We start from the raw sequence: 55,963 nt of genomic DNA, 5'->3' as shown, positions 1-55,963 counted from the left end.
CTACCTGTCGGCCATGGCCGCCTGCGCGGCGGTGGTCGGCAACTCCTCCTCCGGCATCCTGGAAGCACCCAGCTTCAACGTACCCACCGTGAACGTGGGCGACCGCCAAAAGGGCCGCGAGCAGGCGGACAGCGTGTTCGACTGCGCCCCGGACGCGGCGAGCGTGGCCTCGGCCATCCGGCACGCCCTGTCCCCGGAAACGGCCGGGATTGTCAAACAGGCCCGCAACCCGTATGAAAAACAGGGGACGAGCCGACGCATCGCCGACCGGCTCAAGCGCGGCGTCAAGCCCGGCCCCAAACCATTCTTCGACGTGGAATACCGTCTTCCCGAAGCCAAGGAACAACGCTCATGAAAGAGTGGACAAGCGCTCTCATCCCGGTCACGGCCACGGTCCGCGACACCGCCGAAACCCTGAACCGGACCTCGCTCCAGATCGCCCTGGTGGCCGACGAGCAGGGGTGCCTCAAGGGCGTCATCACCGACGGCGACATCCGGCGCGGCCTGCTGGCCGGAAAGACCATGGAATCCCCGGCCGCCGAGATCATGGAGACCGAATTCTTCTCCGCCGGTCCCGACGACGACCAGGCCGCCCTGCTGGCCACCATGCGCAGCCGGGACATCCGCCAGGTGCCCCTGCTGGACGGTAAGGGACGCGTGGTCGGGCTGCGCACCCTGTTCGACATCATTACCCCGGCCCGGCGCGACAACTGGGTGGTGCTCATGGCAGGCGGGCTGGGCCAGAGGCTGCGGCCCCTGACCGAGGACTGCCCCAAGCCGCTCCTGAACGTGGGCAACAAGCCGCTGCTCAAGACCATCCTGGACCAGTTCGCGTCTTACGGGTTCACCAAATTCTACATCTCGGTCAACTACCGCGCCGACATGGTCGAGGACTATTTCGGCGACGGCTCAAAGCACGGCGTGGAGATCCGCTACCTGCGCGAAAAGGCGCAGCTGGGCACCGCCGGGGCCGTGGGCCTGATCGAAGAGAAGCCGGACGCGCCGATCTTCGTCATGAACGGCGACCTGCTGACCAAGGTGGACTTCCCCGGCATGCTCGACTTCCACCTCGAACAGAACGCCAGGGCGACCATGGCCGTGCGCCGCTTCGAATTCCAGGTGCCCTACGGGGTGGTCAACGTGGAGAACCACCGGATCACCGCCCTGGAGGAGAAGCCGACCCACAAGTTCTTCGTCAACGCGGGCATCTACGTGCTCGACCCGGATGTGGCCGCTGCCATCCCCAAGAACGAATACCTGGACATGCCCTCCCTGTTCGGCAGGCTCATGGACAAGGGCGAGCCCACGGCCGCCTTCCCCATCCACGAGTACTGGATGGACATCGGCCGCAAGCAGGACTTCGACCAGGCCAACTTCGACTACGACATGCACTTCTGCGTCCGGGAGGACCTCTAGCCCATGCGCGCCCTGATCATCGGCTACGGCTCCATAGGCGGTCGCCACGCCCGGCTGCTGGTCGACATGGGCCACGAGGTGGCCTGCGTCACGCGCAACCCCGAGTGTCCCTATCCGGCCTTCGCGGACATCCCCTCGGCCCTGGCGGACAAGACGCCGTGGCTGGCCGTCATCGCCACCGCCACCACGGACCACGACGCCAACCTGCGCACCCTGCTCGACGCCGGGTTCACTGGACGCATCCTGGTGGAGAAGCCGCTCTTCACGAACACCCCGAAAGAACCGTTCACGGCGGGCGACAACGTGTCCGTGGCCTACAACCTGCGTTTCCATCCCATGGTCACCCGGACCCGCGAGCTGCTGGCCGGACGAAAGGTGCTGAACGCGCGCTTCGCCGTAGCCCAGTACCTGCCCGACTGGCGGCCCGGCACGGACTATCCCAAGAGCTACTCGGCCAGCCGGGCCAAAGGCGGGGGCGTACTGCGCGATCTGTCCCACGAGCTGGACCTGGCCCAGTTCCTTCTGGGCGGCTGGAAACGGGCCACGGCCCTGGGCGGGCGGTACGGCGATCTCAAGATCGACTCCGACGACCAGTATTCCGTGCTCATGGAGACCGCGAACTGCCCCATGGTCGGCATCCACATGGACTACCTGAGCCGCACCCCGCACCGGGGCTTCGAGATCACCTGCGCGGACCGGACGCTCAAGGCGGACTTCATGGGCGGCTTCCTGACCGTGGACGGGACCGTCGAGGAATTTCCCCCGGAACGCGACGCCACCTACCGGCTCCAGCTGGAAGCCATGGCCGTGGGCGATCCCACGCCCTGCACCTACGGCCAGGGGCTGGCCCTGGTCGGGCTGATCGAGGGGCTGGAACGCGCCGCCGCACAACACATCTGGATTGAAGCGTAATGAAACGATACGGATTCATCTTCGCCCGGGGCGGCTCCAAGGGAGTCCCCGGCAAGAACATACGGCCCCTGGCCGGGCTGCCGCTCATCGGCCACGCCATCAAGGCGGGCCGGGACTCCGGCATGCTCGACCGGATCATCGTCTCCACCGACGATCCGAAGATCGCCGAGGTCGCCGAGGAACTGGGGGCCGAGGTCCCGTTCCTGCGCCCGGCGGAACTGGCCCGCGACGACACCCCGGAGTGGTTGGCCTGGCGGCACGCGGTGGACATGGTGGACCAATTCGACCTCTTCGTCTCCCTGCCCTGCACCGCGCCCCTGCGCATCGGCCAGGACGTGCGCAACTGCATCGAGCTGTTCGAGCGCGGCGGCTGCGACATGGTGGTCACGGCACGGCCCGCCGAGCGCCACCCGTCCTTCAACATGGTCACCCTGGCCGAGGACGGCTACGCGGCCATCGCCATGCCGCCGGGCGCGACCATCACCCGGCGGCAGGACGCGCCCCCGGTCTTCGACCTGACCACTGTCTGCTACGTGACCACCCCGGATTTCATCCGCCGCCGCGAGAGCGTATTCCAGGGCCGGGTCAAGGCGGTCATCGTGCCGCCTGAGCGCGCCCTGGACATCGACACCGAACAGGACTTCGCCTTCGCGCAGTTCATGATGGAGCGTAATAAATGAAGAAGATCAAGGAACTCATGGACCTGAGCGGGCGCACCGCGCTGGTCACCGGCGGTGCCGGATACATCGGCCACGCCTTTTGCGACGCCCTGGCCGAGAACGGGGCCAATGTGGCCGTGCTGGACATCGACGGCCTCCGCGCCGAGGAGACCGCCGACGCCGTCGCTTCGGAGTACGGGGTCAAGACCATGGGGCTGGGCGTGGACCTGGCCGACACCCCCGCCGTGGTGGCGGTCCCGGCCAAGGTCGCCGAAGCGCTCGGCGGTCTCGACATCCTGGTCAACTGCGCCGGGTTCGTGGGGACCTCCAAGTTGTCCGGCTGGGTGACCGAATTCGAGGAACAGTCCGTGGACACCTGGCGCGCGGCGCTGGAGACCAACCTGACCGCGCCCTTCGCCCTGATCCAGGCAGCCACCCCGCTGCTTCGGGCATCCGGCCACGGCTCGGTGGTCAACATCGGCTCTACCTACGGCGTGGTCGGCCCGGACATGTCCCTGTACGAAGGCACGGCCATGGGCAACCCGGCGGCCTACGGCGCTTCCAAGGGCGGCCTGACCCAGCTGACCCGCTGGCTGGCCACGGTGCTCGGCCCGGACAACATCCGGGTGAACTGCATCAGCCCCGGCGGCGTGGCGCGCGGCCAGGACCCGAAGTTCGTGGAACGCTACGTAACCCGAACCCCCCTCAAGCGCATGGGCACCGAGGAGGACATGAAGGGCGCGCTCCTGTACCTGGCGAGCGACCTCTCCGCCTACGTCACCGGCCAGAATCTACTTGTTGACGGCGGTTGGACCGCTTGGTAAGCCAAACGTCCATGAAATACCGCGTCATTCCACGCCTTGACATCAAGGGTCCCAACCTTGTGAAAGGCATTCATTTCGAAGGGTTGCGAGTTCTCGGGAAACCCGAGGATTTCGCCCAATACTACTATGAGCAAGGCGCGGACGAACTCTTCTTCCAGGATGCCGTGGCCAGCCTGTACGACCGCAACAGCCTGCACGCCATCGTGGAAAAGACCTCCTCGCAGATTTTCATTCCCCTGTGCGTGGGCGGCGGGCTGCGGTCCGTGGACGACATCCGCGAGGTGCTGCGCGCCGGGGCGGACAAGATCGCCCTGAACACCGCGGCAATAAAGAGACCCGAGCTGATCCGCGAGGCCTCGGTCTCCTTCGGCTCGTCCACCATCGTGGTCTCCATCGAGGCCATCCGGCGGGACAACGGGCGCTGGGAGGCGCTCATCGAGTACGGGCGCGAGACCACCGGCGTGGACGCGGCCGAGTGGGCCGTCCGTGCGGCGGAGCTGGGCGCGGGCGAGCTGATGGTCACGAGCATCGACCAGGAAGGCACCGGCAAGGGGTTCGACCTCGAACTGCTGAAGACCATCTCCGAGAGCGTCTCCATCCCGGTCATCGCCGGGGGCGGATGCGGCAACCCCGAAGACGCGGTCCGGGCCATCGACGAAGGCCGCGCCGACGCCGTGTCCGTGGCCGCCGCCCTCCATTACAAGACCCTCGAAAACCTGGCCGCTCAGTCCGTCAACCGCGAGTACGAACTGGAAGGCAACATCGAATTTCTCAAGACCGGACGCGGGTATACCAATGTCCAGCCCTGCACCATCGGCGAGATCAAGACAACCATGCAACGGCACGGCCTGGACTGCCGGATGAAGGCGAGCGATGCATAAGACCGACGTGGCCATCATCGACTACGGGCTGGGCAACCTCTACTCCATCAAGCACGCCTGCGAATACATGGGGCTGTCGGTGGAGGTCACCAACGATCCTGCCGCCGTGACCAGGGCCAAATCCGTGATCCTGCCCGGCGTGGGCGCGTTCGGCGACGCCATGGACGCCCTGAAAAGGCTGGACCTCGTGTCGCCGCTCAAGGACGTGGCAGACAGCGACATACCGCTCATGGGCATCTGCCTGGGGCAGCAGCTCCTGTTCTCCTCCAGCGAGGAGTTCGGCGCGCACGAGGGGCTGGGGCTGATCCCCGGCCGAGTGCAATATTTCCCGATCCAGGAGATAGACGGCCGCACCTACAAGGTTCCCCAGGTGGGCTGGAACACCATCCACCCGCCCGAGGACGACCCCGGCCGGTGGGCCGGGACCCTGCTCGAAGGCGTCTCGCCCGGCGCGGACATGTACTTCGTCCACTCCTGCCACGTGGTCCCGGATTCGGACGAGGTAATGCTGTGCACCACGACCTACGGCGACGTCGCCTTCTCCTCGGGCAGCTTCTACAAGAACATCACGGCGTTCCAGTTCCATCCCGAACGGAGCGGAACCGAAGGACTCGCCGTGTACGCCAATTTCGCCAAACTTATCCGCTCTTCGGAGGCATAGTTAATGACCAAAACCCTTTTCGGCCTGCCCAAAGAAGTCCGCTTCTGCAAGAAGTGCGTCATGTCCAACCAGCGGCCCTCCTCCTATCCCGAATTCAAGCACACCAAGGACCGCATCACCCCGACCCTGCACATCGACGAGGATGGCGTGTGCGACGCCTGCCGCTACAACGAGCAGAAGAAGGGCGACATCGACTGGAAGGCGCGCGAGGACCAGCTCCTTGCGCTCTGCGACAAGCACCGCCGCAACGACGGGGCCTACGACTGCATCGTGCCCGGCAGCGGCGGCAAGGACAGCGCCCTGGCCGCGCACGTGCTCAAGTACAAGTACGGCATGAACCCCCTGACCGTGACCTGGCCGCCGATCATGTACACGGAATACGGCTATCGCAACTTCCGCAACTGGATCGAGGTCGGCGGGTTCGACAACATCACTTTCAACCAGAACGGCCGGGCTCACAAGCTGCTGACCAAGCTGGCCATCGAAAACCTGTTCCACCCGTTCCAGACCTTCATCCTCGGCCAGAAGAACCTGGCCCCCAAGGTGGCCCTGGAATACAACATCCCGCTGATCTTCTACGGCGAGCCCGAGGCCGAGTACGGCAACCCCATCGCCGAGACCTCCAGCTCCCTGCGCGACAAGTCCTACTACAGCATGACCAACGTCAACGACCTGTACCTGGCCGGCGTGTCCATCAAGGAACTGATCGAGGTCCACGGCCTGCGCCTGAACGAACTTTCGGCCTACTTCCCGGCCGAGGCCGACCGGCTGGCCGCCTCCAACATCGAGGTCCACTACCTGGGCTACTACGTCCCCTGGACCCCGCAGGAGGCGTACTACTACGCGGTTGAGAACACCGGGTTCAAGGCCCGCCCCTTCCGCACCCAGGGCACCTACTCCAAGTACAACTCCATCGACGACAAGATCGACGATCTCCACTACTACACCACGTTCATCAAGTTCGGCCTGGGCCGGACCACCTACGACGCCTCCCAGGAGATCCGCAACAAGCACCTGACCCGCGAGGAAGGCGTGGCCCTGGTCCACAAGTACGACGGCGAGTTCCCGGACCGCTACTTCAACGAGGTCATGGAGTTCGTGGGCATCACCCCCGAACGGTTCCAGGAGCTGACCGACCTCAACCGGTCCCCGCACCTCTGGGAAAAGGTCGACGGCGAATGGAAACTCAAGCATCGGGTGGAGAATCTCTAGTCCCGGAGAGTCCATGCTCTGCGCCATTCCGGTGGAAATACTGATCCGCGAACTGGACGGAGTGCTGTATCAGGCGCTCCATCTGGCCCGGCGCGGTATGCCCACGCTGGTGGGCGACCGGATGGTCAACACGTACATCCGGTCCACCGACCGTCCGCTCATCTACTTCGACAGCGACCAGCACGTGCCGACAAACCGCCACGTGCTGGACTGCGGCGGCGTGGTCCTGAACGTCAACTCCGAAGGCCAGGGGCTGGTGGACGACCCGCCCGAAATGCAGGCCAATTTCGCGGCCATCATCGAGCACGCCACCAAAATCTGCCTGTGGGGCGAAAAGCAGCGCGACATCATGACCCGGCTGGTCCCGGCGGATCGCGCGGGCGACCTGCCCGTCACCGGCCACCCCTCCTTCGACCTGGTGGCCGAGCGGTTCCTCGGCTACTACCGCAACGAGGCCATTACCGGCGAGCACGGCGAGGACTACATCCTGGTCAACACCAGCTTCGGGATGTTCAACCACGAGATGGGGTTCGACTACTACGTCAAGATGCTGAGCAGGATGGAGGAGTGGAAGGTCTATACCGACCCGGAGCACCTGCGGACCCTCAAGGTCCGGTGCGCGCACCAGGAACGGACCGCCCTGGCCATGATCGAACTGTGCCGCATGCTGGCCCGGACCTATCCCGAGCGCCACATCATCATCCGGCCCCACCCCGCCGAGAACGCCGACTACTACCGCAGCCGCACGGCGGACCACGCGAACATCTTCGTCAGCAAGCAGTGGTCGGCCAGGGAGTGGATCAGCTCCGCCGCCGCGGTCATCCACCACGACTGCACCACCGGCCTGGAGGCCACGCTCATGGGCAAGCTGGTCCTGCAATACGAGCCGTATGAGGACATCGAAGGCTCGGCCACCCTGATGACCTCCATCGGCCACCGGGCGACCTCCCCGCAGGAGGCGCTCGGACGCATCGCCGAGGGCGGCATGCCCGAAGCCACCAGCCGCGCCCTGCGCGAACGGCTCGCCCCCTACCTTGAAAACGTCAACCGGTGCGCTTCGGAAACCATAGCGGACCTGGCTGCCGGGTATGGCGAAGGGCGCGGGACCTGGGTCCCCGAACCGCTGGGGATGTGGGACACCGCAAAATGCTGGCGGAAATATCTGAGCAAGCGGCTGCGGGCGCACCAGCCCGGAAGGAACGGACGCAAGGTCCGCTACGCCCTGAACAAATTTTCGAGATTGCGGAAGGAGGAAGTGGTCCGCAGGTTGGACGGCCTGCGCAGCGCGGAACCCGGATTGCCGGAAGTCTCGGTCAGGCAGCTCTGCCTGAACACGTTTCTGATCTCCCCGGAATAGGTGGAGATTATTTCTCCCGGTCCTTCTTGTCGTCCTGCCGGTTCTTGAAGGTGATGGAGGCGAGACAGCCCGCCAGGCCGCCGAGAACCACTCCCTTGCCGGGGGCCATCAGGTCCGTGAAGCTGAAGAGATAGCCGATGGCGGCGCCGGCAATGATGCCCTTGGCCAGGACCTCGATCCATTCCATGAACTCTCTTCCGTCGTCATCCATGAGACACCCCGTAGTCGGCTGCGGTTACTGAAAACGAACGGGCGCAAACCCCGTTCTCAACCCGATCAGGCTGCATCATATGACCATAAATACCCCCGGAAGACAAGCAATACCGGGCCTTTCGCCCTCCCGTCACCAGGGCCGTTTTTTTTGCTCATTCTACTTGACTTTGATTCTCAACATCACTATCAAGTTGTTGTCCGGCACGGATGTCGGACGAAACTTTGAGGGAAAATCCATGCTCGATACCATCATCGTAATAGCCATTGTTTGCGTAGCCGCCTATTTCGTGGGCCGCCGCTTCCTGAGGCCCTTCACGAGCAAGCAGGCCTCCTGCGGCTGTTCCGGTTGCGGACAGTCCGGCTCGTGCTGCGGCTCCAGCAAGGACGGACCGGAAAAGTCCGACTGTTGCGGCCCTCGGTAATTTTTTTTGCCATCCAATTGATAACGAATCTCAACTTAACGCTTTTGAGGTAGGTAAAATGGCCCAAGACATGTGTTTACGTAAAGCGAAGGTCAACCAGAAGCTGAAGATCCGGACCGTGACCGCCGAGGGGGAACTCGGCCGCCGCATCCGCGACCTCGGCCTGATCCCCGGCACCGAAGTGACGGTCATCGGCAAGGCCCCCCTGCGGGACCCGGTGGCCCTGCGCCTGCGCGACTTCACCCTGACCTTGCGCAACAGCGAGGCTGACCACATCACCGTCACCCCCCTGGAGGACTAGACACATGGGTAAATACACCATCGGCATCGCGGGCAATCCCAACTGCGGAAAGACCACCATGTTCAACGCCCTGACCGGAGCGCGACAGCATGTGGCCAACTGGCCCGGCGTGACCGTGGAGAAGAAGATCGGCCACATCAATGCGGGCGAGGACTCCATCGAGCTCGTGGACCTGCCCGGCACCTACTCCCTGACCGCCTACACCCAGGAGGAGCTGGTCGCCCGGAACTTCCTGGTGGAGGACCGGCCCCAGGCGGTCATCGACATCATGAACGCCGACGCCCTGGAGCGGAACCTCTACCTGGCCGTCCAGATCCTGGAGCTGGGAGTGCCGCTGATCCTCGGCCTGAACATGATGGACGAGGTCCGCAAGTCCGGCAAGGAGATCGACAGCGCCCGCCTTGAGGAGCTGTCCGGCTGCGCCGTGGTCGAAACCGTGGCCCGCTCCGGCCAGGGCGCCAAGGAGCTGCTCCGGACCACCCTCGAAGTGGCCAAGGCCCAGAAAGGCGACTGGAAGCCCCTGAACATCTCCTACGGCCCGGACCTCGACCCGGTCCTGGACGAGATGGAAAAGCTCATTGAGGAAGCGCAGTTCCTGACCGACAAAGTCCCCGCCCGCTGGGCCGGCATCAAATATCTCGAACGCGACGAGGACGTGATCATAAAGGGCCGGATGGCCAATACCGCCCTGTCGGACAAACTGGAGACCATGGCCCGCGAGGTGGGCGCGCACACCGAGAAGACCCTGAAGATGCGCCCCGACGCCCTCATCGCCGACTACCGCTACGGCTTCATCGCCTCCATGATCAAGGACGTGGTCACCTACCCCGCCTCGAGCGCGGACCGCATAAGCCGCTCGGACGAGATGGACAAGGTCCTGACCCACCGGGTTCTCGGCCCGCTGATCATGCTCGGCATCGTCTACCTCATCTACAAGGTGACCTTTTCCGTGGGCGAAATCCCCATGGGCTGGCTCGAAGCCCTGTTCGGCTGGATGGGCGACACCGCCACCGAACTCATCCCCGAGGGCCATCTCCAGTCCCTGATCGTCTCCGGCATCATCGACGGTGTGGGCGGCGTGCTCGGCTTCGTGCCGCTGATCATGTTCATGTTCCTGATGATCTCGGCCCTGGAAGACTCCGGCTACATCGCCCGCATGGCCTACATGCTCGACCGCGTGTTCAAGATCTTCGGCCTGCACGGCACTTCGGTGCTCCCGTTCATCGTGTCCGGCGGCATCGCGGGCGGTTGCGCCGTACCCGGCGTCATGGCCACCCGCACCCTGCGCTCGCCCAAGGAAAAGCTGGCCACCCTGTTCGTGGCCCCGTACATGACCTGCGGCGCCAAGGTCCCGGTCTTCCTGATGCTGGCAGCCGCCTTCTTCCCCGAGGATTCCGCCACGGTCATGCTGATCATCACCCTGTCCGCCTGGGCCATGGCCATGATCGTGGCCCGCATCCTGCGCTCCACGGTCATCAAGGGCGACTCCACCCCGTTCGTCATGGAGCTGCCGCCCTACCGCATGCCCACCCTCCAGGGCGTGCTGATCCACACCTGGGAGCGCACCTGGGAGTACGCCAAGAAGGCCGGTACCGTCATTCTCGGCATCTCCATCCTGATCTGGGCCATGATGACCTTCCCCGAGCTGCCCGCCGACCGCGTGGCCCAGTTCGAGGCCCAGCGCGCCGCCGCCACCAGCGAGGAGCAGATCACGGAGATCGACAACATTCAGGCCGAGGAGGCCATCCACCACACCATCGCGGGCCGCATCGGCACCGCCCTGGAGCCCGTCTCCCAACTGGCCGGCTTCAACTGGCGCGTGAACATCGCCCTGACCGGCGGCGTGGCGGCCAAGGAAGTCATCGTCTCCACCCTCGGCACGGCATACTCCCTGGGCGAAGTGGACGTCGAGGACTCCCAGCCCCTGGCGGACAAGCTGGTCTCCGACCCGGCCTTCAGCCCTGCCTCGGCCGTCGCCCTGATCGTCTTCACCATGCTCTACGCGCCCTGCTTCGTGACCGTGGTCACCATGGCCCGCGAGTCGAGCTGGAGCTGGGCGGCCTTCAGCGTGGTCGGGTCCACCGGACTGGCCTTCGTCATGGCGGTCCTGGCATTCAACGTATCCAAAGCCTTCCTCTAACCATCACAGCCTCATCCCCCTCAAAGGGAGTCCCTCCGGGGGCTCCCTTCCCTTTTTTCAGGGCCATCGGCCCACGCGGGGCTCTCTTCTTCCCTTTTGCACCGAGATGCCCTATCAGGGTGTTGAAAAATCGAATTCGGCGGCCGTTCAAAAATGGTGAGAGGCTCGGCGCGAAAAAAGTTCAAGGCCGAAGCGTACTTCCCGTACGCGGGGGTTTGCACTTTCTGAAGCATAGCAAAGTCATAAGGTCTTGTACGGCTCGATGACTCGCCTACAATTCACTGAGCGACCCAGGTCGCCGTTTTTCGACAGCCTCTTATCATCGGCACGGCAAAAGGAACCGGTACGTGGCAAAATTCATCATCATCCTCAGGGAACTCGTGCGCGACGCCGCCAGCGCGAGCTACCAGCTGTTCAAGATCATGGTCCCCATCCTGATCCTGGTCAAAATCCTCCAGGAGCTCGACCTGATCAAATACCTGGCCTGGCCGCTCGAACCCGTCATGGGGCTGCTCGGGCTGCCCGCCGAGATGGGACTGGTCTGGGCCTCGGCGATCATCAACAACATCTACACCGGCATGATCGTCCTGGCGCAGCTCTCCGGCGACGCGCCCCTGACCGCGGCCCAGGCGACCATCATCGGCGTGCTCATGCTCGTGGCCCACGGGCTGCCCGTGGAGGCGGCCATTGCGGACCGCTCCGGGGCGCGCTTCCTGTTCCAGTGCTGCTCGCGCATGGTCGGTGCCTTTGTCCTGGCCTGGCTGCTGCACCATATCTACACGGCCACCGGGGCGCTCGACCAACCCGCGGTGATGCTCTTCCAACCCGCCCAGACCGACGCCGCGTCCCTGACCGACTGGGGCGTTGGCCAGCTCCTGAACCTGGCTTCCATCGCCTGCATCATCTTCGTGCTCATGACCCTCATGCGGCTGCTCTCGGCCATCGGGGTCATCGCGCTCATGAACCGGCTGTTGCGGCCCGTGCTCAAGCTCATCGGCATCGGCCCCAAGGGATCGGCCATCACGGTCATCGGCCTGACCATGGGGCTGTCCTACGGCGGCGGGCTGATCATCAACGAGGCGCGCAACGGAACACTGGGCCGCGAGGACATCTTCTATTCCCTGACCTTCATGGGCTTGTGCCACTCGCTCATCGAGGATACCCTGCTGATCATGCTCATCGGCGGGCATATTTCCGGCGTGCTCTGGGGCCGCCTGGCCTTCTCCCTGGTGGCCATGGCGGTCATCGTCCAGGTCGTGCGCCGGTTGCCGGAGCGGTTCCGCTCAACGGTCCTGTGGGCCGACCATCAACCTTCCGCCTGACAAGGAGGACCCATGTCCGATATCAAACTCATCCATACCGAAAAGGCCCCGGCCGCCGTGGGTCCCTATTCCCAGGCCACCGTGTCCGGCGACCTGCTCTTCGTCTCCGGCCAGCTCGGCATCATCCCCGGCGAGGGCAAGCTGGCCGAGGGATTCAAGGCCCAGACCCGGCAGGCCCTGGAAAACCTGAAATCCATCGTCGAGGCCGCCGGTTCCTCTCTGGACAAGGTCCTGGCCGTGGACGTGTTCATCATGGACATGGGCCGTTTCGCGGACCTGAACGCCATCTACGGCGAATACTTCTCCGCCCACAAGCCCGCGCGCGCCGCCATCCAGGTGGCCGGACTGCCCCTGGGCGGACTGGTCGAGTTCAAGTGCACCGCCGTGGTCGGCTAGGGGTGTCGCCCAATCTCCACTTGACAGCACGGAACCCTTGGGGATACCCACTAGGCATGCACAACATCACCGCCCGTTTCTTTTTCTTTTTTAGCTTTTATTACAGGAACGCCTGCGGTCTTGGTGTGCGCTAGTTTGCAAGAATAAGTTTCACAACCACAGAGGCCGCGGGCAAAGTCCGCGGCCTCTTTTTTTTCGGGGCCGCGTCCCGGGCAACAAAGGAGCAAGCCATGCATCTCGGAAAAGCCATTCGTCTGGAACGGATCATGAACCGCAACAACGGCCGGACCATCGTGGTCCCCATGGACCACGGCGTGACCGTCGGCCCCATCTACGGCATCGTGGACATGCGCGAGGCCGTCAACCAGGTGGCCGAAGGCGGCGCCAACGCCATGCTCATGCACAAGGGCATCCCCCGCTGCTCCCACCGCGCGGGCGGCAAGGACATCGGCCTGATCATCCACCTGTCCGCCTCCACCTCGCTCTCCCCCTTCCCCAACGCCAAGACCCTGGTCGGCACCGTGACCGACGCCCTCAAGCTCGGCGCGGACGCCGTGTCCGTGCACGTCAACCTGGGCGACGAGACCGAGCCGCAGATGCTCGCGGACCTCGGCGCGCTCTGCTCCGAGGCCTCCGAATGGGGCATGCCGGTGCTGGCCATGATGTACGCGCGCGGCCCCAAGATCCAGAACGAGTATGACGAGAGCGTGGTCGCTCACTGCGCCCGCGTGGGCGTGGAGCTCGGCGCGGACATCGTCAAGGTCAACTACACCGGCGACCCCGAGTCCTTCTCGCGCGTGGTGGACGGCTGCTGCGTGCCGGTGGTCATCGCGGGCGGCCCCAAGCTCGAAAGCGAGCGCGACCTGGTGCAGATGGTTTACGACTCCATCCAGGCGGGCGGCTCCGGCCTGTCCGTGGGCCGGAACATCTTCCAGCACCCCACCCCGGCCAAGATCGTGGCCGCCCTGAACAAGGTCGTGCACGAGGACTGGAGCGTGGACGCGGCCATGGAGCTGCTCTAGGCTCTCGACGATCCTTTGGGGAGGCGGAACCGCGCCGCCTTCCCAAAGGATTTGCGTCGGCCCGGCCTATGGCCAGGCCGGAACGCGGACGCGCGTCAAGACCGGGTTCCCTCGGAAACCGCGTGTTCGGATTCGCCTGCTGCGTGAATGGGGAACCGTTTTCGGGTGGGATCAGTCTTCGAATTCGACCTGGACCGTATCCAGGTAATGGCGCAGGGTGTCCACGCCTTGCAGGACCCCTTCGGGGTCTCGGGCCAGGGCGGCTTGCTCGATGGCGTGGCCTATGGGCCCCATGGCCTTGAACCCGTAGCCGCTGCCCGTCCCCTTGACCGTGTGGCCGAGACGGACCAACTCGTCGAAATCAGCATTGTCCAGGGCGGCGCGCATCGATTCGATATCCTGGCGGGCGACGTCGAAAAAACGCTCCAGGAGCGTTGCCAGATCTGACGGGATCCGCTCGGTAATCGGAAAGTCGGCCATGGGAAATCCTTGGTGCAGAATGATGCACTTGGTTGAACATGTGATGATTCGACTTTATAATTTGGCGGACACTATGTTCCTGTTCAAAACTGTCAATTATAATTATCATCACAAAGAAATGACACGAACCCTCGCACTGCTCCCGCTCTTCCTGTCCCTCATCCTGGCGGCCTCCTGCTCCCGGTACGACGCCGTGCGCATAGCCCGTGCAGCGGCCACCGGCAATCCGGCGGCAGCGGCGGAGGCCCTGGCCCGGGACAAGGCCATCGGCTACGCCACCAACCCAGCCGCCATCGGCAGCGACCTGAAGAACTTCCAGAAGCTGGTCGAGACCTTCGTCAAGGCGGTGACCGGCGTCTGGGGCGAGAAGGACGCGCGGGTGCCGGAGCCGAAGCAGTACGTCAAATACACCCAGAACTACCTGTCCAGGGCGAGCGTGGACTTCGACGCCGGAGTCGTCACCGTGGAGACCGTGGACCAGGAAACCCCGGAAAAGAGCCTGCGCAACGCCATCGTCACCACCCTGCTCACCCCCGGCGACCCGCGCGCCGTGGACCTCTATTCGGCCAAGACCGTCAAACTCGGCGACACGCCCTTCCTGCTCGGCGAGGTCAAGGACACGGACGGCCACGACATCCGCTGGGAGTGGCGGGCCGGGCGGTACGCCGATCACCTCATCGGTACGGCGCTCAAGACCCGCAAGGTCAAGGGCAAGACCGCCCGCTCCGTGACCTTCCCCATGGTCAGGGATCACCTGAACATCCGCGCGGCCAAATACCGCGAGCTGGTGGAAGGGGCGGCCGAACGGTTCGACATCAGCCGCAATCTGATCTACGCCATCATGGTGGTGGAGTCGGACTTCAACCCGTTCGCGGTCAGCTCGGCAATGGCCGTGGGGCTGATGCAGGTGGTCCCGGCCACGGCGGGCAGCGACGTGTATCGGTTCCTGAACAACAAGGCGGGCGAGCCCACGCGCGAATTCCTGTTCGAGCCGCCCCACAACGTGACCTACGGGACCGCCTACCTGCACCTGCTGGACACCCGGTTCCTGGGCGAGGTGAAGGACCCGGTGTCCCGCGAATACTGCGTCATCGCCGGATACAACGGCGGGGCCGGGTCCGTGCTGCGGACCTTCGACAAGGACAGGACAAGGGCGGCCCGGAAGATCAACGGGCTGCCGCCCGGCGAGGTCTACGAGACCCTGCGCGCCAACCTTCCCCACGCCGAGACCCGGCGCTATCTTGGCAAGGTTCTTGAAGCCAAGAAGCAATTCGTCAACTTCTAGTCACGGCAGATCATGGATTTTCAGCAACTCGTCAACTCCCTGCGGGAGCAGCTCTCCCTGCTCGCCGACCTCCTCGCCCCCGGCGCGAACCCGGACCTCCTGCGCTATGCGGCGGCCGGGGTGCTGGGCGTGCTCGCCCTGCTCCTGCTGCTGCTCGGCCTGCGGCTGCTGCGCCGCCCCAAGCGCAACTCCCCGTCCACCCGGACCTCCATCCCGCGCACCCTGCAGGAACGCGGCGTGGTCCTGGACGTGCTGGCCGGGCCGGACGACGAGGTCGTGTCCGTTCGTTGCGTGATCACCTCGGCCAAATCCGGGAAGATCAAGTGCGAGATCATAGAGCGGCTCGACGTCATCCGCACCCGGCCCGGCTCCGACCTGGTCTGCGTGTTCGCGCCCATGAAGACCCGCGACGGGCGCATCAACTCCTTCACCGCCACCCTGGTGGAATCGGACCGCCAGGGGCGCAACCCGGAACGGCTGGTCCTGGCCGGTCCCACGGACTACGCCCTGATCCCGCGCCGCAAGCACCAGCGCAAGCGCGTGGCCGACCAGCAGTTCATGCGGGTCAAGCTGTGGGCCGCCGCGCCAGAGACCGCCGAGGTCGCCTTCGAGGACGCCGCCCCGGACATCGCGGTCAATTCCTTCTCGACCAACTCGCCCGACCAGGGGGCCAACGCGGTCATCAACATCTCGGACGGCGGCATCGGCCTGTCCGTGCTCAACCGGCTGGTTCCCGAGACCTGCGCGCCCGAGACCCCGGTGGTCCTCAACCTGTTCATGTTCAATTTCAAGGAAAAGACCTTCAGGCCCTTCTGGTATGCGGGGGCGGTCCGGTCCATGGAAGAAGGACGCCCCGGCTTCACGCGCCTGGGCATCGAGTTCACGGCCACCGCCGTGAGCGACCGGGAGTCAGGCCGCCTGAATTGGATCAATCTGTAGGGGAAGCGGCTACCCGCCGAGAATATCCCGGCGCACCCAGCGCTCGAACTCGTCCACCCGGTCCACGAGGTTGAACCCGGACCGGCAAGCGTCCAGGCTGGCCCGTTTCAGACCGTCGAGCCGTGCCGGCTCCATGGCCAGCAGCCGCTCCAGGCGCACGCGAAACGCTTCGGCTCCGCCCTCGGTCTCCACCAGGAAGTCGTCCAGGGAATCGGGCCAGATTTCACGCACCCCGCCGATATCCCGCGACACGGGAATCAGTCCGGCGGCCATGGCCTCCAGCAGGGAGTTGGGCATGCCTTCGCTCATGGAGGGCAGCAGGAACACGTCCGCACCGGCCAGGTGTTCGGCCACCTCGGTCGAAAAGCCGTGCCAGAACAGGTCGCCGCGCGCCTCCATGGCCCGGTAGCGCTCCCGGAGCGCATCCAGGACCCCGCCCGTACCCACCACATCGTAGCGGAACGACCCGGCCGGGAAAGTCTCCAGGGCGTCCAGCACAAAGGCGTGGCCCTTGTCGTGGTTGACCTGGCTGGTGGAGATGAGCTTGAGCGGGCCGGGCTGGACGGGCCGGATGTCGACGGCCGGGCGCTTGGCGTTGCGGATGATCTTGACCCGCTCCCGCGGGATGAACGGCAGCTCCTTGAGGACGCCGTTGGCCACGCTCCGGCTGGGGCAGAGCATCCAGGGACGGATGAATTTCAGGAGCAGGACGAGCTTCGGTTCGGCCACCATGTCGCGGGGCATGCCCACGCGCTGGATCACCGGGATGCCGAGCAGTCGGGCGGCCACGCCGCCGATGTTCATGTCCTTGCCCACGTTGCAGACCACCACGTCCGGGCGGGTGCGCCGGAAGGCGGCCATGAACCGGCCGATGCTCACCGGGTTGAAGTCGAACCCGAACCCGGCGCGTCGGGCCTCCGCGCCCACGCCGCGCAACGCCTCCACAAAGACCTCCTGCCGCGCGTAGGCGCTGGCCGTGTGGCCGCGAGCGATCAGCTCGCGGACATAGTCCACGGTCCAGGTCTTGACCCCGCCCCATTTGCGCGTGGAGTTGACGAAAGCGATGAGCATGGCGATCCCGTTGAATGGTCTGTGAAAGGTCCCCCGGAGGGACAACTGTCAATGGCCCGAATCGGCCCCGTAGTCAAATCTTTCGTCCCGCGACCCCGAAACGCGGACGCGAAAAAGCCCCGGTCCGGGGACCGGGGCTGGATACTCGTCGGCCGGAAGATCAGCCTTTCTTGTTCACGAACCGCTCCTTGGCCAGCCGGGGCACGTTGCCCGCGCCGAAGCTGTAGCCCGCGATGCGGCGGTTCTGTTTCTTCATGCTCTTGAGGTCGTTGCCCAGGGTCTCCCTGAGCCTCCTCGCTTCACCGGTAATCTTGTCGTGCAGAGATTTCATCTCCACAAGCTTGTCGGCCAGCAACGCAAGGTTCTCCCTGGACAGGCCGAACACCACCTCGTCCAGGATCTGCTCCCTGGTCCGGGCGAACTTCTCGGCCTCGTACACATCCCCCGCCACCAGGGAATCGAGTTCCCGGCGGCCGATGGACATGGCTTCGTCCAGCATCCTGCTGCGCTCCGACATATCTACTTCTTGTTCTTGCGGATGTCGTCGCGAAGGAACTTGATGACCTTTTTCCATTTCTCCACCGCGGGCAGGAATTCGTATTCGAGCAGTGTCGGCCAGCAGGATCCAGTCCTCGTTCTCCAGCACTGTGCTCATCTCGGTGAACATGTCGTTGAACTCCTCGGCGCTCTCCAGGTACGCCTCGTTGTCCTTGAGGGAGTACTCGTCGCGCAGGATGCCGATCATGTTCAGGAAGTTGCGCATGACGTCGATGAGGTCCTGGTAGGTCTCCAGGGCTTCGGCGTCGTCGGCCTGGCGGAACAGGGCCGCCACGCGCTTGCCGCCCTCGCTCATGATGTTCACGACCTTGTACAGCTCCAGGGTGATCTCCACGGCCATGTCGTCGGTGGCCATGGTGGTGATCTCCACGGACTCCACCTCGGCCATCTCGATGTCCTCGGCCTGGTGGGGATAAATTTCGGTGAACGGCTCGTTGTTGACCATGACGTCGGTCACGATGCGGTCCTCAAGATGCCCGTCCTCGACCACCTTGTTGAAGACCTGCTCCAGGTTTTCGAAGTTCTGGGCGCCGATGTCGTACTGTTTTCCGTCTATGATGATCATTTGATCTCCTCCGCGAGTGGATAAAATTTGCCGATTGAACCGGTGTTCCCCGGGACTTTCAAAATTCATGCCGATACGGCAACTTCAGCCAGGAGCGCGTCCAGAAGCGCTCCGTGGCGCTCGGCCACGCCCAGCAAAGAGGCCAGGTCCTCGCCGTTCCGTTGGCTCTCGAACATCCACAATAATGCAATAACTTTCAAGCTATTATCCGAAGAAAGGATATTTTGGAACCGCTGCCAGGAGGCCAGGAACTTGGTCTTGGCCTGGGGACGCGGGTTGGTCGCCAGGAGCATGCCCTGCTGTCGCAGCAGGAAAAGCATGTCCCGCGCGGTCGTCAAAGTTTTGGACAGCCGCTCACGCATGGCCGGGCCGAGCTTGGCGCCCGTCCCGGTGGGGCCGTTGCCCGGAACCGAGTCGAGGAAGGACCGGAAGTGCTCACGCTGGACCGCGATCCAGGCGGCCCGGTCCGTTGCATCGTGGCCGGAGAGCGGGGCCAGCTCCATGAACCCGTCCGGCGCGGTGCGGGTACGCCACAGCCTCGCGCCGGGCGCGGGATCGGGGTCGGTCCCGTCCAGCAGGGACGCTGCGCAGCGGAACATGGCCTCCGGGGTGACCGCCTCGCGGCACGCCTCATGGTTGGGGCACTCCCTGCCGAACTCGCAGGGATGGCAGTCCATGTCCGGTTCCAGGCAGATGTTGCCCGCCCGGTACGGCCCGGTGTCCCAGGGCTGTGCCGTGGCCAGGAAGACCGCGCACAGCGGCACGCCCAACCCGGCGGCCAGGTGCATGGTCCCGGTGTCGTTGGTCAGCAGCAGGCGGCAGCGGGTCAGGACGCCGGCCAGCCCGGTCAGGGAGGTGGCGCCCATGAGATTCAGGTGGGGGAAGTCCGCGCCCGCCGCGAACCGCTCGCCCAGCGCGCGCTCGCCCTTTGTCCCCAACAGCACCGGGGTCAGGCCGTATCGCTCGTGAAGCCTGCGCGCGGTCTCGATGAAGTGGGCGACCGGCCAGCGCCGCCGGTCCTCGCTCGCCCCCAGTTGCAGGGCGGCGTACCCGTGATCGCAGTCCGGCAGCAGCTCTGTCGCCTGGGCCTGCGCCTCGGGGGCTGGCGCGGCCAGGGCCAGGGAGTTGCCCTCCCGGTCCAGCCCGGCGGCCCGGCGGAACAGGTCGCAGACGTTGAACGGGCTGGCACCCCGGTTGGCCCCCGCCATCTGGAGGAACGCGGCCCAGGAGGAGGTGTCGGCGTTGAAGCCGAACTCGTCCACGGAGAACCCCGCGGTCCGGCCGGAGGCCGGGGTGAGGTCGAAGGCCAACAGCCGCGAGGCCACGGACGGGGTCAGGTTCACGGTCAGGTCCGGCGTGAACGCCGCAAAAATCTCCTGCCGGTAGGCCGCGACGTCGCGCACGGCCAGCCGCCAGTCGCCGTCCAGCGCGGCGAGCAGCCCAGCCCCGTTCAGCGGGAAGACGCGGTCCACCCCGTCCAGCAGCGTGGCCGCCGAGGCGAAGTTGGACAGGCAGGCCAGCCCCACGCGCGCGCCCCGGCTGCGAAAGCCGGTGATCACGGGCTGGGTCTGGATCAGGTCGCCGAAGCGGGTCAGGTTGATGATCAGGACGTTCACGATCCTTATTCCTTATACATGAAGGCAGCCCCCGTCGAAAAAACGGCGGGACAGCATGGTATTGCAAAAAGGGAGCCGAATCAGAGGCCGGTGCCCGCCTGGACCAGCCGGACGAGCTTCTCCACGGCGTGGATGGCATCCTTGAGGGCTTGCCGCTCACCGTTGTCCAGGGCCGCCGGGTTGACGTAATTGTGCGGGGGAATCCCCTCCCGGTCGCAGGCCAGGCCGATCTCCAGCCGCTTGCGCTGGAGGTATTCCCAGCCGTCCAGCAGGGCCTGGCCGTGCCGGTCGGAGACGTGCCCCTTCTCGGCCAGGGCGCGGATGCGCTCGCAGGTGTTGGCCGGGTGCACGTCGTGTTTCAGGGAGAGGATGCGCGCGCTGTTGGTCAGATGCGCCAGCACGCTGTTCTTGATGTTCAGGAACCCCTGCCAGCGCCCCTCGCGCTCGGTCACGAACGCGCCGAAAAAAGTCAGCGGCAACCGGTAGTCGGTCAGCTCGCGGATGAGCAGGGACAGGGCGATGGGCTTGGTGCGCACATACTCCCACAGCCGCTCGCGCATGCGCCGGACCTCGTCCTCGGCCCCGAACAGGGCCTTGAAGTCGAGAATCAGGCCGGACTGCCAGGGTCCCTTTTCCGCGGGGTTGGCGAGCCAGCTGGTCAGCCGCTCCAGCCAGGTGTCGAAATCGCCGCGCCACTCCGGGTTGGAGACCATGACCCCGCCCTCGCACAGGGCCAGGCCCGAGCCGTCCAGGGCGAGGACGATGGACTGGGTGCAGTCGTCCACCTCGTCGGGGTCCACCGGGACCGGAATGAGCAGCCCGTTGTCCTGGTCGGAGCCGGGGACGTGTTCCCCGCGCCCGCCGGAGCCGAACTCCAGGAAGGTACACTCCCGGAGCCAGGGGTATTCCAGGGCGTGGGCCTCCAGCACCGCCCGGACCACGTCCCGGTTGAGCAGGGTCAGACGCTTGCAGGTCTCTTCGGCGGACGCGCCCCGGTCCAGCCAGTCCCGGACCAGCTCCAGCCGGGTGCGCCGGATGCCCGCCAGCCGACCCTCGCGGGCCATGACGAGCAATTCGTCCGAAAGCCCGCTCGGAACCCACTTTTCGCCGTTCATGGACGGTCTGTCGTCGAAATCCATGCCCAAACACCCGCTCCGTGACCGAAAAGTTGACCGTTGACCGGATGAATACGCCCGTTCGCCGCGCGGCCGACGGGAGGGGTTCCCGCGACCGCAGGAGTTTGACCGCTTACCTGAAAACGCATGCACCCTTCATTTTCACTACGTTAAAAGGGGTCCAACGGCAAACTTTCAAACCGTAACGGGGGTAACAATGGATCAGATCGAAAGGATTCGTAAACGGCAACTCAAATTCGCCCTGGGCGTCGGCATTCCCTATTTCGCCTTCGTCATCGGCACCTTCCTGCTCGTCTATCTGGCGGGGGCGGCGGTATCCAAGGTCAGCATCCTGGGATTCCCCCTGCACTACTGGCTGGTGGCCATCGCCATCTACCCCATCACCTGGGGACTGTTCATCTGGTACGTGAACAAGGCCAATACCATAGAAGACGAGATCGCCGAAGCGGTCGAAGGAGAATAAGATGGAACTCGGATACCAGATACCGGTCACGGCCCTGCTGCTCATCGGCTGCATGCTGGCCTTCACCGTGGTCACCACCTTCATGTTCCGAAGTCAGAAAACTTCGGCGGACTATTACCTGGCCGGGCGCAAGGTCAATTCCTTCATCAACGCCTCGGCCATCTCCTCGGACTACCTCTCCGCCGCCTCGTTCCTCGGCGTGGCGGGCGTGGCCTTCCTGTTCGGCTTCGACGGCATCATCTACGCCCTGGGCTTCTTCGTGGGCTACATCGCCCTGCTCCTGTTCCTGGCCTCGCCCCTGCGCAAGTTCGGGCGCTACACCGTGCCCGACTTCGTGTCCGAGCGGTTCCACTCCAAGCGGCGCGCGGGTCCTCGGCGTGGTCGGCGTGCTCTTCATCTCGCTGTTCTACATGGCCCCGCAGATGCTCGGCGCGGGCAAGGTCATGGGGCTGCTCCTGAACCTGGAGTACTCCACGTCCATCATCATCATCGCCTGCATCATCACCTTCTACGTCACCGTGGGCGGCATGAAGGCCACCACCGTCAACCAGCTGGTCCAGTTCTGGATCCTGTTCGGCGCCATGTTCCTGCTGGCCTTCATCCCCTTCATCATAAAGGGGTACACCTACACCGACGTGGTCAAGTTCCTGTCCGAATTCAAGGGGACCGTTCCCATCTCCGGCAAGGAGTTCGACGGCGCGGCCTACACCAGCCCGGCCTACTGGCTGACCAGCCTCAAGGACACCCTGTCCCTGCTCCTGGCGCTCATGTTCGGCACCGCCGGCCTGCCGCACATCCTGGTGCGCTTCTACACCGCCCCGGACGGCAAGGCCGCCCGCAGGACCGTCATCTACGTGCTTTTCCTGATCGGCATGTTCTACATCCTGAGCCCGTACGTGGGCCACGTCATCCGCTACGTCTTCCTGCAGGGCGAAGCGCTCGGCGTCTCCCCGCACCTGATGCAGTGGCTGGCCGACAACGGCAAGAACCTGGCCGTGCCCGTGGCCGGATCGTACTTCGGCGGGCAGATCCTGCTCGGCATCGTGGTCGCCGGGGCCTTCGCGGCCATCCTGTCCACCGTGGCCGGGTTGATCATCGCCTGCGCCGGGGCCATCGGCCACGACCTGGTGGTCAACGTGTTCAACCCGAACATGCCCGAACGGTCCCGCGTGACCGTGGCCCGCGTGGCCTCCATCGGCGTCGGCCTGCTCGGGATTCCCCTCGGGTTCTGGGCCGAGTCCATGCAGATCGCCATCCTCGTGGGACTGGCCTTCGCCATCGCCGCCTCCACCTTCTTCCCCGTCCTGGTCATGGGCGTGTGGTGGCCGAAGATGACCGAAAAGGGCGCCTGCGCCGGGCTGGTGGTCGGCATCGTCGGCTCCTTCGCCATGATCCTCGGCAAGTCCATGCTCCCCCACTTCCTGCAATACAACAACCCCGGCGGGTTCGTCATGATCCTGTCCTTCGCCGCCATCTACATCGTCTCCAAGATGGAGTACGCCTCGCGCGGCGAAGCGGCCATCCCGCCGGACACCATGGAGGTCATGGCCATCCTCCACGGTCCTGAAAAGGCCTAAACCCAAGACTCCTTCCTCTCCACGTGACCCGGGGGCGGGACCGGCCGGGACCGGTTCCGCCCCCCCATTTTTTGCGCCGGCCGACCGCAGCGCGAAACCGGCCCGCGTTCACGCCGCTTGACAGCCGGGGACGCGATGCCTACCTAATGGTCCACAACAAACCAAGGAGTCACCCACATGAGCTACGACATTCGCCTGGTCAAACTGATCGGGGGCGAGATGGTGGTCGGCAACATCGCCGACGACTTCATCGAGGAACCCGCCATTCTCCAGGTCATGCCCACCCAGCAGGGCACCCAGATGATCCTGCTGCCGTACGGATATCCCTTCGACCAGGAAATGCACGGCAAAATTTCCATGAAACACGTCCTCTTCGAATACAAGAACTGCCCCGAAGAGCTGAAGAACAAATACATCGAGGCCAAGACCAACATCTCCCTGTCCTCCGGCGGCCTGGACCTCTCCGGCGCCATGGGCGGCGGCATGGGCGGCGGCGGAGGCCTTGATCTCGGCTAGCCCACCGGCACGAAACCTGCTATCCCGGACGGGGCCGGTTCACTGGAGCCGACCCCGTTTTTCACGTTCACAGGACTCCCCCGACAAATGAAAGAACTGCTGCCCATCCTCCCCCGCCCCTCCCGCTACATCGGCAGCGAATGGGGCGCCGTGTTCAAGGACCCGAAGACCGTCACGGTACGCTGCGCCCTGGCTTTCCCGGACATGTACGAGGTGGGCATGTCCTATCTCGGCCAGAAGATCTTGTCCGAATGCCTCAACGCCCACCCGCAATTCTGGGCCGAGCGGGTCTTCACCCCGGACGAGGAGGCGGCCGCCATCCTGCGCGAGCACGCCGTCCCCCTGGCCACCCTGGAGTCCGACACGCCGCTGGCGGAGATGGACGTCATCGGGTTCAGCCTGACCCACGAGCTCTGCTACACCAATATTCTCTACATGCTCGACCTGGCCGGACTGCCCCTGCGAAGCGCGGACCGGGACGAGTCCCACCCGCTGATCGTGGCGGGCGGCGGCGCGGCCTTCAACGCCGAGCCCGTGGCCCCGTTCTTCGACGCCATGGTCCTCGGCGACGGCGAGGAGGCCATGCCCGCGCTGCTCGGCGCGGTGGAGCGGGCCAAGGCCGACGGGCTGTCCCGCGCCGAACTGCTCCGGTCCCTGACCGATATCCCCGGCCTGTACGTCCCGTCCTTCTTCGAGGACCAGGGACCGGGCAAGCCGCTGAAGCCGCTGCTCGCGGGCTACGAGTCCGTGGAGAAGGCGGTGGTGGACGACCTCGACCGGGCCGCCTTCCCCAAGGGGCAGGTCATCCCCTTCGGCGCAATCCACGACCGGCTGACCATGGAGATCGCGCGCGGCTGCACCCGAGGCTGCCGGTTCTGCCAGGCGGGCATGATCTACCGACCGGTGCGCGAGCGGTCGCTGGACGGGCTGCACGCCATCCTGACCGACGGGCTGGCCGAGACCGGCTACGAGGAGACCTCCATGCTCTCCCTGTCCACCGGCGACTTCTCCGGCCTGGACACCCTGTTCACCCGCAGCTTCGACAAGTGCGCCTCGGAACAGATCGCCATCTCTCTGCCCTCCCTGCGGGTCGGCTCCCTGTCCTCCCCAATCATGGAGCGCATCTCGTCCATCCGCCGCACGGGCGCGACCCTGGCCCCGGAAGCGGGCAGCCAGCGCATGCGCGACGTGATCAACAAGGGCGTGGACGAGGCCGGGCTGCTGGACCACGTCCGGCTGCTCTTCGAAAACGGCTGGCAGGGGGTGAAGCTCTATTTCATGATCGGGTTGCCCACCGAGACCGACGAGGACCTGGACGCCATCCTGGACCTCTGTCTCAAGGTGCGCGACGCGGCCGGGCGGCACATCAAGCGGCTCCAGGTCACGGCGGCGGTCTCGCCCTTCGTGCCCAAGCCGCACACCCCGTTCCAGTGGGAGCCGCAGATTCCCCTGGACGAGATCTACCGGCGCATCGCCTACCTGCGCGACATCTTCCGCCCGCACAAGCGCATTTCCATCAAGTACCACGAGCCGGAAATGACCTCCCTCGAAGGCGTGTTCTCGCGCGGCGACCGCCGGTTGGCCGAGGTGGTGGAGCTCGCCTACCGCAAAGGCGCGCTCTTCTCCAGCTGGAAGGACCACCTGCGGCTTGCGCCATACCGCGAGGCCATGGAGGAGGCCGGGCTGAACTGGGACGAGTACATCGGCCCGCGCGACCCGGACGGGCCGCTGCCGTGGGACCATCTGTCCAGCGGCCTGACCAAGCGGTTCCTGCTCAAGGAGCGCGAGCGCGCACTGACGGGCAAGATCACCGAGGACTGCCGCTACGGGGCGTGCCGCAACTGCGGCGTGTGTCAGTTCGACGGCAAGGTCTCCACCCTGGCCGGACAGGCCGGGGACAAGGACCTCCGACCCAGGCTGGTCTTTCCGCAGCGCGACCAGGAGGCCGAACAGCCCCCCTACTCCGTGGAGACCCCGGACCTGACCGGCAAGGCGGTCCACTACCGCATCTGGTTCGAGAAGACCGGCCCGGCCGCCTTCCTCAGCCAGCTGGAGTTGCAGGCCGTGTTCGAGCGCGCCTTCCGCAGGGCCGGGCTGCCCATGACCTTCTCCGCCGGGTTCCACCCCATGCCGAGGCTCTCCTTCGGCAAGGCCCTGCCCGTGGGCGTGGAGAGCCGGTGCGAGTGGATCAACGTCTTCCTGCGCGAATACTTCCGCCCCGCCGAGGTCGTCGAGCGGCTGGGACGCAGCATGCCCAAGGGGTTGGCCCCGTACAAGGCCGAGCCGCTGTCCATGGGCCGCAAGCAGTCCCAATCCGTGGAGGAAACCTTCGAGCTGCGCTTCGCCGGCGACCATGAGCGCCGCGCGGAGCAATGGCGCGAATTCATGGCTTCGAGCGAACATTTGATCGAGAAGACCACCAAGAAGGGCAAGCCCAAGCAGGTGGACATCCGGCCCATGGTCAAGGCCATGGCCGAGACCGGAGAAGGGATCGCCCTGACCCTGGACTGGCGGGAGCAGTACATGAGCCCGCTGGCCCTGTGTACCGAGGTCATGGGCGACGCCGGGCTGCTCGATTTCTCCCTGACCAAGACCGGCCAGGCATTCGAGGCCGGAGACGGCACCGGGGCCTAGTCGAACCACCCCTTGGGCGGCCCCACGGACACGGTCACCTGGCGGTAGACCACCATCTCGCCCCCGCCCGCGGGGACCATGCGCACGAGCACGTCGCACGCGCCGCCCGTCAGGCCGGTGAACAGGTAGCGCGCCCTGGCCTCGCCGTCGTCGTCATATTCCAGGTAGCGCTCCATGCGCAGGATGGACGGGTCGAAGAACGCGCCCGAAATGCGGTATCCCTTGGCCAACGGGCGGATCACGTCCAACGCGAAAACTTCGTTCTCCTCGACGTTCAGGGCTGACGCGTATTCGTTGTCCAAAACAAGCGTTTCAACAGGCTCCAGACCGCCGTCAACAGAAGAAGAACCGGCACACCCACTCAGTGCCAGAACAAAAACCGCGCAAATGGCAAAAATGCCGACTTTTCTGAACAAGATTCGTCCTCCGCACCTCTTCACCAATCGCATTACTCTATTGTTAAAACCGGGCGAAGAGTGTATGAATGTTTCGCTTTCGTCCGATGAATCTAAGCCTCCGCCGGGGATTGACGCAACCCCCGAGGGGAGTGATTTTGTCGGACGCCGCACCCCACCGGGTGCATGAGAGGTATGGAACGCGCCTGTGTTTGGCGCAACTTGTTAAATCCATGGAGGAACCATTATGAAAATGTCGACGTTCAAAGCCGCCGGCAAACTCTCCCTGCTCGCTCTCACTCTGCTCGTAGCCGCCCTTCTGCTGGTCGGTTGCGGTGGCGAGGAGAAGAAAGAGGCAGCCGAGAAAGCCGAACCCGCTGCCCCTTCCAAAGTCACCCTCAAGCTCGCCATGGACGCCGACCCGGTCTCCCTGGACCCCCACGTCCAGCTTTCCGGCGGCATGCTCCAGTACGCCCACATGGTTTTCGATCCCCTTGTCCGCTATGACAAGGACATGAATTTCGTGCCGCGCCTGGCCGAAAGCTGGGAGCGCATCGACGACCTGACCATGCGCTTCCATCTGCGCAAGGGCGTCAAGTTCCATTCCGGCAACGACTTCACCGCCGAAGACGTGGCCTTCACCCTGGACCGCCTGAAGAAGTCCGACGACTTCAAGGGCCTCTTCGAGCCGTTCGTCGGCGCCGTGGTCGTGGACGCCAACACCGTGGACCTGGTCACCAAGAAGCCTTACGGCCTGGTGCTCAACATGGCCACCTACGTGTTCCCCATGGACAAGAAGTTCTACACCGGCACCGACGACAAGGGTAAGGAGAAGGACCTGATCATCAAGACCGACTACTCCTTCGCCAACGAGAACGAGTCCGGCACCGGTCCCTTCGTGGTCACCAGCCGCGAGCAGGGCGTGAAGACCGTCTTCACCCGCTTCGCCGACTACTGGAACAAGGACACCGGCAACGTCGAGGAGATCGTCCTCTCCCCGATCAAGAACGACGCCACCCGCACCGCCGCGCTGATGTCCGGCGACGTGGACTTCGTGATGCCCGTTCCTCCGCAGGATCTGGACCGCATCAAGTCCACCGAGGGCCTGTCTCTCGTGACCATGTCCGGCTCCCGCATCATCACCTTCCAGCTGAACCAGAAGCGTAACCCGGCCTTCGCCGACGCCAAGGTCCGCCTGGCCATGGCCTACGCCTACGACAACCAGGGCGTGGTCGAGAAGATCATGAACGGTTTCGCCACCGCCGCCGGCCAGATGTCCCCCAAGGGCTACGCCGGCCACAAGGAAACCCTGACCCCGCGCTATGACCTCGAAAAGGCCAAGGCGCTGATGGCCGAGTCCGGCTACCCCGACGGTTTCGAGGCGACCATGATCGCCCCCAACAACCGCTACGTGAACGACGAGAAGATCTCCGAGGCCTTTGTCTCCATGATGTCCAAGATCGGCATCAAGATCTCCCTGAAGACCATGCCCAAGGCGCAGTACTGGGATCAGTTCGACGCCATGGCCGCCGACATCCAGATGATCGGCTGGCACTCCGACACCGAGGACTCCGGCAACTTCTACGAGTTCCTGTCCATGTGCCGCAATGCCGAGACCGGCTACGGCCAGTACAACTCCGGCAACTACTGCAACGCCAAGGTCGACGAACTGACCCTGGCCGCCCAGACCGAGACCGACCCGGCCAAGCGCGCCGCCGATCTGCAGGAAGTCGAGCAGATCCAGTACGACGAAGCCGGCTACATCCCGCTGCACTGGCAGAACCTGTCCTGGGCCTCCAAGTCCAACATGAACACCGAAGCCATCGTGAACGTCATGAACTTCCCGTACTTCGGCGACTTGGTGATCAAGTAGCGCCCGCGCGGCTTGCATTCACACTGAAATAACACTAAAGGGGAACCCCGGCCTGGCCTGGGTTCCCCTTTATACAAGTTGCGGTCCGAAACGGGCGGAGTCTCGCCCCGAGCCTGACACCGGCACACAATCCCGTGGCCGGCTAACATAAACGTCAACGAGTCAACATGTTTGCATTCACCGTCAAACGAATCCTGCAAGCCGTGGTGGTCATGCTGGTCATCAGTTTCATCGGATTCGCCATCAAGCACAATTTCGGAGACCCGATCCGCGACCTCGTGGGCCAACGGGTCACGGCGGCCGAACGGTCCGAAATCCGCGACCGGCTCGGCCTGAACGACCCGTTCCCCATCCAGTACGCCCGGTTCCTGCGCGACGCCCTGCACGGCGACCTGGGCCAGAGCTATTTCTTCAAGAAGCCGGCCACCGAGGTCATCGTCAAGAAGGCTCCGGCCACCCTGGAACTGGTCTTCTGCGCGGCCATGATCATCGTGGTCCTGTCCATTCCGCTCGGCATCTACTCGGCCATCAAGCCGAAGAGCCTGCTCTCGCGGTTCATCATGGGCGGCTCCATCGTGGGCGTGTCCATGCCGGTCTTCCTCACGGCCATCCTGCTCATCTACATCTTTTCCGTGGAGCTCCACTGGTTGCCCTCCTACGGCCGGGGCGAGACCGTGCTGCTCTTCGGCTGGTGGGACAGCGGCCTGGTGACCCTGGACGGCATCAAGCACCTGATCATGCCCTCCATCGCCCTCTCCTCCATCATGCTCCCGCTGTTCATCCGCCTCATCCGCTCCGAGATGATGGAAGTCCTGGAGAGCGAATACGTCAAGTTCGCCTGGGCCAAGGGACTCAAGCCGCGGCGCGTGTGGCTGGTCCACGCCTTCAAGAACACCCTGCTCCCGGTCATCACTGTGGGCGGCGTCCAGCTCGGCATCATGGTGGCCTTCACCATCCTGACCGAGACGGTCTTCCAGTGGCAGGGCATGGGCTCCATGTTCATCGAGTCGGTGGAGCGCTCCGACACCTCGCTGATGGTCGCCTACCTCGTCTTCGTGGGCATCGTCTTCGTGCTGGTGAACACGCTGGTGGACATCATCTACGGCCTCGTCAACCCGACCGTGCGCGTCGCAGGGAGGCAATAGCATGAAAACCCGCTGGCAACGCTTCAAAGAATCCTACATGCTCTACAGCTTCCTGCGCGACCCCATGGCGGTGACCTGTTTCGCCGTGCTGGCCGTGCTCTTCCTGTGCGCCTTCGCCGCGCCGATCATCGCGCCGCACGACCCGTACAACTCGACGACCATCAACGTCATGGACGCCCAGATCCCGCCGGTATGGGAACAGGGCGGCAATTCCGACTTCCTGCTCGGCACCGACGCCCAGGGCCGCGACATGCTCTCGACCATGCTCTACGGCATGCGCGTGTCGATCCTCATCGGCATCGGCGCGGTCTGCCTCCAGGCCTTCATCGGCATCGTGGTCGGGCTGCTCTCCGGCTACATCAAGCGGCTGGACAACATCCTGATGCGCATCGCCGACGTGCAGCTCTCCTTCTCCACCTACATGGTGGCCATCTTCATCGGCGCCATCATCCAGACCGCCTTCGGAGTGGCCGGATACGACAAGGTCGCCGTGCCGCTGATCATCGTCATCATCGGCCTGGCCGAATGGCCGCAATACGCCCGCACCGTACGCGCCTCGGTGCTGGCCGAACGCAAGAAGGAATACGTGGAGGCCGCGCGCGTCATCGGGCTGTCCAAGGCCCGGATCATGTGGCGGCACATCCTGCCCAACACCCTCTCGCCCGTCCTGGTCATCTCCACCGTGCAGGTGGCCAACGCGATCATGAGCGAGGCGGCCCTCTCCTTCCTGGGACTGGGCATGCCCGTGACCAAGCCCTCGCTGGGGTCCCTGATCACCGCCGGATTCGAGTACATCTTCTCCGGCTCCTGGTGGATCACCATCTTCCCCGGCATCCTGCTGGTCTCTCTGATCCTGGTCATCAACCTCCTGGGCGACTGGGTCCGGGACTTCCTCAACCCCAAACTCTACAAGGGGTAAGGCGTGGAAAAACTCATAGACATCAAAAACCTGCGCGTTGACTTCGAGCTGCGTTCCGGCAGGGTCCGGGCCGTGCGCGACGTCAGCCTGGTGATCAACAAGGGCGAACGCCTCGGCATTGTCGGCGAGTCCGGCGCGGGCAAGTCCGTGCTCGGCTTCTCCCTCATCAACCTCATCTCCAAGCCCGGCAAGATCACCGGCGGCGAGATCCTGTTCGACGGCCGCGACCTGACCAAGCTCAACGCGGACCAGATGCGCCACATCCGGGGCAACGACATCTCCATGATCTTCCAGGACCCGATGATGACCCTGAACCCGGTGCTGACCATCGGCACCCAGATGAAGGAAACCATCCTGGCCCACATGAACGTCTCGGACAGCGAGGCCGAAGCCATCTGTCTGGACAAGCTGCGCAAGGTCTACATCCCCTCCCCGGAGAAACGCCTCAAGCAGTATCCCCACGAGTTCTCCGGCGGCATGCGCCAGCGCATCGTCATCGCCATCTCGCTGCTGACCAGCCCCAAGCTGATCATCGCCGACGAGCCCACCACCGCGCTCGACGTGACCATCCAGGCCGAGATCATGGACCTGCTCCTGGAGCTCTGCGAAAAGGAGAACATGGGGCTGATCCTGATCACCCACGACCTGGCCGTGGTCTCCGAGGTCACCCAGCGCATCGCGGTCCTGTACGCGGGCAAGGTGGTGGAGCTGGGCGCGGCCGATCAGATCATCTCCAACCCGCAGCACCCGTACACCCAGGGCCTGATCCAGGCCCTGCCGCAGATGGCCGGGGGCGAACGCAGGCTGAACCAGATTCCCGGCATGATGCCGTCCCTCAAGGACATGCCCAAGGGATGCCCCTTCCAGCCCCGCTGCACGGTCTGCTCCGAGCGGTGCAAGACGGAAATCCCCAAGCTCATAGAGCTTGCCAACGGCACGCAGGTCGCCTGTTTCAGGCATGAAGGAGGCGAATAAACATGACTGCCATCCTTGAAATCAAAGACATCGACAAGCACTTCGACATATCCGGCACGATCATCGACCAGCTCAGGCTGAGCGGCGGGAAGATCACCCGCAAGAAGACCGTGGTCAAGGCGGTGAACAACGTCACCCTGGACGTGCACGCGGGCGAGACCCTGAGCGTGGTCGGCGAGTCCGGCTGCGGCAAGTCCACCCTGGCCCGCACGGTCCTGGGCCTGTACCGGACCAACAAGGGCGAAATCCACTACCGCGGCGCGCGCATCGACAACCTGAGCTCCGCGAAGATGCTCCCCTACCGGACCAAGATGCAGATGGTCTTCCAGGACCCCTACGCATCGCTCAACCCGCGCATGACCGTGCGCCAGATCCTGGAGGAGCCGGTCCGGTTCCACAACCCGGACCTGAACGCCGACGAAGTCAGCGACCGCGTGGCCGAGGTCATGTGCCAGGTGGGCGTCGACCCTATCTGGGCCACCAACTACCCGCACGAGTTCTCCGGCGGGCAGCGCCAGCGCATCTCCATCGCCCGCGCCCTGGTCCTGGACCCGGAATTCATCGCCGCCGACGAACCCATCGCGGCGCTGGACGTGTCCATCCAGGCGCAGATCCTGAACCTGCTCATGGATGCCCAGGAGAAGCGCGGCCTGACCTACCTGTTCATCAGCCACGACCTGAGCGTGGTGGAGCACATCTCCAACCGCGTGGCGGTCATGTACCTGGGCTGCGTCTGCGAGCTGGCCTCGGCCAAAGAGCTGTTCACCAGCCCGCGCCACCCGTACACCCAGGCCCTGCTCTCGGCCATCCCCAAGCTCGGCGGCAAGGCCGGAGGCCACGTCAAGCTCTCCGGCGACGTGCCCACTCCCATCAACCTGCCCACCGGCTGCGTATTCCACGGCCGGTGTCCGCACGCCAACGAGCGCTGCATCCGGGAGATTCCCAAGCAGCGCACCCTGGAAAGCGGCACGGTCGTGGCCTGCCACGGCGTGGAGGAAGGACGGGTCTAACCGCCCTGCCCGGAAACCGACCCAAACAAAGCGGCGCACCGAAACTCGGTGCGCCGCTTTTTCATTCGATTCGCTGTCCGGTGATCAGAGGATGCCGCGCTCGCGCAGCTGGCGGGACACGGACTCCCGGTCCAGGGGCTTGGTGATGTACAGCTCGGCCCTGGCGTCGCTCATGGCGCGATTGACGTTGGTGTCGTCCACCAGGCAGGTGATCATGACCAGCTTGAAGCTCGCGGCATCGCCCAAGGACGCCTCGGCCCGGCGCATGGCCCCGGCGGCCTCGTGCCCGTCCATGCCGGGCAGGAGGATGTCCATGAAGACCACGTCGAAGGGCGCGCCCTCGGCCAGGGCGGCGGCGAAACGGTCCACGGCCTCCTCTCCGGAAAGCGCGGTGACGCACTCGCCGTAGGGAGACAGGATCACCTGAAGGTACAGGTGGATGGATTCGTCGTCGTCAACGATCAGATAACGCACTCGGCCTCCCGGTCTAGAGGTCTATTCCGTACTTCCTGATGGCCGCCATGCCGCCGTGGATGTTGGTCACGTTCTTGTAGCCCTTTTCGTCGAGCATGATCTGCGCCTCGTAGGAACGCGCCCCGGTGTTGCAGATCAGCACGATGGGCTGGTCGGCCGGAATCTCGTCCAACCGGTCGTAGATCTCGCCCTGGGGCACATTGTGCCAGAATTCCGGGTTTCGTTCCACCAGCGGATCGGCGTCGCCCCGTTCCCGGCAATCCAGGAAGAAGCAGGCTTCCTTGTCGCGGTTCTCCCACAGCTCCTTGAACCCGGCGGGTCCCACGCCCCGGTTGATGCCGCGCAGGGCGTTGTCCGCCAGGTTGGCCAGGGTATTGAGGATGTCCATGGCCGCGGCGAACGGCGGGGAATAGGCCAGCTCCATGTTGGAGACGTCGTCGATGGTCGGCGCGGACTTGAGCAGCGCGGCCACCGCGTTGATGCGCCCGACCATGGCGTCGCCGGAGGAGCCGAACCCCTGCACGCCAAGCACGCGGCGGGTGGCCTTGTCCACGACCATCTCCAGGGTCATCAGTTCCTTGGTGGGATAGAAATGGGCGCGGTCCAGCTGGATGAGCAGCACGGACATGGCGTCGAATCCCGCCGCCTTGGCGGACTCCAGGCTCAAACCCGTGCCCGCCATGGAGGTCTCGAAGAGCTTGACCACGAAGGAGCCGACCACACCGTCGAATTTGGCGGTCCCGCCGGCCAGGTTGGTGCCGATGATCCGTCCCTGGCGGTTGGCCATGGAGCCGAGCGGCAGGAAGGCATCCGTGCCGGTAATGAGATTCTTCACGATGCAGCAGTCGCCGCCCGCATAGATGTCCGGATCGTTGGTGCGCATGAACTCGTCGACGAACACCCCGCCGCGCTCGTGCACGGCCAGCCCGGCGTCCCTGGCCAGGTCGGAATTGGGGACCACGCCCGCCGAGATGATCACGGCGTCCGCGTCGAGCACGCGCTTGTCGGTGACCACGCGCTTGACCACGCCGTCCTCGCCCTCGATGGCCTGGACGGTCTCGCCGAAGTAGAAGCTCACGCCGTTCTCTTCCATGTGCTTCTGGCCCATGGTCGCCAGGGCCGGACTGACCAGCCGGGGCATGATCTGGCCGGTGATCTCGACCACCGAGGTCTCCACGCCCCACATGTCGGCGAACGCCTCGGCCATTTCCAGGCCGATGAAGCCCGCGCCGATGATCACCGCGTTGCCCACCTCACCCTTGGAGATGGCCTCGCGGATGCGGGTGGCGTCCCCGGGATTGGCCACGTAGTTCACGCCCTTGAGGTCTTCGCCCGGCAAGCCCAGCCTGCGCGGGGAGGCCCCGGTGGCGATGACCAGCTTGTCGTAGCCGATGCACGCCTTCTCGCCGGTCTGGACGTTCTCCACTTCCACGCACTTCTTCTCTCGATCGATGCGCGTGGCCTTGGTCAGGATCTGGACGTCCACCCCTTTCACTTCCTTGAAGAACTTGGGGTCGCGCATCATGTGGAAGCTGGTGGTGCAGAGTTCCGAGGCGTCGGAGACGTCGCCGGAGACGTAATAGGGAATGCCGCAACCGCCATAGGAGATCATGGCGGTCTGGTCGATCATGGTAACCTTGGAGCCTGGCTCCAGCCGCTTGAAGCGGCAGGCGGCCTTGGGCCCGAGGGCCACGCCGCCGATGACAACAATGTGCTGAGACATACAAACCAACCTTGGTATCTTGAGCGCCGGGCGTCCCTCCGACCAGGCGCGTTACTTCAGGAACGATCCGATGGACTTGCCCAGCCGCTTGATGCCCTCCTCGATCCGGGCTTCATCGGAGTTGGAGAAGTTGAGGCGCAGCGTGTTCTCGCCGGAGCCGTCCACGTAGAACGGCCTGCCGGGCACGAAGGCGACCTTGTCCTTGATGGCCATGTCGAACAGATCCATGCTGGAGCACCCTTCGGGCATGGTCGCCCACAGGAACATGCCGCCCTCCGGCTTGGTGATGGTCACCGCGTCCGGGAAGTACCTGCCGATCATCTCCACCATGCACTCGCGCTGGCGGCCGTACCGCTCCTTGATCAGCGCCACGTGGGCCTCGATGTCGTTGGTCTCCAGATAGCGGCGCATGATCGCCTGGGATACCGTGGAGGTGTGCAGGTCCGCGGCCTGCTTGGCGATGACCAGCTTGTCACCGCCGGTGGCACCGCGGACGCGGGGCAGGTCCGCGGCCTGCTTGGCGATGACCAGCTTGTCGTAGACGCCCTTGTCCGGGGCGACCACCCAGCCGATGCGGAAGCCGGGCGCGGCGATCTTGGAGAAGGAGCCGCACAGGATGCCGGGCTTCTTGCAGAAGGCATAGACGCTGGGCAGGTGCTCGCCCAGAAAGCGCAGCTCGCCGTACGGATCGTCCTCGACGAAGAGCACGTCGTACTTGTCGGTCAGGGCCGCCACGGCCTTGCGCTTCTCCAGGGAGTAGCTCACGCCGGACGGATTCTGGAAGTTGGGCACGGCGTAAAAACACTTGGCCCCGTCCTTGAAGGCCGCTTCCAGCTCGACCAGGTTCGGGCCGTCGTCCTCCAGGGAGACGGTCACGAATTCCGGCTCGAAGATGGAAAAAGCCTGGATGGCGCCCAGGTAGCCGGGCCGCTCGATGACCACCTTGTCCCCCTTGTCCAGGAAGACCTTGGCGCATATGTCGAGAATCTGCTGCGAACCGGTGGTCACCAGGATGGCGTCGGGGTCCACGGTCAGGCCGCGCTCCAGGTAGCGCTTGGCGATGATCGCCCGCAACCCGCGTCGCCCTCGGTGGTGGAATACTGCAGTGCGCTCGCGCCGATATCCTCGAAAACCGCGCGCGAGGCCGAGTTCATGGCGGCGACGGGGAAGAGTTCGGGATTGGGCAGACCGCCCGCAAAGGAAATGATTTCGGGATCAGCCGTGACTTTGAGAATCTCCCGGATGAACGAACGGTGCACGGTGCCCATTCTCCGGGCGTATTTGTCGGACATGATACACTCCTTGAAGTCATTTGGGATACTCCGAATTCAACTGCCTTGCAAGGGCGTAAGCCCAAGAATGGAAAAGGAATATCGTCACGGAACCACCCGGCGTTCCAGGCAAAAAAAGAGGACCGGGGATCAATCCGGTCCTCAAGGGGCAAGAAGAGGAGAATATGCATGTACCATGCGGTCCGCCCGAGCCGCCGGGTGGAAACGTTCCATCAGCGAAACGGGCCATGTACAATCTAACAATAACTATTATCGGAACAGTGTCAACATGGAAGTTGAACAAGCCGGGCGAACCGGGAAAAAAGTGCGTTTTTCCATGGTACGAATATTGCTAACTTGAGAGCATTTTGGTAAGCAAAGTCAACGGATTGACCCACTATGAAATGCATATTCACAAGCCTTATTCTCACCGCCTTTCTTGTCTTCGGCGCACTGCCCGCATGGGGTGAGAACTTTATCGCCCTGGCACCGCCCTACCCGCCCTACTGCGTCAGCTCCGGGCTGACAGTCAAGGGCATGGCGGTATCCACTCTGACCACCATCATGAACATGTGCGGCATCCCCCTCGACGAGGACCGGATCAAGCTCATGTCCTGGACCTACGCCTTCGAGAACACGGTGCGCGGGCCGGAGCGGATCATGCTCAACGCCCAACGCACGCCCGACTCCGAGCAACTGTTCAAATGGGTCGGCCCGGTGGTCACGTCCAAGATCGTGCTCATCGGCCGCAAGCGGGACAAGCTGTTCATCCCCACCAGGGAGCAGCTGAACGGCTATCGCATCGCCACCGTGCGCTGGAGCCGCCCCGAGAAGAGCCTGCTGGCCGGGGGCGTGGACAAGGACAAGCTGGAGCGTCATCCCAGCCACGTCCAGGCCCTGCGCAGTCTCGACAAGGGCGAAGTGGACCTGTTCGCCTTCACCCAGCTCGGCGCGCCCTGCCTCATGGAGGGACTCGGCATGAGCAAGGACGACTACGAGATCTGCTTCACCTTTGACGAGGAACCGCTCTACTTCGCCTTCAGCAAGGACACCGACGACAACCTCATTGCGCGCCTCAACCGGGCGCTCAAGGACATGAAGGCCTCCGGGCCGAGCGGCAAGAGCCAGTTCGACATGATGTTCGAGGGACAGCTGGACTAGGTGGAATCGGGGAGTGCGGAGCGGGAGCTGCCCGGGGAACCGGGCGGAATAACTGGAACAAAGAAGAAGGGGCCGCGAGGCCCCTTTGGTTTATTCCTTATCCGGTGACCAGTTCGGGTCGCGATATTTGTCGGGATTGTACAGACGCCAATCGGAACCGTCGTCATACTTCTCATCCGCACCGGGATACGGTGTGTAGAGCTTCTCGTCCTTCTTGTCGTCCTTGTGGCAATCCACATCTTCAAAGTACGTTTTTTCCATGACAAACCTCTGATTTCCTGAACTTTAGTTCACCTCAATCAGAACAAAATCCTTGAGGCCGGGCGCCCTGCGCCCAGCCCCTTCGTGAATCAATTACCCGGCTGTGTCAAGCTTCGGTTTGACGTACAATTCACCGCCGTGGCAGTCGTTGATGACCAGCAGGGGGAAATCCTTGACCTTCATGGCCCGGATCGCCTCCGGTCCCAATTCCTCGAAAGCGATGACCGTGGACTCCACGATGGAGTTGGAGAGCAGCGCGCCCGCGCCGCCCGTGGCCCCGAAGTACACGCCCTTATACTGCTTCATCGCCTCCTTGACCTCGTCCGACCGCTTGCCCTTGCCGATGGACGCCTTCATGCCCAGGGAATGGAGCCTGGGGGCATAGGTATCCATGCGGTAGCTGGTGGTCGGCCCGGCGGACCCGATGGGCCTGCCCGGAGGGGCCGGGGAAGGACCGACGTAGTAGATGGCCGAGCCTTCCAGTTCAAAGGGCAGCTCCTTGCCCGCGTCCAGCAGGTCCATCAGCTTCTTGTGGGCCGCGTCGCGCGCCGAGTGGATGGTGCCGGTCAGGAAGACCACGTCCCCGGCCTTCAGCTGCTCGATGTCCTCGTCCGTCAGCGGAGTGTTCAGTCTGTATTCAGCCATTAGAGTTCCACCTCCTCGTGACGCTGGGAATGACACTGGACGTTGACCGCCAGCGGAAGACTGGCCAGGTGGCACGGCTCCAGGGCGATCTTCACGCCCAGCACCGTGGTCTTGCCGCCCAGCCCCATGGGGCCGATGCCGAGCGCGTTCACCGCGTCCTCAAGCTCCTTCTCCATGGCCGCGACCTTGGGGTCCGGATGAACGTCGTCCAGCTTGCGCAAGAGCGTCTTCTTGGCGATCTTGGCCGCGTGCTCGAAGGTTCCGCCGATGCCCACGCCGATGATCGTGGGCGGGCACGGGTTCGGCCCGGCCTCGGCCACGCGGTTGACCACGAACTGCTTGATGCCCTCCCAACCCTGGGCCGGGGCGAGCATGGTCACGCGGGACATGTTCTCCGCGCCGCCGCCCTTGGCCATGTAGGCGATCTTGAGCTTGTCGCCCGGGACCATGTCGAAATGGATGATCGCCGGGGTGCCGTCGCCGGTGTTGGCGCGGGTCAGCGGATCGCACGAAGACTTGCGCAGGTAGCCGTCGGCATATCCCTTGCGCACACCCTCGTTGATCAGCTCGCGCAGGTTGCCGCCGACCACCTTGCAGTCGTCGCCGACCTCCACGTAAAACACGGCCAGCCCGCAGTCCTGGCACAGCGGCAGCTTCGTCTCCATGGACAAATCCGCATTCTCCAGCAACTGGCGCAGGACCTCCTTGGCCGACGGAGAGGTCTCCTCGGCCATGGCCCGCTCGAATTTCGCGCGGACGTCCTGCGGCAATTCCGTGTTCGCCTTCATGCACATGGCGGCCACGGCTTCCACAATATCCGAACCTTGTATCTCTCGCATAATGATGCCTCCGGTTGATGCCTCCGGCGGCCAGAGGGGAACCTTTTGAAAAAGTTCCCCCTCTGGACTCCCCTTCAAAACTCTTTGTCGCTCGCTTCGCTCGAAACCGTGCGAGCGCGTATGTCTTACTTCAATGAACCAATGCCCTTCAGGCAGCCGCCCCCCCCTTTCGCGAAGCGACCCAAAAAGTTTGGGAAGGGAGAGGGGATGGGGGTCCGGGGGAAGGGGAGAGGGATAACCCTTTTCAAAGGGTTTCCCTCTCCCCTTCCCCCGGCCGCTTGAGGCTTCCTATTTCTTAAAGATCCGCTTGAGGGACGTGATGCCCATCTTGCGGCGCAGGAAGCCGAGCTGGTTTTGCAGCGGCAGGTGCTTGGGGCAGACGTCTTCGCAGGCCAGCAGGCCCATGCAGCCGAAGATGCCCATGTCGTTGCCGATGATCTCGTAATAGTCGCGTTCGGTCCGCTGGTCGCGCGGGTCGATGAGGAACCGGGCCACGCGGTTGAGGGCCGCGGCGCCCATGAAGTCCTCGCGCAGCCGCGCGGTGCCGCAGGCCGAGATGCAGCAGCCGCATTCCACGCACCGCTCCAGCTCATAGATGGCCACGGCGTCCTTGTTGTCCATGCGCTCTTCCAACGCGGTGGGATCGAACACCTTGTTGGTATGAATCCAGGACTCGGTCTTGGTGTACATCTCGCGGAACCAGGTGCCGGTATCCACGGACAGGTCGCCCACCAGCTTGAAGACCGGCAGGGGCAGAAGCGTGATCTCGCCCGGCAGGTCCTTGGTCTTGGTGTGGCAAGCCAGGCCGGGACGGCCGTTGATGACCATGCCGCAGGAGCCGCAGATGCCCGCACGGCAGCAGAAGTCGAACTGCAGCGACGGGTCCTGCTCCTCGCGGATGCGGTTGAGCGCGATGAACAGGGTCATGGCGTCGGTCTCTTCCAGCACGAACTCCTGCATGTGCGGCGTGGACTGCTCGTCCTCGGGATTGTAGCGGAAGATGTTGAATTTCAATAATCTGGACATGGGCTATTCCTTCTTGTCGTCGGCGCTGATGATTTCGGACTTGCCGTAGCCACGGTCTCCCGGAGGAATCTCGACAACGGAGGTGGCCGGTTCGTATTCCAGCGTCGGCAGGGTGTCGTCCGGCTTCTTCCAGTAGGCCAGGGTGCGGGTCAGCCAGTCGCGGTCGTTGCGCGCGGGGAAATCCTCGCGGTTGTGCGACCCGCGCGACTCGGTGCGCATGAGCGCGCCGTAGGCGACCATCAGAGCCATCCTGACCTGGCCTTCCAGCTTGAGGGCGGCGGCCAGCTCGGGGTTCACGCCCTTGCCGTTGGAACGCAGCCCGACCTTCTTGGCGCGGATCAGGGTCTCCTGCAGGGAGGCCACGCATTTTTCGAGGCCGTCCTGGGTGCGGAAGATGTTCGCGCCCTTGTGCAGGGCGTCCTGCATGGCGGCCCGGACCTTGTAGACGTTCTCGGAGCCGTTGGCGCCGCTGATCAGGTCGTCGATGCGCGTCTGCTGCTTCCTGACCTCGTCATTGATGAGCGCGGTCTTGAACTCGGTCTCGCACCCGGCCAGGTATTCGGCGACCTTGCGGCCGATGATGCCGCCCGCGACCACGGTCTCGGCCAGGGAGTTGCCGCCCAGCCGGTTGAAGCCGTGCATGTCCCAGCAGGCCGCCTCGCCCGCCGCGAACAGCCCCTTGAGGCCGTAGGCCGCGCCGTCCTTGTTGGTGCGCACGCCGCCCATGGAATAGTGCTGGGTGGGGCGCACGGGGATGAGTTGATGGATGGGGTCCACGCCCAGGAAGGAGGTACAGATCTCGTAGACCTCGCGGAGCTTGCCGGTGATGTGCTCCTCTCCCAGGTGGCGGATGTCGAGCCACAGGTGCTCGCCGTAGGGCGATTTCACGCCATGGCCTTCGCGCATGTGGTGGGTCATCCAGCGGGAGACCACGTCGCGGGAGGCCAGCTCGGCCTTTTCCGGCTCGTAGATGTCCATGAACCGCTTTTCGTCCACGTCGAGCAGGGTGCCGCCGTCGCCCCGGCAACCCTCGGTGACCAGGATGTCGGTGGGCACGATGCCGGTGGGATGGAACTGGACCGCCTCCATGTTGCCCATGGGAACCACGCCGGTCCCGATGCACAGGGTATGCGCCCCGCCGTCGCAGATGACCGCGTTGGTGGTGTTCGGATAGATGCGCCCGAAGCCGCCCGAGGCGATCATGGTCGCCTTGGACAGGTAGACGCGCAGCTCGCCGGTGCGCAGGCAGCGGGCGACCACGCCGTAGCAGGTCTCGCCGTCCTGGATCAGGCCGATGGCCTCGGTTTTGTCGTGAACCTCCACGCCCTTCTCGGCGCAGCGGTTGTCCATGGTGCACATGACCGCGTGGCCGGTGCCGTCCGAGGTGTAGCAGGTGCGCCACTTGGCCGTGCCGCCGAAGGAGCGGGCCATGATCAGCCCTTCCTTTTCCTGGGCCTCGACCTTCTCGAACTGCTTGCCGCCCTTGTAGTAGATGGACTTGCCGGGCACCACGCGGTTCCAGGGCACGCCCCAATGGGCCAGGCGGCGCATCTCGATGGGGGCGGTGTCCGCGAACAGGCGGGCGACCTCCTGGTCGCAGCCCCAGTCGGACCCCTTGACGGTGTCGGCGAAATGGACGTCGGGACCGTCGCCCTCGCCCATGACCGAGTTGCCCAGCGAGGCCTGCATGCCGCCCTGGGCGGCGGAGGAATGGGACCGCCGGGCCGGGACCAGGCTCAAACAGATGGCGGAGAATCCGGCTTCGGCCGCTTCCACGGCCGCCCGTTCGCCCGCCAGACCTGCGCCGACAACGAGAAAATCGGTGTAGATAGTCTGCATGGCATATTCTCCGTTAGTTGAGGCTGAAGAACAGGAACCGGGCCAGAGTGACCAGCCCGATACAGATGAAGGTCAGCGTGAGGATGTTCTCCCCGCGCTTGAACTTGCCCCGCTCACGATCCTTGATGAACCCCCACTTCACGCCGATGCGGTAGAAGCCGATGCCCACGTGGAGCTCGGCCAGCGGCAGCAGGAAGAGGTAGAACACGGCCCAGAAACCGGTCTGGACGCGGGCCGCTGACTTGGCGGCGGTGATGGGCAGGTCGGTCAGGACCACCCACATGTGGATGGACCCCATGACCAGGATCAGCATGGCGGAGACCACCTGGATGACCCACAGCCAGGTGTCGCCGTGGTGCATCATCCGTGCGTGCTGCCAGATGACCTTCTGGCCCTCGAACCGGAAGGGAATCTTCCGGGCCGCGAGCACGAAATGCGTCAGAAAGACGAGAAAAATGAGCGGACCGCCCACCTGGGCCATGCCGGTCGCCTCGAAGAACTCGGCGATACCGTTCATGAGCCGGGGGCTGATGACGACACTGGAAACCAGTAACATGTGACACCACATGAACAAAATCAGGCTGGCGCCGGACAGCATTTGCAGCCAGTCCATTGTGCCATCCCACTTGCCGGATTTGCCAGCTGGTGCGTAACTGATGGACATTCAATTCCTCCGTTTTGTTGAACACAGAAGCTCCCTAGACAATCAAAGCCAACCTAGGCCGGTAAAAAGAAATTTGTCAATATCTCCAACCCCATCTAGAGACTCCGTCGACCCGCCACGGAAGCCTTCCGGCAGGGAAAAAAGGCATTGATTGCACGCTCAAACCAATGATTTCGGGCCACTGTAATTTTTTGGGTACATTGCGAAAAAAATCACACCCTCCCCTCCGCCGCCGAGCCGACCCTTTTGCCATTTCCATTTCCGCGCCTCTCGGTTAGGGTACTTCCCTGCTCCGGTTGCCAGACCGACTTTCGGACTTATCTTATTAACCGCACCGACAACCAATTGATCAAGGCAACAATGACCAAGACACCTCTGGAGTTGATTCCATGTTCCGAAAACTCTTATTGCTGGCGGGACTTTCCCTGCTCCTGGCCGGCTGTGAATTCGCCCATATGAATAAAAGAACCGAGACCGCACCGGCCCCGGCCCCTGCCATGGAAGCGCCCCTGCCCGACCTGACCGAAAACGCGCAGGGCGCGCCGAACATCGTCAGGCTCAAGAACGGCCTGACCGTGCTGATCAAGGAGGACGACCGGTTTCCGCTGGTCAACGTCCGCCTCTACGTCCACGCGGGCAGCGCCTATGAAACCCCGAAGATCGCGGGCATCAGCCATCTGCTCGAGCACATGGTCTTCAAGGGCACCAAGAAGCGCGGCCCCGGCGAAACCGCCCGGCAGATCGAGTCCGTGGGCGGCAGCCTGAACGCGGCCACCAGCTTCGACTACACCGTCTATTATGTGGAAGTGCCCGACGACCAGTGGAGCCTGGGCATGGACGTGGTCACGGACATGGCCTTCAACCAGGTCATCGACCCCGCCGAGCTGAAGAGCGAGCAGAAAGTCGTCCTTGAGGAACTTGAGCGCGGCGAGGACACGCCCTCCAGCAAGCTGTTCAAGACCCTCCAGTCCATGGTCTGGAAGGACTCAAGCTACGCCTGGCCGATCATCGGCTACCGCGAGACCGTGCCCGCCCTGTCCCGCGCGGACATCAAGAACTACATCGCCACCCACTACCAGCCGCAGTCCATGCTCCTGGCCGTGGTCGGCAAGGTGGACCCGGACAAGATCCTGGCCGAGGCCGACCGGCTGCTCGGCTCCCTGGAGAACACCCGGTCCTTCACCCCGCCCGAGACCCTGCCCATTCCCGAAGCGGGTAGCGGGCCGCAGGTGGTCAAGATGTCCGGCAAGTGGAACAAGGTGTACCTGGGCGCGGCGTTCCCCATCCCGCATTCCTCCTCTGCCGAGATTCCCGGGCTTGAGCTGCTCTGCCAGCTGCTCGGCGGCGACGACACCTCGCGCCTGTACCGGACCTTCAAGTACGACCGCCAACTGGTGGACGAGATCTCCGTGGCCCCGCTCTCCCTGGAGCGCGGCGGCATGCTCTACGTGCACGCCGTGCTCGACGCGGACAAGGTGGAGCAATTCTGGACCGAGCTGAACAAGGAGCTGGCCTCCTTCGATCCGGCGGACTTCACCGACCGCGAGATCGAGCGCGCCCGGCTGAACCTGGAGAATTCCCTGTTCCTGGCCAAGGAGACCCTTTCCGGCCTGGCGGGCAAGCTCGGCTACTTCCAGTTCTTCGAGGGCGGCGAACAGGCGGAGACCAACTACCTCTTCGCCCTGCACCAGGCGGACCGCGCCGAGATGAAGCATCTCTTCGACAAGTATGTCCGGCCCGACCAGCTCGCCCTGGCCGTGCTCGAACCCGAAAACGGCGGCGTGGACGCGGACAAGCTGGCCGCCATCACCCGGGCGGACTGGCCGGTCAAGGCGTCCGTCAAGAAGAGCGCCGCCGCCGAGTCCGTCTCCGGCACCACTGAAATCGCCCTGCCCGGCGGGTCCAAGCTGGTGCTGCTGCCCGACGAGACCCTGCCCTACACGGCCATGAGCTTCTACTGGACCGGCGGCGACGGCGAACTGACCCCGGACCAGCAGGGCCTGGCCGCGCTCACGGCGGGCGCCCTGACGCGCGGCACCAACGCCATGTCCGCTACCGAATTGCAGGACTTCCTGTCCGACTACGCGGCCAGCCTGGGTTCGACCGCGGGCCGCAACGTGTTTGCGGTGGAGGCCAAGTTCCCCACCCGGTTCACGGACAAGGTCCTGCCGGTCATCCGCGATACCCTGACCGCGCCCGCCTTCTCGGCAACCGAGGTGGCCCGCGCCAAGCAGGACCAGATCGCGTCCATCAAGCAGCGCGAGGACCGGCCCCTGGGGCTGGCCTTCCGCCGCCTCTTCCCGTTCCTCTACAAGACCGGCCCCTACGCCCTGCTCCATGACGGCACCCCCGAAAGCGTCGAGTCCTTCACCTCGACGGACATCATCCGCTTCTGGAGCCGCCAGTCCATGCAGCCGTTCACCCTGGCCGTCTGCGGCCAGTTCGACAGTGCCGCCGTCGAGGCCTTCGCGCAGGCCATCGCCAAGACCCTGACCGCGCCCACCGGCGAATACGTCTTCTCCTCCCCGCAGTGGAACGACGAGCGCGAGGCCGACCTGCACCTGCCCGACCGCAACCAGGCCCACATCGTCATGGCCTTCCCCGCGCCGGGCAAGACCGACCTGGACGCCACCGCCAAGCTGGAGCTGCTGCGCGCCGTCCTGTCCGGCCAGTCCGGGCTGCTCTTCCGCGACCTGCGCGACAAGCAGGGGCTGGCCTACACCGTCACCGCCCTGCTCTGGCAGAGCCGCAACACCGGGTTCATGGGGCTGTACATCGGCACCGGCCCGGACAAGATCGACCAGTCCATGGACGGATTCCGCAAGGTCCTCGCCGACCTGGCCGCCAATCCGCTGCCCGAAGCGGAGCTGACCCGCGCCCGGAACATCCTGACCGGCGACTACTACCAGGAACACCAGTCCCTGCTCTCCCGCAGCCGCGAGGCGGCAAGCCTCCTCTCGCGCGGATTCTCCCTGGATCACGAACAGGCCGTCATCGAACGCGCCAAGACCGTGACCGCCGCCGAAATCCAGGAACTGGTCAAGGAATACCTCACCCCGGACAAGGCCTACGTCATGAAGGTCACGCCCTAAGGTGACGCCATATGTATCCCCAACAAAAAGGGCCGGTTGATACCGGCCCTTTTTGTTGGGGAGCCCCCGGCCCCCCATCCCCTCATCCCCCAAAACTCTTTGTGTCGCTGCGCGAGGTCTGAAGGGTAAGAAAGATGTGCTGCTGCTCGTTCACTTGAAAGAGTATCCCCCCACGCCCTCCCGCGACCGCACGGACACGAGCGAAGCGAGCGCTAAAAAGTTTTGAAAGGGAGTCCAGAGGGAAAACTTTTTCAAAAGTTTTCCCTCTGGCCGCCGGAGGCATCTTCCCCCTTGACAGCTGTAGACGACCGGTCTATTAGCTTTGGCAGAGGTCATCATGAGCGAAGACACGAGACGGCGCATATTGCAGGCCGGGGCGAACCTGGTGCATGAGCGCGGGTTCAACAACACCGGGTTGAAGGATATACTGAAGGCGGCGGGCGTTCCCAAGGGATCGTTCTATTTTTATTTCGACAACAAGGAATCCTTCGGCATCGAGATGGTGGAGCATTTCGACTCCGCGTTTCGCGAGATCATAGCCGACGCCCGCAACACGCCCGGCCTCCCCCCGCTGGACAAGCTGCGCCGCATCTTCGACGGATTCGCGGCCCACTTCGAGTCTTACGGCTACACGCGAGGCTGTCCCATCGGCAACCTGGCCCAGGAAATGGGCGACCTGTCCGAGCCGTTCCGCGCCCGGTTGCGCCAGGCCCTGGACGGCATGAGCAAATCCATCGCCGATATCCTGGACGACGCCGTGGAAAGCGGCGACCTCCCGCCCGCCACGGACACCTGGGAAACCGCCGTGTTTGTGGTCGAGGCATGGCACGGCGCCATCATCCGCATGAAGGTGACCAAGGACGGGGAGCCGCTCAGACTCTGCAACCGATTCATTTTCGACAAGATATTGAAGTAGCCGCCACCCCGGCTTCGCGGTGGCGGTTTTGTGTGCCCAACATGTAGACGACCGGTCTACTACAACCAAGGAGAAGAGCATGTTCAAGATCGATTACGTTGTCCCGGAGCAGGCCGAAGGAAGGGTGAAGGATTTGTACGCGGCCTTCCCGCCCCAGGTGGGCGTTCCCGCGCCCATCCAGCTGTACAGCGCCAGCCCGCGCTACCTGGCCAACCAGATGGCCATGGCCGGGACGCTGATGAAGGACGAGGCCCTCGATGCCGGACTGTTGGCCGCCCTGCGCTATGTGGGCGCGTCCACGGCCTGCTTCGGGTTCTGCACCACCTTCAACAAGTCGATGCTCCAGTCCATGGGGCTGACCGAGGCCGAGGTGGAGAGCCTGCACACGGACCCGTCCAAGGCGTTCGAACCCAAGGACGCGGCCCTGATCGCGTTCGCGGCCAAGGCGGTGGCCGACCCCGATGCCGTGACCGAGGCGGACGTGGAGGCGGCCCGGGCCGCGGGCTGGACCGACCCGCATATCTTCGAGGCCACGGCCTACAGCGCGCAGATGGCGACCGTGGGCATCGTGTTCCGCGCCTTTGCCGCGCGGTAGGCCGTGAAAAGGAAGGGGAGGACCGCGACCGGTCTCCCCTTCCCTGCGGAAGCAATCGTTCCGGGGCTTGCCCCCGCCCCCAGGGTGCGCTACAAATCCTGAGCAACAACATTCCGTTATCACTTCGAGGGGACTCGCATGGCGCTTATTTTCGGTTCGCCCAAACGGCCGGTCGCGGACAAGGACGACAACAGGAACGATCAGCGGTTGACCCTGGCCAAGGAAATGTACATGGCCGGGAAGATGAAGATCGTGACCACCGAGAACGTGCCGGGCCGGGACATCCAGTCCGCCTTCGGCCTGATCGTCTGCCGCAGCTACGTCTTCGACAACGCCTTCTACGGCCTCATGGCCCAGGCCGTGGACGTCAACGCCGACGCCATCGTCGGCTACCGCGAGTCCGTCTCCTTCCACCCCGAGGGCGACAAGTACTACTCCTGCTACGGCACCGCCGTGCGCATGAAAAAGCTCAAGTAGCCCATGGGCGGTTCCCCGTCTCCCGATATTTCCCCCACGGCCTGGCCGTACTCTTCCTGATTCTATGGACCGCGCTGGCCGTGAACCCGGTCATGCGCGACGTATGGTGGGCCGAGAACATCCCGGTCATGGTCGTGTTCCTGCTCCTGGCCGCCACCTACCGGTTTTTCCGTTTCTCCAACCTCGCATACGGACTCATGGGTTGCTGGCTCGTGCTGCACACCATCGGCGGGCACTACACCTTCGCCAACGTCCCCTTCGACTTCATCACCGACCTGTTCGGGTTCGAGCGCAACCACTTCGACCGGGTGGGTCACTACTCGATCGGGTTCTACGCCTTCCCCTTGGCCGAGCTGCTGACGCGCAAACGGCTGGCCAAGCCGGCGGTGGTCTATCTCTTCTCCCTGTTCGCCATCATGGCCCTGGCCGCCGGGTACGAGATCCTCGAATGGTGGTACGCGGTGCTGGCGGGCGGCGAGGCGGGCATAGAGTTCCTCGGCTCCCAGGGCGACATTTGGGACGCCCAGACCGACATGCTCTGCGACACCCTCGGGGCGGTCACGGCCCTGGTGCTGTTCTTCTTTTTCGGGATCAAGGCCGAACAACAACCGGAATAAATTAGACGTTGAAAGCCGCTTCGCAAAAAAAGGCCGGTGCGTTGATCGCACCGGCCTTTTTTCATGCAAACCCGCGCCCTAGCCGAAGGCGCGATACAAAGTTTGGGAGATTCTCAAGAACCCTTTTCAAAGGGTTCTTGAGCCGTCGAAGACGCCTCCCCGGCGAGTGGCCGCCGGGGCTGCCTCTAGTCCCGCACGCCGAGCCGCCTGTCGAGCAGGAGGACGTCCGCTATGGTCAGGGCCATCATGGCCTTGAGCACGGGATTGATGCGCGGAATGGCGCTGATGTCGTGGCGTCCGCCGACCATGATGAAGGTCGGTTCGCCCGTGGTGGTCACGGTCTGCTGTTCCTGGAGGATGGAGGCGATGGGCTTGACGTAGGCCCGGGCCACCACGTCCTGGCCGGACGAGATGCCGCCGAGGATGCCGCCCGCGTTGTTGGACAGGAAGCCGTCCGGTCCGATAGGATCGTTGTTCTCGCTACCCAGCGACCGCGCGGCCTGCACGCCGGAGCCGATCTCCACGGCCTTGACCGCTCCCACGGACATGAGCGCCGCCGCGACGCGGGCGTCGAGCTTGCCGAAGACCGGCTCGCCGAGCCCGGCGGGCAGCCCGGTGGCGCGGATCTCGACCACGCCGCCCAGGGAATCCTCGTCGTCGCGAACCTGGATGACCCGCTCGTTCCAGGTCTCCACGATGTCCGGGTCCGGGCTGAAATACGGCCTGTCCTGCGCGCCCTCGATGTCCTTGACCTCCGCCGGGATGGAGCCGAACTCCACGGTGTAGGCGTAGATCGAGATGCCCTCCTGCCGCAGCAGCTCCTGGGCGATGGCCCCGCCCGCCACGCGGGACACGGTCTCGCGCCCGGAGGAGCGCCCGCCGCCCCGGTAGTCCCGGAACCCGTACTTGGCGTTGTAGGAAAAGTCGGCGTGGCCGGGCCGGAACACGTCCTTGATCTTGGAATAATCGTGGGAGCGCTGGTTGGTGTTCTCGATGTAGAACCCGATGGGCGTGCCGGTGGTCCTGCCCTCGAACACGCCGGACAGGATCTTGACCTGGTCCGGCTCCTTGCGGGTGGTGGAGGCCAGCCCGCCCTGCCCCGGCTTGCGCCTGTCCAACTCCAGCTGGAGGATGGATTCGTCGAGCGGGATGCCCGAGGGACAGCCGTCCACGATGCCGCCCAGCCCCAGTCCGTGGGACTCGCCGAAGGTGGTCAGCTTGAAGATTTCTCCGAAGGTATTGCCGCTCATGTCCGCTCCCTAGTATTTTTCAACGCGCATGATGTCCTCGGTCCGGCCGAGCAGGACCAGAACGTCCCCGGCCTGCAACGCCCTGTCCGCCTGGGGCACGAACCGGAATTCCGAGTCCCCAGCCAGCCGGAAGGCGATGACCTGGACCTGATACCTATTGGTCAAATCCAGATCGCGCAAGGTCTTTCCTATCCAGTTCTCGACGATGATCTCGCGCACGGCCACATCCTTGCCCAGGCCGAAGTATTCCTGGAGGCCGGGCGCGGTCAGCCGGTTGGCCATCTGGGCGGCCACGAACGCCTCCGGGAAGACCACGAAGGGCACGCCGAGTTTGTAGAGCACCCGCTCGTGCGCCTCGCTGATCGCCTTGACCCAGATGTTCTTCACGCCCACGGCCTGGAGGTTGAGGACCACGAGGATGGACGCCTCCATGGAGTCGCCCGTGGAGACGATGACCCGGTCCAGCTCCTTGATGCCGATCTGGCCGAGCATGCGCTCGTCCGTGGCGTCCGCCTGGTAGACCTGGGCGATGGTGTCCTGGGCGCGGCGCACATATTCCGGGTCGTAGTCCACGCCGACCACGGAGTGGCCGAGTTCGGTCAGGGCCTTGGCCAGCGAGAACCCGAACTTGCCGAGCCCGATGACGCCGATTTCCTTTCTTTGAGCCATGATGATTCTCCTCTTGCCTAGCCGAAGGGCAGCGTGGACGTGGGCACCTTGTACCGCCGCTCGGTCTGCCAGCTCTGCAGGGCCGAGAGCAGCCAGATGGGACCGAGCCTGCCCACGAACATGAGCACGATCAGCGTGACCCGCTCGAAGTCGTCGAGCAGCGGGGTCATGCCGGTGGAGAGGCCCACGGTGGCGAAGGCGGAAATGGTTTCGAACATGTCGGCGATGAATTCCCCGCGCGCCATGAGGTAGGAGCTGTCGCCGCTTTCCAGCGAGGTCAGGACCATGGTCCCCGCCCCAACCAGGATGAAGGTCATGGTCACCAGCGAAACGACCTTGTTCATGGCCCGCTGGTCCAGGGCGAACCGCCCGATGCGGACCTGTTCCCACCCCCGGAACTCGGCCCAGACGAACCCCATCAGGGCGCGGAAAGTGGTGGTCTTGATGCCGCCCGCGCAGGAGCCGGGCGAGCCGCCGATGAGCATGAGCAGCATCATGAAGGCCAGGGACACGTTAGTCATGCCGCCGATGTCCACGGTGTTGAACCCCGCCGTGCGGCAGGTCACGGACTGGAACAGGGCGTTCCAGAAATGGTCCAGGAAATTGTCCGGCGCGTTGGCGGCCGCGCCCTCGGCCGCGAAGATGACCACGGTCCCGGCCACCACCAGGGTCAGGGACGTCTTGAGCACCACCTCGGTGTGCCAGCTGACGCGCAGGGACCTGCGCTTGCGCCGGTCGGTGAGCCACGCCCAGACCAGGGTTCCCAGCTCGTTGAGCACGTAGAAGCCGAGCCCGCCGGCGGTGATGAGCACTATGAACACGGTGTTCACCCCGCCATGCCCGGCCCACTGGGTCAGGGAGTCGGGATAGAGCGAGAAGCCCGCGTTGCAAAACGCCGAAATCGAATGGAAGACCGCCGAATACGGATTGAACCCCACCGGGTCCATGAGCCACAGGCAGAGCGCCCCCAGCGCCTCGAAGGAGAAGGCCCAGGCCACGACCCGCACCAGGAACCGGGGCAGGCTGAAGGACGGGTCGTGCAGCAGGGACTGGCCCACGGCGATGCGGTCGTTCAGGGAGACGTGGCGGCCCAGCAGATGAATGATCAGGGTGGTGAAGGTCATGATCCCCAGCCCGCCGAGCTGGATGAGCACCAGAATGACGTCCAGCCCGAAGGTCGAGAAATACGACCCGGTATCCACCACGGCCAGCCCGGTCACGCACATGGCGGAAGTGGCCGTGAACAGGGAATCCACGAAGGAAAGCGGGCCGCCGGGGTGGCTCGCGTCCAAGTGCAGGAGGAGCGCGCCGATCAGGATGGCTCCGGCAAAGAACCAGACCGGCAACCAGTAGGGCGAAAAGATTTTAGTGCGCATGGCTGTTCACGCTTATAAGCCTGACGGCCCAAGGTGTCAAAAACGTTCAGGAATGGGAATTGACGGCCTGTAGCGCCAGCTCGGCGACGGTTCGCGGGTCCGGGCCGGAGACGATGTGGTCCGCGCAGCCCTCGTAGAGAGGGGCGCGCTGGGCCAGCACTTCGCGGACCTCGTCGGCCAGGGATTTGCCGGTCAGGGAGGGGCGCTGCGCCTCCAGCGGGTCGAGTTTCAGCCGCCGGGCCAGCTCCTCCGCGTCCGCCTTGAGATAGATGGTCACGCCGGTGGCCAGCACTTCGCGGTTCTCCGGGCGCAGGACGATGCCGCCGCCGCAGCCGATGACCCGGCCGCCCGGCCTGGCCTCCCGCGCAAGGGTCTCCGCCTCGCGGTCCCGGAAAGCGTCCCAGCCGTGGGCCGCCACGTAGGCCGCAATGTCCATGCCCACGCGCTCCACCAGGGCGTGGTCCGTGTCCACGAACTCCGTGCCGAGCAATGCGGCGAGCAGCTTCCCCACGCTGGTCTTGCCGCAGGCGCGGGGGCCGATAAGAAAAACATTCCTTCCCATGAAAGGGACAGTAAAGCAAAAACCTGCGGCATACAATGGCCCGCGTCCCCTCTCTCCTTTGCTTTCCCCCGAAATCCTGCTACCTTCCGCCAGACCCGAGAAGCCCCCTGCGCGGGGAAAACAGCCAAGGGAGTGCACCCCATGAAAACCGCCATCTTCGGATTCTCCGGCTCCGGCAAGACCGATCTCTTTGCGGCCCTGGCGGGCCCGGCCGCGGCCGCCGCGGGCAACCGCGCCATGGTCAAGGTCCCGGACGAACGGTTGGCCCCGCTCATCAAGCTCTTCTCCCCGAAGAAGGTCACCTACAGCGAGATCGAATACCTGGACATCCCCGGCGGGGGCGGCAAGGGCGCGGGGCTGGGCGAGCGCGTACTCAACGAGGTGCGCCCCTACGACTGTCTCATCGGCGTGCTCGACGGTTTCTCGGGCATGAACGACCCCAAGCAGCAATGGCAGGCCATCGAGGCCGACATGATGATCACCGACCTGGCGGTCATCGAAAAGCGGCTGGAGAAACTCGAAGCCGATGGCAAAAAGAACAAGGCGCTGGTCGATCCCAAGGAAGAGGCGGGACTCAGGCGGGCGCTGGCCCTGCTGGAAGAGGAAAAGCCCCTGCGCGCGGACGCCGAACTCAGCGCCCTGCCCGAACTCCGGGGGTTCAAGTTCCTGTCCGCCCGGCCCATCCTCTACGTCTGGAACTGCCCGGAAGGCGAGGAAGCCGACCAGCAACTCCCCGAGGACGCGGACGGCATGGCCCACATCGCCGTGTCCGCCAAGCTGGAACGCGAGCTGGCCGAGATCGACGATCCCGAGGAAAAGGAGCTGTTCCTGACCGACCTGGGGATCACCGAATCCGCGCTCGACAAGGTCATCGCCAAGACCTACCAGCTCCTCGGGCTGATCTCCTTCCTGACCGCAGGAGAGGACGAATGCCGCACCTGGCCCCTGCGCGTCGGCTCCACCGCGCCCCAGGCGGCGGGCGTGATCCACACCGATTTCGAGAAGGGATTCATCCGCGCCGAGGTCATCGGCTACGACGATTTCCTGCACTACGGCGACTTCAAGAAGGTCAAGGAAGCGGGCAAGGCGCGCCTCGAAGGCAAGGAGTACATCGTCCGCGACGGCGACATCATCGAGTTCCGGTTCAACGTGTAAATGAATGCCTCCGGCGGCCAGGGAACCTTTATCAAAAGGTTCCCCGGACCCTCCAAAACTTTCTCTGCGCCTTGGGCAAATGAGTCAGACCCCTTTTCTCGGGACTTCGCCCCTTTTCTTCACGGCTTGTCGAAATCCTTTTTTTTGACTTGCCACAGATGATATTAATTACTATTTTCTACTCATGAGCAATACCAAGACCTGTACCAAGCATCGTGAAGTGGCCATCGAGTTGGGCGACTGCCGCTCCTGCCAGGGGTGCATCGACCTCAACCCGGACGTGTTTCAATGGGACGAAGTCCTGGACATGCCCTATGTCTGCCGGGCCGAAGTCACCGAGGACGAGGTCCGAGACATCATGAATTCCTGTCCGGAAGGCTGCATCGTCTTCGTGGACTGCTGATCCCCTACCCTTCCCATAGCAAGAGAAAAAGCCGGGCCCATACCCGGCTTTTTCCTGTCCTTTTCATGTAAGCGGCTCCCCTTGCTTCGGCGGCATGGGCGGCAGCGGAACTTCCGAGTGGCAGCCGCGACCGAGGCGAACGGGGCGACGGCAAACGTTGGCCGGCATTCACCTCCCCGACTTGATAAAGTGAAATGAATCGCTGTATTGTCCTCTCCATGAAGAACAACGTCGACGTCCTCATCAATGTCTTTGGCAAGCCTCATCAGACGGCGCTCTCGCTGCTTTCACTGCTGCAACATTCCGGTCACCATGTGGGCTTGATCCACTTTCAGGAAGAACCGGCCACGGCGGAGTATGAAAGAAAAGGCCAGGAGAAGCTCATCCGCTTCCTCGGGGACAGGCTGGTTCACTTCATGCCCAAGTATTGGAACGGCATAGATCCCACGGACGAAGGCAGACTCAGGACGGACAGGGAGTACCTGCTGTCCATGCGGTACCAGCACGGCTGGGAGCGGTCCGAGGCGCGATACGCCCTGACCATCCATAACGACATCGAGGTCCACGGGGACGTCGTCGGCCACTTGCTGGAGGCCATCGGGGACCACTCGGGAGCCGGAGAGATCGGCCAGTGCTGGTGGTGTCCGGCGGGGCAGAACAACCTCTGCGACTCGACGCGCTATGCCGAGTTTACCCCGTCCTACCCGTACCTGATGAAAATCTACAACAAGAATTTCGACCCCGCCAAGAGAAGGGCCTATCACCTCGGCCTTTCGCAGCAGTTTCAAGACCGTCCCTGGCCCCTGCCCGAATGCCGCCTGAACGAATGGTGCGCACTGATAGACCTGGAAAAGGTCCGGCCCGACACCATGCCTTTCGGCCCGGGAACCCCGTTTGGGGCCCTGATACCGTCGGGAGCCCTGATCGGCGAAAACCGCGATCGCCCCGTCTGCCTGGACACGGGGGTTCAATGGTTCCGCGACATGAACCATCTCGGACACCGTTTTGTCCACCACGACATATACCGGGACATCGACCACGACCGGCTCGGCAACGTGGCCTTGGATTCCCCGGAAATGTACATCGAGAAAGAGATGACCGCCCTGCACAGGATAAAGGCCGAGTACCCCGATTTTTATCGATTTCTCATGTCGTGAGCCGGTATCGGGCTTTCCTCCGGGACAGTCCCGCCGACAAAGGGATGGGCGCCTATTTCTTCGGCGGGATGGGCGGCATGGGCGGCAGCGAGACCTCGCAGTGGTCGCCGCAGACAAAACCGCAATAGGCGTGGAAGACGCGGGTCTGCTTCTCGCGCTGCTCCTCGGTCAGGGGGGTGATCCGAGCGGCTTCGACCATCTCCATGAGCCGGTCGTATTCCGGGACGGCGTTCATGCCGCGCGCCAGTTCGTCGCCCGTGCGCACGTCGAGCAGGGTCGCGTCCATGGTGTCCGTGACCAGGGCGTAGGCAACGGGGCCGCCGTCCACCAGCCGGGCCGCGCACACGGTCTCGCGCTCGAAGGTGGCCACCTCCCCCGCGCAGAACATGACGATGAACTGCGGTCTGCCGTCCCCGTCATAGAGCACGAGGTCGATTATCCGCTCGTACTCCTCCCCCTCCACGCAGTATTTCAGCGGGACCTTGGCCTTGAGCCGGTCCTTGGGGTATCCCTTCTCCTCCACGAGAAGGCGCGCGAGGAGCTGACGGAACTCCTCGAAGGTGGTCTCGTCTATCTCTTCGCCGGTCAGGTAGTCGCGGAGCGTGCCGCCCAGGCTGGTCTCATGCATTGTGTTTCGTCCTTTTCCCTATGATACCGGTTCGATCCGTCTGGATCAAGCGCGGGTCAGAAGAACCAGACCGGCTCCTTGCGCTCCGCGCAGTTGGCGGCCAGCCGCCTGGCGATGTCCGTGGCGAATCCTTCCTTCATGGTCCGGGCGCGCTCGGGGCAGCCCTTGATGCACGCGCAGCACATGATGCATTTCGAACCGTCGGTCTCGGTGTACGCCCCGTCCACGATGGCCCCGACAGGACACAGCTCGGCGCAGGTCCCGCACT

Annotated in this window: 56 protein-coding genes and 3 pseudogenes (2 of these 59 cut by a window edge); 36 read left to right on the top strand and 23 right to left on the bottom strand. The window is 64.2% G+C overall.

Features of this window, described 5'->3' with window-relative positions; translation table 11 throughout:
• The 9 genes in view from neuC to AWY79_RS10305 are tightly spaced (at most 13 nt apart) and all read left to right on the top strand, a layout consistent with a single transcriptional unit that may run on beyond the window.
• Window positions 1-355, top strand: partial view of a UDP-N-acetylglucosamine 2-epimerase gene (gene neuC, locus AWY79_RS10345; RefSeq protein WP_066803289.1) — the final stretch only. Its footprint begins 836 nt before the window's first position; the window shows 355 of its 1,191 coding nt (coding positions 837-1,191); the start codon falls outside the window, past its left edge; the stop codon is at window positions 353-355.
• Window positions 352-1,416, top strand: coding sequence for a nucleotidyltransferase family protein (locus tag AWY79_RS10340; RefSeq protein ID WP_066803286.1), 1,065 nt, complete (start codon window positions 352-354; stop codon window positions 1,414-1,416). Before neuC ends, AWY79_RS10340 begins: the two co-directional genes overlap by 4 nt.
• 3 nt (window positions 1,417-1,419) lie before the next feature.
• Window positions 1,420-2,328, top strand: a complete 909-nt coding sequence (locus AWY79_RS10335) for a Gfo/Idh/MocA family protein (protein ID WP_066803283.1) — start codon at window positions 1,420-1,422, stop codon at window positions 2,326-2,328.
• On the top strand, window positions 2,328-3,008 hold the full coding sequence (locus AWY79_RS10330) for an acylneuraminate cytidylyltransferase family protein (RefSeq protein ID WP_066803280.1): 681 nt from the start codon (window positions 2,328-2,330) through the stop codon (window positions 3,006-3,008). Before AWY79_RS10335 ends, AWY79_RS10330 begins: the two co-directional genes overlap by 1 nt.
• Window positions 3,005-3,811 (top strand): SDR family oxidoreductase, encoded by an 807-nt coding sequence (locus AWY79_RS10325; RefSeq protein WP_066803278.1) that lies wholly within the window; start codon window positions 3,005-3,007, stop codon window positions 3,809-3,811. The genes AWY79_RS10330 and AWY79_RS10325 overlap by 4 nt, the downstream gene beginning before the upstream one ends.
• A gap of 11 nt (window positions 3,812-3,822) precedes the next feature.
• On the top strand, window positions 3,823-4,692 hold the full coding sequence (gene hisF / locus AWY79_RS10320; RefSeq protein ID WP_066803275.1) for an imidazole glycerol phosphate synthase subunit HisF: 870 nt from the start codon (window positions 3,823-3,825) through the stop codon (window positions 4,690-4,692).
• Entirely contained in the window at window positions 4,685-5,353 is a 669-nt protein-coding gene (hisH, locus tag AWY79_RS10315) for an imidazole glycerol phosphate synthase subunit HisH (protein ID WP_066803272.1), read from the top strand. The genes hisF and hisH overlap by 8 nt, the downstream gene beginning before the upstream one ends.
• 3 nt (window positions 5,354-5,356) lie before the next feature.
• Window positions 5,357-6,565 carry an N-acetyl sugar amidotransferase gene (locus tag AWY79_RS10310; protein ID WP_066803269.1) on the top strand — a complete coding sequence of 403 codons (1,209 nt, stop codon included), beginning with the start codon at window positions 5,357-5,359 and terminating at the stop codon, window positions 6,563-6,565.
• A gap of 13 nt (window positions 6,566-6,578) precedes the next feature.
• Window positions 6,579-7,922: a surface carbohydrate biosynthesis protein gene (locus tag AWY79_RS10305; RefSeq protein WP_066803266.1), complete on the top strand. Its 1,344-nt coding sequence runs from the start codon at window positions 6,579-6,581 to the stop codon at window positions 7,920-7,922.
• A 7-nt stretch (window positions 7,923-7,929) separates the two neighbouring features.
• On the opposite strand, the gene AWY79_RS10300 is transcribed toward AWY79_RS10305, so the two are convergent.
• Window positions 7,930-8,133, bottom strand: coding sequence for a hypothetical protein (locus AWY79_RS10300; protein WP_066803263.1), 204 nt, complete (start codon window positions 8,131-8,133; stop codon window positions 7,930-7,932).
• Between the two features lie 238 nt (window positions 8,134-8,371).
• On the opposite strand from AWY79_RS10300, the gene AWY79_RS18370 reads away from it, so the two are divergent.
• The 6 genes from AWY79_RS18370 to AWY79_RS10275 all read left to right on the top strand — a co-directional run bounded on the left by AWY79_RS18370 (window position 8,372) and on the right by AWY79_RS10275 (window position 13,738).
• Window positions 8,372-8,557 (top strand): FeoB-associated Cys-rich membrane protein, encoded by a 186-nt coding sequence (locus AWY79_RS18370; RefSeq protein WP_078063750.1) that lies wholly within the window; start codon window positions 8,372-8,374, stop codon window positions 8,555-8,557.
• A 58-nt stretch (window positions 8,558-8,615) separates the two neighbouring features.
• Window positions 8,616-8,858: a FeoA family protein gene (locus AWY79_RS10295; RefSeq protein WP_066803260.1), complete on the top strand. Its 243-nt coding sequence runs from the start codon at window positions 8,616-8,618 to the stop codon at window positions 8,856-8,858.
• Between the two features lie 4 nt (window positions 8,859-8,862).
• Window positions 8,863-10,998, top strand: a complete 2,136-nt coding sequence (gene feoB, locus AWY79_RS10290; RefSeq protein WP_066803257.1) for a ferrous iron transport protein B — start codon at window positions 8,863-8,865, stop codon at window positions 10,996-10,998.
• A 347-nt stretch (window positions 10,999-11,345) separates the two neighbouring features.
• Window positions 11,346-12,320 carry a nucleoside recognition domain-containing protein gene (locus AWY79_RS10285; protein ID WP_066803254.1) on the top strand — a complete coding sequence of 325 codons (975 nt, stop codon included), beginning with the start codon at window positions 11,346-11,348 and terminating at the stop codon, window positions 12,318-12,320.
• A gap of 12 nt (window positions 12,321-12,332) precedes the next feature.
• Complete coding sequence (locus tag AWY79_RS10280; RefSeq protein WP_066803251.1) at window positions 12,333-12,716, top strand: Rid family detoxifying hydrolase; 384 nt, start codon at window positions 12,333-12,335, stop codon at window positions 12,714-12,716.
• A gap of 230 nt (window positions 12,717-12,946) precedes the next feature.
• Window positions 12,947-13,738 (top strand): 2-amino-3,7-dideoxy-D-threo-hept-6-ulosonate synthase, encoded by a 792-nt coding sequence (locus tag AWY79_RS10275; RefSeq protein WP_066803248.1) that lies wholly within the window; start codon window positions 12,947-12,949, stop codon window positions 13,736-13,738.
• Window positions 13,739-13,909: 171 nt separating this feature from the next.
• Here the strand turns inward: AWY79_RS10275 and AWY79_RS10270 are convergent, their stop codons facing one another.
• On the bottom strand, window positions 13,910-14,218 hold the full coding sequence (locus tag AWY79_RS10270; RefSeq protein ID WP_066803245.1) for an Hpt domain-containing protein: 309 nt from the start codon (window positions 14,216-14,218) through the stop codon (window positions 13,910-13,912).
• Between the two features lie 118 nt (window positions 14,219-14,336).
• Between AWY79_RS10270 and AWY79_RS10265 the strand changes: the two genes are divergently transcribed.
• Entirely contained in the window at window positions 14,337-15,503 is a 1,167-nt protein-coding gene (locus AWY79_RS10265; protein WP_066803242.1) for a murein transglycosylase domain-containing protein, read from the top strand.
• 12 nt (window positions 15,504-15,515) lie between these two features.
• Window positions 15,516-16,442, top strand: a complete 927-nt coding sequence (locus AWY79_RS10260) for a hypothetical protein (protein WP_066803239.1) — start codon at window positions 15,516-15,518, stop codon at window positions 16,440-16,442.
• Between the two features lie 9 nt (window positions 16,443-16,451).
• Here AWY79_RS10260 and AWY79_RS10255 read toward each other — a convergent pair whose 3' ends face one another.
• From AWY79_RS10255 to AWY79_RS10235, 5 genes and pseudogenes are all read right to left on the bottom strand, one after another.
• Window positions 16,452-17,513 (bottom strand): glycosyltransferase, encoded by a 1,062-nt coding sequence (locus tag AWY79_RS10255; protein ID WP_066803236.1) that lies wholly within the window; start codon window positions 17,511-17,513, stop codon window positions 16,452-16,454.
• 160 nt (window positions 17,514-17,673) lie between these two features.
• The gene (locus AWY79_RS10250) at window positions 17,674-18,030 is read right to left on the bottom strand and encodes a hypothetical protein (RefSeq protein WP_066803233.1); all 357 of its coding nucleotides are present in this window, start codon (window positions 18,028-18,030) and stop codon (window positions 17,674-17,676) included.
• Window positions 18,031-18,032: 2 nt separating this feature from the next.
• Window positions 18,033-18,636, bottom strand: a pseudogene (locus tag AWY79_RS10245) (DUF8043 domain-containing protein).
• 65 nt (window positions 18,637-18,701) lie between these two features.
• Window positions 18,702-20,252, bottom strand: a complete 1,551-nt coding sequence (locus tag AWY79_RS10240) for a glycosyltransferase family 9 protein (protein ID WP_066803230.1) — start codon at window positions 20,250-20,252, stop codon at window positions 18,702-18,704.
• A gap of 80 nt (window positions 20,253-20,332) precedes the next feature.
• Window positions 20,333-21,391: a putative nucleotidyltransferase substrate binding domain-containing protein gene (locus tag AWY79_RS10235; RefSeq protein ID WP_066807172.1), complete on the bottom strand. Its 1,059-nt coding sequence runs from the start codon at window positions 21,389-21,391 to the stop codon at window positions 20,333-20,335.
• A gap of 193 nt (window positions 21,392-21,584) precedes the next feature.
• Here AWY79_RS10235 and AWY79_RS10230 point away from each other — a divergent pair, with 193 nt between their 5' ends.
• From AWY79_RS10230 to AWY79_RS10215, 5 genes and pseudogenes are all read left to right on the top strand, one after another.
• The gene (locus AWY79_RS10230) at window positions 21,585-21,851 is read left to right on the top strand and encodes a sodium/substrate symporter small subunit (protein ID WP_066803227.1); all 267 of its coding nucleotides are present in this window, start codon (window positions 21,585-21,587) and stop codon (window positions 21,849-21,851) included.
• A gap of 1 nt (window position 21,852) precedes the next feature.
• Window positions 21,853-22,152 (top strand): annotated as a pseudogene (locus tag AWY79_RS19510) (sodium:solute symporter family transporter); the annotation flags it as partial.
• A gap of 76 nt (window positions 22,153-22,228) precedes the next feature.
• Window positions 22,229-23,428 (top strand): sodium/solute symporter, encoded by a 1,200-nt coding sequence (locus tag AWY79_RS10225; protein ID WP_250636887.1) that lies wholly within the window; start codon window positions 22,229-22,231, stop codon window positions 23,426-23,428.
• A gap of 177 nt (window positions 23,429-23,605) precedes the next feature.
• On the top strand, window positions 23,606-23,944 hold the full coding sequence (locus tag AWY79_RS10220; RefSeq protein WP_066803224.1) for a hypothetical protein: 339 nt from the start codon (window positions 23,606-23,608) through the stop codon (window positions 23,942-23,944).
• Window positions 23,945-24,031: 87 nt separating this feature from the next.
• A complete protein-coding gene (locus AWY79_RS10215) occupies window positions 24,032-26,578 on the top strand; it encodes a TIGR03960 family B12-binding radical SAM protein (RefSeq protein ID WP_066803220.1) in 2,547 nt (848 codons plus the stop codon).
• Here the strand turns inward: AWY79_RS10215 and AWY79_RS10210 are convergent.
• Window positions 26,575-26,880: a hypothetical protein gene (locus AWY79_RS10210; RefSeq protein ID WP_066803218.1), complete on the bottom strand. Its 306-nt coding sequence runs from the start codon at window positions 26,878-26,880 to the stop codon at window positions 26,575-26,577. The two genes, AWY79_RS10215 and AWY79_RS10210, sit on opposite strands and share 4 nt — an antisense overlap.
• Window positions 26,881-27,220: 340 nt before the next feature.
• On the opposite strand from AWY79_RS10210, the gene AWY79_RS10205 reads away from it, so the two are divergent.
• From AWY79_RS10205 to AWY79_RS10185, 5 genes are all read left to right on the top strand, one after another.
• Window positions 27,221-28,846, top strand: a complete 1,626-nt coding sequence (locus AWY79_RS10205; protein ID WP_066803215.1) for an ABC transporter substrate-binding protein — start codon at window positions 27,221-27,223, stop codon at window positions 28,844-28,846.
• A gap of 167 nt (window positions 28,847-29,013) precedes the next feature.
• Window positions 29,014-29,991 (top strand): ABC transporter permease, encoded by a 978-nt coding sequence (locus tag AWY79_RS10200; protein ID WP_066803212.1) that lies wholly within the window; start codon window positions 29,014-29,016, stop codon window positions 29,989-29,991.
• A 1-nt stretch (window position 29,992) separates the two neighbouring features.
• Window positions 29,993-30,910, top strand: a complete 918-nt coding sequence (locus tag AWY79_RS10195; RefSeq protein ID WP_066803209.1) for an ABC transporter permease — start codon at window positions 29,993-29,995, stop codon at window positions 30,908-30,910.
• Window positions 30,911-30,913: 3 nt separating this feature from the next.
• Window positions 30,914-31,885 (top strand): ABC transporter ATP-binding protein, encoded by a 972-nt coding sequence (locus tag AWY79_RS10190; protein WP_066803206.1) that lies wholly within the window; start codon window positions 30,914-30,916, stop codon window positions 31,883-31,885.
• Window positions 31,886-31,887: 2 nt separating this feature from the next.
• Window positions 31,888-32,895 (top strand): ABC transporter ATP-binding protein, encoded by a 1,008-nt coding sequence (locus AWY79_RS10185; RefSeq protein WP_066803204.1) that lies wholly within the window; start codon window positions 31,888-31,890, stop codon window positions 32,893-32,895.
• A gap of 84 nt (window positions 32,896-32,979) precedes the next feature.
• Here the strand turns inward: AWY79_RS10185 and AWY79_RS10180 are convergent, their stop codons facing one another.
• The 3 genes and pseudogenes from AWY79_RS10180 to AWY79_RS10170 all read right to left on the bottom strand — a co-directional run bounded on the left by AWY79_RS10180 (window position 32,980) and on the right by AWY79_RS10170 (window position 36,384).
• Window positions 32,980-33,369, bottom strand: a complete 390-nt coding sequence (locus AWY79_RS10180) for a response regulator (protein ID WP_066803202.1) — start codon at window positions 33,367-33,369, stop codon at window positions 32,980-32,982.
• Between the two features lie 13 nt (window positions 33,370-33,382).
• The gene (locus tag AWY79_RS10175; protein WP_066803199.1) at window positions 33,383-35,092 is read right to left on the bottom strand and encodes an FAD-dependent oxidoreductase; all 1,710 of its coding nucleotides are present in this window, start codon (window positions 35,090-35,092) and stop codon (window positions 33,383-33,385) included.
• A 51-nt stretch (window positions 35,093-35,143) separates the two neighbouring features.
• Window positions 35,144-36,384 (bottom strand): annotated as a pseudogene (locus tag AWY79_RS10170) (aminotransferase-like domain-containing protein).
• A 378-nt stretch (window positions 36,385-36,762) separates the two neighbouring features.
• Here AWY79_RS10170 and AWY79_RS10165 point away from each other — a divergent pair.
• On the top strand, window positions 36,763-37,524 hold the full coding sequence (locus tag AWY79_RS10165; protein ID WP_066803196.1) for a substrate-binding periplasmic protein: 762 nt from the start codon (window positions 36,763-36,765) through the stop codon (window positions 37,522-37,524).
• 90 nt (window positions 37,525-37,614) lie between these two features.
• Here the strand turns inward: AWY79_RS10165 and AWY79_RS19115 are convergent, their stop codons facing one another.
• From AWY79_RS19115 to AWY79_RS10140, 6 genes are all read right to left on the bottom strand, one after another.
• Window positions 37,615-37,785 (bottom strand): hypothetical protein, encoded by a 171-nt coding sequence (locus AWY79_RS19115; RefSeq protein WP_166671385.1) that lies wholly within the window; start codon window positions 37,783-37,785, stop codon window positions 37,615-37,617.
• 93 nt (window positions 37,786-37,878) lie between these two features.
• Entirely contained in the window at window positions 37,879-38,430 is a 552-nt protein-coding gene (locus AWY79_RS10160) for a Fe-S-containing hydro-lyase (RefSeq protein ID WP_066803193.1), read from the bottom strand.
• A complete protein-coding gene (locus AWY79_RS10155; protein WP_066803189.1) occupies window positions 38,430-39,269 on the bottom strand; it encodes a fumarate hydratase in 840 nt (279 codons plus the stop codon). Before AWY79_RS10155 ends, AWY79_RS10160 begins: the two co-directional genes overlap by 1 nt.
• 288 nt (window positions 39,270-39,557) lie before the next feature.
• Window positions 39,558-40,295, bottom strand: coding sequence for a fumarate reductase iron-sulfur subunit (locus AWY79_RS10150; RefSeq protein WP_066803186.1), 738 nt, complete (start codon window positions 40,293-40,295; stop codon window positions 39,558-39,560).
• A gap of 3 nt (window positions 40,296-40,298) precedes the next feature.
• Window positions 40,299-42,134 carry a fumarate reductase flavoprotein subunit gene (locus tag AWY79_RS10145; RefSeq protein WP_066803183.1) on the bottom strand — a complete coding sequence of 612 codons (1,836 nt, stop codon included), beginning with the start codon at window positions 42,132-42,134 and terminating at the stop codon, window positions 40,299-40,301.
• 13 nt (window positions 42,135-42,147) lie between these two features.
• Window positions 42,148-42,798 (bottom strand): succinate dehydrogenase/fumarate reductase transmembrane subunit, encoded by a 651-nt coding sequence (locus tag AWY79_RS10140; RefSeq protein WP_066803180.1) that lies wholly within the window; start codon window positions 42,796-42,798, stop codon window positions 42,148-42,150.
• A 389-nt stretch (window positions 42,799-43,187) separates the two neighbouring features.
• Between AWY79_RS10140 and AWY79_RS10135 the strand changes: the two genes are divergently transcribed.
• The 5 genes from AWY79_RS10135 (at window position 43,188) to AWY79_RS10115 (ending at window position 48,495) form a co-directional block, all read left to right on the top strand.
• On the top strand, window positions 43,188-45,890 hold the full coding sequence (locus tag AWY79_RS10135) for a M16 family metallopeptidase (protein ID WP_078063749.1): 2,703 nt from the start codon (window positions 43,188-43,190) through the stop codon (window positions 45,888-45,890).
• Between the two features lie 337 nt (window positions 45,891-46,227).
• Window positions 46,228-46,806, top strand: a complete 579-nt coding sequence (locus tag AWY79_RS10130; protein ID WP_066803177.1) for a TetR/AcrR family transcriptional regulator — start codon at window positions 46,228-46,230, stop codon at window positions 46,804-46,806.
• Between the two features lie 79 nt (window positions 46,807-46,885).
• Window positions 46,886-47,401, top strand: a complete 516-nt coding sequence (locus AWY79_RS10125) for a carboxymuconolactone decarboxylase family protein (protein ID WP_066803174.1) — start codon at window positions 46,886-46,888, stop codon at window positions 47,399-47,401.
• Between the two features lie 138 nt (window positions 47,402-47,539).
• A complete protein-coding gene (locus tag AWY79_RS10120; RefSeq protein ID WP_066803171.1) occupies window positions 47,540-47,878 on the top strand; it encodes a YbjQ family protein in 339 nt (112 codons plus the stop codon).
• Window positions 47,879-47,919: 41 nt separating this feature from the next.
• On the top strand, window positions 47,920-48,495 hold the full coding sequence (locus AWY79_RS10115) for a DUF2238 domain-containing protein (protein ID WP_066807167.1): 576 nt from the start codon (window positions 47,920-47,922) through the stop codon (window positions 48,493-48,495).
• Between the two features lie 185 nt (window positions 48,496-48,680).
• On the opposite strand, the gene aroC is transcribed toward AWY79_RS10115, so the two are convergent.
• The 4 genes from aroC to aroL are packed head-to-tail and all read right to left on the bottom strand — an operon-like array spanning window position 48,681 to window position 52,352.
• On the bottom strand, window positions 48,681-49,745 hold the full coding sequence (aroC, locus tag AWY79_RS10110) for a chorismate synthase (protein ID WP_066803169.1): 1,065 nt from the start codon (window positions 49,743-49,745) through the stop codon (window positions 48,681-48,683).
• A gap of 9 nt (window positions 49,746-49,754) precedes the next feature.
• Window positions 49,755-50,414, bottom strand: a complete 660-nt coding sequence (locus AWY79_RS10105) for a potassium channel family protein (protein WP_066803166.1) — start codon at window positions 50,412-50,414, stop codon at window positions 49,755-49,757.
• Between the two features lie 17 nt (window positions 50,415-50,431).
• Window positions 50,432-51,790, bottom strand: a complete 1,359-nt coding sequence (locus AWY79_RS10100; RefSeq protein WP_066803163.1) for a TrkH family potassium uptake protein — start codon at window positions 51,788-51,790, stop codon at window positions 50,432-50,434.
• Between the two features lie 46 nt (window positions 51,791-51,836).
• A complete protein-coding gene (gene aroL / locus AWY79_RS10095) occupies window positions 51,837-52,352 on the bottom strand; it encodes a shikimate kinase AroL (protein ID WP_066803161.1) in 516 nt (171 codons plus the stop codon).
• A gap of 141 nt (window positions 52,353-52,493) precedes the next feature.
• Between aroL and AWY79_RS10090 the strand changes: the two genes are divergently transcribed.
• The 3 genes from AWY79_RS10090 to AWY79_RS10080 all read left to right on the top strand — a co-directional run bounded on the left by AWY79_RS10090 (window position 52,494) and on the right by AWY79_RS10080 (window position 55,067).
• Window positions 52,494-53,507, top strand: coding sequence for a DUF933 domain-containing protein (locus AWY79_RS10090; protein ID WP_066803151.1), 1,014 nt, complete (start codon window positions 52,494-52,496; stop codon window positions 53,505-53,507).
• 184 nt (window positions 53,508-53,691) lie between these two features.
• Window positions 53,692-53,910 (top strand): 4Fe-4S domain-containing protein, encoded by a 219-nt coding sequence (locus AWY79_RS10085; RefSeq protein ID WP_066803147.1) that lies wholly within the window; start codon window positions 53,692-53,694, stop codon window positions 53,908-53,910.
• A gap of 218 nt (window positions 53,911-54,128) precedes the next feature.
• Window positions 54,129-55,067: a hypothetical protein gene (locus AWY79_RS10080; protein ID WP_066803144.1), complete on the top strand. Its 939-nt coding sequence runs from the start codon at window positions 54,129-54,131 to the stop codon at window positions 55,065-55,067.
• 52 nt (window positions 55,068-55,119) lie between these two features.
• Here the strand turns inward: AWY79_RS10080 and AWY79_RS10075 are convergent, their stop codons facing one another.
• Window positions 55,120-55,695, bottom strand: a complete 576-nt coding sequence (locus AWY79_RS10075) for a type I restriction enzyme HsdR N-terminal domain-containing protein (protein ID WP_066803141.1) — start codon at window positions 55,693-55,695, stop codon at window positions 55,120-55,122.
• Between the two features lie 56 nt (window positions 55,696-55,751).
• On the bottom strand, window positions 55,752-55,963 hold the 3' portion of the coding sequence (locus tag AWY79_RS10070) for an EFR1 family ferrodoxin (protein WP_066803139.1). 586 nt of this gene lie beyond the right edge of the window; only the last 212 of its 798 coding nucleotides appear in the window; its start codon lies off the right edge, out of view — the gene reads right to left on this strand; the stop codon is at window positions 55,752-55,754.

Source organism: Pseudodesulfovibrio indicus (genome assembly GCF_001563225.1).
GTDB classification, from domain to species: Bacteria; Desulfobacterota; Desulfovibrionia; order Desulfovibrionales; family Desulfovibrionaceae; genus Pseudodesulfovibrio; species Pseudodesulfovibrio indicus.
This window is presented reverse-complemented; position numbering and strand designations above follow the sequence as displayed.

Bases quoted from the DNA above. Each gene is read 5' to 3' on its own strand.
- AWY79_RS10105 (WP_066803166.1), bottom strand. From the start codon at position 50,414: ATGGCTCAAAGAAAGGAAATCGGCGTCATCGGGCTCGGCAAGTTCGGG.
- AWY79_RS10125 (WP_066803174.1), top strand. From the start codon at position 46,886: ATGTTCAAGATCGATTACGTTGTCCCGGAGCAGGCCGAAGGAAGGGTG.
- AWY79_RS10305 (WP_066803266.1), top strand. From the start codon at position 6,579: ATGCTCTGCGCCATTCCGGTGGAAATACTGATCCGCGAACTGGACGGA.
- AWY79_RS10150 (WP_066803186.1), bottom strand. From the start codon at position 40,295: ATGTCCAGATTATTGAAATTCAACATCTTCCGCTACAATCCCGAGGAC.
- AWY79_RS10120 (WP_066803171.1), top strand. From the start codon at position 47,540: ATGGCGCTTATTTTCGGTTCGCCCAAACGGCCGGTCGCGGACAAGGAC.
- AWY79_RS10220 (WP_066803224.1), top strand. From the start codon at position 23,606: ATGAGCTACGACATTCGCCTGGTCAAACTGATCGGGGGCGAGATGGTG.
- AWY79_RS10130 (WP_066803177.1), top strand. From the start codon at position 46,228: ATGAGCGAAGACACGAGACGGCGCATATTGCAGGCCGGGGCGAACCTG.
- AWY79_RS10090 (WP_066803151.1), top strand. From the start codon at position 52,494: ATGAAAACCGCCATCTTCGGATTCTCCGGCTCCGGCAAGACCGATCTC.
- AWY79_RS10165 (WP_066803196.1), top strand. From the start codon at position 36,763: ATGAAATGCATATTCACAAGCCTTATTCTCACCGCCTTTCTTGTCTTC.
- AWY79_RS10200 (WP_066803212.1), top strand. From the start codon at position 29,014: ATGTTTGCATTCACCGTCAAACGAATCCTGCAAGCCGTGGTGGTCATG.
- AWY79_RS10160 (WP_066803193.1), bottom strand. From the start codon at position 38,430: ATGGCTGAATACAGACTGAACACTCCGCTGACGGACGAGGACATCGAG.
- AWY79_RS10230 (WP_066803227.1), top strand. From the start codon at position 21,585: ATGGATCAGATCGAAAGGATTCGTAAACGGCAACTCAAATTCGCCCTG.
- AWY79_RS10270 (WP_066803245.1), bottom strand. From the start codon at position 14,218: ATGGCCGACTTTCCGATTACCGAGCGGATCCCGTCAGATCTGGCAACG.
- AWY79_RS10300 (WP_066803263.1), bottom strand. From the start codon at position 8,133: ATGGATGACGACGGAAGAGAGTTCATGGAATGGATCGAGGTCCTGGCC.
- hisH (WP_066803272.1), top strand. From the start codon at position 4,685: ATGCATAAGACCGACGTGGCCATCATCGACTACGGGCTGGGCAACCTC.
- AWY79_RS10325 (WP_066803278.1), top strand. From the start codon at position 3,005: ATGAAGAAGATCAAGGAACTCATGGACCTGAGCGGGCGCACCGCGCTG.
- AWY79_RS10265 (WP_066803242.1), top strand. From the start codon at position 14,337: ATGACACGAACCCTCGCACTGCTCCCGCTCTTCCTGTCCCTCATCCTG.
- AWY79_RS10145 (WP_066803183.1), bottom strand. From the start codon at position 42,134: ATGCAGACTATCTACACCGATTTTCTCGTTGTCGGCGCAGGTCTGGCG.
- hisF (WP_066803275.1), top strand. From the start codon at position 3,823: ATGAAATACCGCGTCATTCCACGCCTTGACATCAAGGGTCCCAACCTT.
- AWY79_RS10080 (WP_066803144.1), top strand. From the start codon at position 54,129: ATGAAGAACAACGTCGACGTCCTCATCAATGTCTTTGGCAAGCCTCAT.
- AWY79_RS10195 (WP_066803209.1), top strand. From the start codon at position 29,993: ATGAAAACCCGCTGGCAACGCTTCAAAGAATCCTACATGCTCTACAGC.
- AWY79_RS10295 (WP_066803260.1), top strand. From the start codon at position 8,616: ATGGCCCAAGACATGTGTTTACGTAAAGCGAAGGTCAACCAGAAGCTG.
- AWY79_RS10340 (WP_066803286.1), top strand. From the start codon at position 352: ATGAAAGAGTGGACAAGCGCTCTCATCCCGGTCACGGCCACGGTCCGC.
- AWY79_RS10135 (WP_078063749.1), top strand. From the start codon at position 43,188: ATGTTCCGAAAACTCTTATTGCTGGCGGGACTTTCCCTGCTCCTGGCC.
- AWY79_RS10205 (WP_066803215.1), top strand. From the start codon at position 27,221: ATGAAAATGTCGACGTTCAAAGCCGCCGGCAAACTCTCCCTGCTCGCT.
- AWY79_RS10255 (WP_066803236.1), bottom strand. From the start codon at position 17,513: ATGCTCATCGCTTTCGTCAACTCCACGCGCAAATGGGGCGGGGTCAAG.
- AWY79_RS10155 (WP_066803189.1), bottom strand. From the start codon at position 39,269: ATGCGAGAGATACAAGGTTCGGATATTGTGGAAGCCGTGGCCGCCATG.
- AWY79_RS10275 (WP_066803248.1), top strand. From the start codon at position 12,947: ATGCATCTCGGAAAAGCCATTCGTCTGGAACGGATCATGAACCGCAAC.
- AWY79_RS10235 (WP_066807172.1), bottom strand. From the start codon at position 21,391: ATGGATTTCGACGACAGACCGTCCATGAACGGCGAAAAGTGGGTTCCG.
- AWY79_RS10250 (WP_066803233.1), bottom strand. From the start codon at position 18,030: ATGTCGGAGCGCAGCAGGATGCTGGACGAAGCCATGTCCATCGGCCGC.
- AWY79_RS10310 (WP_066803269.1), top strand. From the start codon at position 5,357: ATGACCAAAACCCTTTTCGGCCTGCCCAAAGAAGTCCGCTTCTGCAAG.
- feoB (WP_066803257.1), top strand. From the start codon at position 8,863: ATGGGTAAATACACCATCGGCATCGCGGGCAATCCCAACTGCGGAAAG.
- AWY79_RS10185 (WP_066803204.1), top strand. From the start codon at position 31,888: ATGACTGCCATCCTTGAAATCAAAGACATCGACAAGCACTTCGACATA.
- aroC (WP_066803169.1), bottom strand. From the start codon at position 49,745: ATGAGCGGCAATACCTTCGGAGAAATCTTCAAGCTGACCACCTTCGGC.
- aroL (WP_066803161.1), bottom strand. From the start codon at position 52,352: ATGGGAAGGAATGTTTTTCTTATCGGCCCCCGCGCCTGCGGCAAGACC.
- AWY79_RS10330 (WP_066803280.1), top strand. From the start codon at position 2,328: ATGAAACGATACGGATTCATCTTCGCCCGGGGCGGCTCCAAGGGAGTC.
- AWY79_RS10260 (WP_066803239.1), top strand. From the start codon at position 15,516: ATGGATTTTCAGCAACTCGTCAACTCCCTGCGGGAGCAGCTCTCCCTG.
- AWY79_RS10075 (WP_066803141.1), bottom strand. From the start codon at position 55,695: ATGCATGAGACCAGCCTGGGCGGCACGCTCCGCGACTACCTGACCGGC.
- AWY79_RS10100 (WP_066803163.1), bottom strand. From the start codon at position 51,790: ATGCGCACTAAAATCTTTTCGCCCTACTGGTTGCCGGTCTGGTTCTTT.
- AWY79_RS10215 (WP_066803220.1), top strand. From the start codon at position 24,032: ATGAAAGAACTGCTGCCCATCCTCCCCCGCCCCTCCCGCTACATCGGC.
- AWY79_RS10085 (WP_066803147.1), top strand. From the start codon at position 53,692: ATGAGCAATACCAAGACCTGTACCAAGCATCGTGAAGTGGCCATCGAG.
- AWY79_RS10280 (WP_066803251.1), top strand. From the start codon at position 12,333: ATGTCCGATATCAAACTCATCCATACCGAAAAGGCCCCGGCCGCCGTG.
- AWY79_RS10175 (WP_066803199.1), bottom strand. From the start codon at position 35,092: ATGTCTCAGCACATTGTTGTCATCGGCGGCGTGGCCCTCGGGCCCAAG.
- AWY79_RS10140 (WP_066803180.1), bottom strand. From the start codon at position 42,798: ATGTCCATCAGTTACGCACCAGCTGGCAAATCCGGCAAGTGGGATGGC.
- AWY79_RS19115 (WP_166671385.1), bottom strand. From the start codon at position 37,785: ATGGAAAAAACGTACTTTGAAGATGTGGATTGCCACAAGGACGACAAG.
- AWY79_RS18370 (WP_078063750.1), top strand. From the start codon at position 8,372: ATGCTCGATACCATCATCGTAATAGCCATTGTTTGCGTAGCCGCCTAT.
- AWY79_RS10335 (WP_066803283.1), top strand. From the start codon at position 1,420: ATGCGCGCCCTGATCATCGGCTACGGCTCCATAGGCGGTCGCCACGCC.